Here is a 57,671-nt window from a genome sequence, read left to right on the forward strand (position 1 = left end):
ATCGCCCGGGCCGTGTCGTCCGGCGTCAGCCGCCCCGCGGCCTCGGCCGCGAAGTTCGCGAGCTCTTCAGGCGGCTTGGTCATCGCGGAGTAGTCGAGGTACTCGCACAACAGGTCCTGGAAACGAGGCCCATGGAGCGTGTCCCAATCTGCGCGCTCGGCCCGCACCGGCTGCGACACGATCTCCACCAGGGACGAGGACAGCACGGTGAGAGTCCGGTGAGGCTGGAGCACCTCGAACGCCGTCACGTCACACTCCCAGTAGTCCCGGTACGTGGTCCGCCACGACACGGGCGAGATCTCGACCTTGGAGTCGAGCACGCGCTGGCGCGGCAACCAGGCGGGGGTGAGCCGCGCCTCGTTGTACGAGGACGGCACATCCTTGCCGTACCGGAAGTGGGTCCGGTGCTCGATCTTCAACTGGGTCACAATGCCTCCTGGTTCCAGGCGACCGTCGCGGCCGGCAGGAAGTAGCGATCCCGAATGAGGTCCGATGCGGTCGCACACGCCCGCTGCACCTCGTGCATCTGCGGCACGAGGTCGTCGAGAATGTCGCGCACCGGGCTGTACTCGAGATTGGTGCGTGCCCGGCCGAGCGCGAGCCGCGCTCGTCCCGCCAGCACACGGTTGGACTCCGAACCCTCGATCTCCGTGAGGATCGACTCGGCTCGGTCAAGGTTGTACGCGATGGACCGGGGGAAGAGCCGGTCGATCAGCAGGAACTCCGCCGCCCGCTCCTCGGTGACGAGTGCGCGCACGGTGCGCAGGTACGCCTCGTGGGCGGAGCACGTGCGCAGCAGGGTCGTCCAGTTGGGACCGGTGGTGCCCTCGAGGCTGCGGGTCATCAGCAGCCTCGCGATCATGTCGGCACGTTCGAGCGAACGGCCCAGCTCCATGAAGTGCCAGGCGTCGTCACGCGAGGTGGTGGCGGAGGACAGCCCCCACACGATGGCAGCTCGCTCCCGCACCCACACGAAGTACTCGTGGGGCCGGGAAGCGCGGGTCCAGCGCGGCAGGCCCATGCGGGTGGTGTTGAGCGCCTCCCACACCTCGGTGCTGATCACCTCGCGAGCGCGGCGGGCGTTCTCCCGCGCGGCGGTGAGCGTGCCCGCGATGGACGCGGAACTGCCGACGTCGAAGGCCAGCTTGCGCAGCACATCGTCGCGGCTCACCTGGTCCTCGTGCGCGATGTTCATGACAGACAGCAGCGACGCGTTGGCGCTGGGCTCGTCGACCCAGGGGTCCTCGAGCAGCACATTGAGGTGCACATCGAGGAGCCGGGCGGTGTTGTCCGCGCGCTCGACGTAGCGTCCGATCCAGAACAGCGACTCCGCGATCCGGCTCAGCATGGCTCGCTCCCCTCGGTCCGTAGCTGCTGTTGCTGCTGTTGCTGCTGCGCCTGCTGGCCGGCGACGTTGTCGTCGGGGTGAGCCGCCTGCGGCACCGAGGTCATTCCGCTCAACTCGACGCGTGACTCCGCCGGACCGTGCAGCGAGCCACGGTGGCGCACGCCACCGAGCACCCACGTGTCCTTGGAGCCGCCGCCCTGCGAGGAGTTGACGATGAGCTGTCCGCGCGCGAGCGCGACCCGGGTCAGGCCGCCGGGTAGCACCCACACGTCCTCGCCGTCGTTGATGGCGAACGGCCGCAGGTCGACGTGGCGCGGCTCCAGGCCATCGTCGGTCAGGGTCGGCACCGTCGACAGTTGGACGACGGGCTGCGCGATCCATCCGCGGGGGTCGCGCAGGATCTGCGCACGCACCTGTGCCAGTTCCTCACGAGAGGCCCGGGGGCCGATCGTGACACCCTTCCCGCCTGCGCCGTCCACCGGCTTCACCACGAGCTCGTCGAGCCTGTCGAGGACCTCCTCGCGGGCGTCGGCCTCCTCGAGGCGCCAGGTGTCGACGTTGGGGAGGATCGGCTCCTCGTTCAGGTAGTACCGGATCAGGTCGGGCATATAGGTGTACATCAGCTTGTCGTCCGCCACGCCGTTGCCGATGGCGTTCGCGATGGTGACGTTGCCCAGCCGTGCAGCGGTCACCAGCCCGGGTGCACCGAGCGTGCTGTCGGAGCGGAAGGCGACCGGGTCGAGATAGTCGTCGTCGACCCGCCGATAGATGACGTCCACGCGGCGCCGGCCCGCGGTGGTGCGCATGTACACGCGGCCGTTCGTGGTCTCGAGGTCGCGACCCTCGACCAGCTCGACGCCCATGGTGCGCGCGAGCAGCGAGTGCTCGTAGTACGCAGAGTTGTACACGCCCGGAGTGAGCACCACGATCGTGGGATCGTCGACGCCTTCGGGAGCGGACTTCGCGAGCGACGCCCGCAACCGGCGCGAGTACTCCAGCACCGGCCGGATGCCCATCGCGCCGAACATCTCGGGGAACATCTGAGACATCGCGCGCCGGTTCGACAGCACGTAGCTCACGCCCGACGGCACCCGCACATTGTCCTCGAGCACGCGCCAGATGCCGTGCTGGTCGCGGACCAGGTCGATGCCGGAGACGTGGACCCGCACCCCGTTCGCCGGCTCGACGCCGGCGACCTTGCGGTAGAAGTGCGGTGAGGTCGCGATGAGCCGCCGGGGCACGATGCCGTCGGTGACGCAATGCTGAGAGCCGTACACATCCGAGAGGAAGGCCTCGAGCGCCTTCACGCGCTGCGACACTCCCGGGGAGATGATGTCCCACTCGTCGCCGCCGATCACTCGAGGCACGATGTCGAGGGGGAACGGCCTCTCCTCCCCCGCATGGTCGAACGTCACGCCCTGTGCGAGATAGGTGTTCGCGAGAGCCTCGGCGCGTGACACCAGGTCGTCACCGGACATCCGATCGATCTCGGCATACACGCGCGCGTACGGCTCGCGGATACGGCCGTCGACGTCCATCGCCTCGTCCCAGGCGGCTGAGGGCGTATATCCGGTCCAGGGCGTGTGGGCGATGGCGTCGGTCATGGCCCCACGGTAGCCGCCGCTGGTTGCCGCGGCGTTTCCTGGGGCCTTCATCAGTGTGTCGGCGTCCCGCTGCCGATAGAGTCCGCTCATGGGATACCCCGACCGGCTGCTCGCCCCCGAGGAACGCCTGCTGCTCCACCGGCACCGTCACTGGAAGGCGCTCATCGCCCCCACGCTCTGGGGAGCCGTCCTCACCGGCGGCGCGATCGCGTTGTACCTGTGGATCGACGGGCGAGATCTGGAGGCGACGCTCGCGTTGGCGCTGGACATCGCGCTGCTGGTCGCGTGGGCTGTGCTCGTCGGCTGGCTCACGGTCGCGCCCTTCGTGCGCTGGATCACGACCCACTTCGTCATCACCGATCGCCGGGTGGTGTTCCGCACCGGCGTCTTCACCAGGTCCGGCATCGACATTCCGCTCGCACGCGTGAACACGGTTCAGTTCCGCCACGGACTCATCGACCGGATGTTCCGCACGGGCACGCTGATCATCGAATCGGCGTCCGACGATCCGCTCGAGTTCGACAACATCCCTCAGGTCGAGAGGGTCCACGCGATGCTCTACGACGAGCTTCACGACGAGCTGACCGAGGCCGACAGGACCTGATCACGGCCGGCGGCGTCGCGGCGCGCGCCGCACGCAACGCGCCGGAAACGCTCGCTGCCTACACTGACCTGACGGCTACCCAGAAGGCAGGCAGGACCATGACCGATGCGCGTGCTGCGCGATCCTTGGCCGGTGCATCCGCCGCGGTCGTCACCGTCTCCGATCGCCGCTCAGCGGGCCAGGCCGAGGACACCGCCGGTCCCGCTGTCGCCGACGCACTCCACGCGGCCGGCGCCGCCGTGGAGGCCTGGGTGGTACCGGACGGTCTCGACTCCGTGACCACCGCGATCGAGCAGGCGCTGGCCTCGGGCGCACGCCTGGTGCTCACCGCGGGCGGCACGGGGGTGCATCCGCGAGACGTCACTCCTGAGGCGACCCGGCCGTTCCTCGCCCGTGAACTGCCGGGCATACCCGAGCTCTTGCGAGCCTCCGGGGCGCGCAGCACCGAGATGGCAGCCCTCACCCGCGGCCTCGCCGGAGTGAGCGCGGGTCACGCCCCGGCGGTCATCGTGAATCTCCCGGGGTCAGAGCCCGGCGCGCGGGACGGCATCGAAACGCTGCTGCCCCTGCTCGCTCACCTGCTGTCTCAGATTGACGGAGGCGACCACTGATGGGCGTCACGCTCGCGCGGGTGGGCCCCGCCCCCCTCAGTCTCGACGCTCACGTGGCTGCGGTCACAGGGCCGCAGCACGGCGCGGTCGCGACGTTCCTGGGGCAGGTGCGCGACCACGATCCGAGCGTGGAGGGCGAGGTCACCCACCTCGAGTACTCCGCGCACCCCGACGCAGAGGCGGAGATCGCGCGCATTGCCCGCGAGATCTGCCCCGACGGGGCCGCGCTGGCGGTCACCCACCGCGTAGGTCTGCTCGCGGTCGGGGACGCGGCGATCATCGCCGCCGTCGCCAGCCCGCACCGCGCACAGGCCTTCGAGACGTGCCGCGAGCTCGTCGAACGCGTCAAGGCCGAGCTGCCGGTATGGAAGAGGGAGATCCTCTCCGACGGCTCGCACACCTGGGTGGGGATTCGATGACCGGCGCTCGTGACACGCCGTCCGCACACCCCGGGCTGACCGACCGGTTTGGCCGCGATCACCGTGACCTGCGCATCAGCCTCACCGACCGATGCTCTCTGCGGTGCACCTACTGCATGCCCGCCGAAGGTGTGCCGTGGCTGAAGAGCGACACCATGCTGAGCACCGATGAGCTGGTGCGGGTGGCCCGCGTCGCGGTCGAGATGGGGATCGAGGAGATTCGGCTCACCGGCGGCGAGCCCCTGCTGCGCACGGACGTGGTCGACGTGGTCGACCGGCTGGCGCGTCTGGAGGGCCCGGCAGGCCGGCCGGAACTGTCGCTCACCACCAACGCGCTGCGACTTCCCGCCCTCGCCGCCCCCCTGCGCGATGCCGGGCTCGCACGCGTCAACATCTCGCTCGACACGCTCCGGCGCGACAGGTTCCTGGAGCTCACCCGGCGCGACCGGCTCACCGACACTCTCGCCGGCATCGCCGCTGCCGACGCTGCTGGGCTGTCGCCCATCAAGATCAATGCCGTCGCGATGCGCGGCGTCAATGACGACGAGATCGTGGACCTCACCCGATTCTGCGTCGAGCACGGCTATCAGATGCGGTTCATCGAACAGATGCCGCTCGATGCGGGGCATACGTGGGACCGCCACGAGATGGTCACCGGCGAAGAGATCCTCGCTGCGCTCACGGCGCACTGGGCTCTCACCGAGCGCGGCGGGCGCGGTGCCGCTCCCGCGCAGGTGTGGGACATCGATGGCGGACCCGCCTCGGTGGGCGTGATCGCCTCCGTCACCCGGCCGTTCTGCGGCACGTGCGATCGAGTGCGGCTCACCGCGGACGGTCAGCTCCGCGCGTGCCTGTTCGCGCGCAAGGAGTCAGACCTGCGGATGCTCCTGCGGGACGGCTCGGACGATGCGGCGCTCGCGGAGGCCATCGCCGCGTGCCTCCGGCTCAAGCAGCCGGGGCACGACATCGACGACCCCAGCTTCCTTCAGCCCGACCGGCCGATGAGCGCGATCGGTGGATAGGCCCCGAGCGCCCCGCCGATGCGACACCCCAGCACGCGCGGAAAAGCAGGCGAGGCGCGCATCGGCCGCGGTACTGAGAAGTGTGGCGCTGGGCGCCGTGAGCCTCGCGGCCGTCACAGCGTGCGACGCCCCCGGCGAGGCCCCTGAGACCCTCACGGTGTATGCCGCCGCCTCCCTGACGGACGTTTTTGCGTCCGTCGAGAACGGCTTTGAGGATGAACACCCCAATGTCGAAGTGACCACCGTGTACGGCGGCTCCGCGGATCTCGCGGCCCAGATCGCCGAGGGCGGCCCCGCCGACGTGTTCGCCTCCGCGCACCCCGCCCAGATGGTCGGGCTAGGCACCGCCTCGGTCTTCGCGACCAACACCCTCACGCTCGTGGTGCCGACGGGCAACCCCGCTGCGGTGACGGGCTTCTTTGACCTGGCGCGCGACGACCTCACGAGCGTCATCTGCGCACCTCAAGTGCCGTGCGGTCTCGCGACCGAGCAGCTTGCCGCGGCTCAGGGCGTCGCGCTCTCGCCGTCGTCGCAAGAGAACTCAGTGACGGACGTGCTGGGCAAGGTGGCCTCGGGCCAGGCCGATGCGGGGGTGGTTTACGTCACGGATGTCGCCCGGGCGGATGGTGTCGAGGAGGTGAAGATTCCGGGCGCGACGGAGGTCGCCAACACCTATGCCATCACACCCATCCCCGGTGCGACCCATACCGACCTCGCCACTGCCTACATCGACTTCGTGACGGGACCGGACGGCCGCGCGGTGCTCGCTGACGCGGGGTTCGGTGCGCCATGACGGGCTCCACTCCTCGGTGGCTGCTGCCACTCGCGATCGCCGCCGCCGCCGTGGTGGCCCTCCCGCTGCTGGCCACGACGCTGCGGCTCGACTGGGCGCGCCTGCCCGAACTGCTGACCGCACCTGCGGCCCTCGAGGCCCTGTCGCTGAGCCTCCGGACCGCGGCAATGTCCACGGTCCTGTGCATCATGCTCGGCGTGCCACTCGGCTACGCCCTCGCGACGTGGCGATCGCGCCTGCGCCCCGCAGTCAGGGCGCTGGTCCTGGTGCCGCTGGTGCTCCCGCCGGTTGTCGGCGGCTTGGCCCTGCTGTACGCGTTTGGCCGGCGCGGGCTCGTCGGCGGCCCCCTCGCGGACGCCGGCCTGGACCTCGCGTTCTCCACGGCCGCGGTGGTGCTCGCCCAGACCTTTGTAGCGATGCCCTTCATGGTGCTCACCGTCGAATCCGCCGTCGCGGCGCGCTCGGGTCACCACGAGTCGCTCGCCTCGACTCTCGGCGCGAGCAGGTCCACCACGCTGTGGCGCGTGACCCTGCCGGCGCTCCGGCCCGCACTGATTACTGGCACCGTGCTGACCTTCGCGCGAGCGCTGGGCGAGTTCGGCGCGACCCTCACCTTTGCGGGCAGCCTTCCGGGCGTCACGCGCACGCTGCCGCTGGAGATCTATCTGCGGCGCGAGACCGACGCGGACGCCGCCGTCGCCCTCGCGATGCTGCTTGTCACCGTGGCGATCGTGGTGGTGGCCGTCGCCTATCGGCCCACCTCGCGGAGCGCGCGCTGATGCTCACGGCTCACGTGGTGGTTCCCGCACGAGGCGTCGACGCTGCCATCACGGCGCAGCCCGGCCGCACCCTCGCGCTCTTGGGCCCTAACGGGTCGGGCAAGTCCACGGCGCTCGCCGCGATCGCCGGCACGTTGCGTCCCGAGGGAGGGGCGGTCGAGGTGGACGGGCGCGTGCTGCACGACCTGGATCGCACTCCCCCGCTATGGACACCGCCTCGCGAACGCCGCGTCGCGCTCGTCACGCAGGGCGACGACCTATTCCCCACCATGAGCGTGCTGGACAACGTAGCGTTCGGCCCTCGCTCGCGCGGGGCCAGCCGGGCCGATGCGCGGGCGCAGGCGGTCGGCTGGCTCGAGCGGGTAGGGCTGGGGCCCCTCAGCGACCGCCGCCCCACCGAGCTCTCCGGCGGTCAGCAGCGCCGCGTGGCAATCGCGCGGGCGCTCGCCTCCGGGCCCGACGTGCTGCTGCTCGACGAGCCCTTCGCGGGCATCGACATCGAGGCGGCGTCGGAACTGCGTGCAGTAGTACGGGCAGTGGCCGGCGAGCTCACGGTGGTGATGACGGTGCACGACGCTCTCGACGCCCACCTCCTCGCTCACGACGTCGCCATCATGTCCAGCGGTTCCGTCGCCGAGCAGGGCCGCACGTCCGAAGTGATGACTCGCCCTCGCACGGAGTTCACGGCGAGCCTCGCGGGGCTCGTGCTGCTGCGCGGGGCGGCGGCCGAGGGCGGGCAGCTGGTGACGGCCGACGGGCTCCCATTGCGCGCGACCGCGGTAGGGATGGCCGTGGGCGATACGGCGCTGGCGGCAGTTCGGCCCCGGGAAGTGGACGTGGTCTCCGGTGATCGCGCAAGCAGCGGCACTCTGGTCAAGGATGTGGTGTGCGCGATTGAGCCACGGGGTGACGTAGTGCGAGTCCATGGCACGGCGCTGGTGGCCGACCTGGACCCAGCTCGGGCCGTGGGGCTGTTGCCAGGAGCGGCAATCGTGTTCGACGTGCCGCCGCTCGAGGCCTATCCGGCCTGAAAGGGCGCTAGCCTCCCGCGAAAGGAGGCAGCACATCTACAGTGGTGCCAGGCACGATCACGACCTCGTCGTCCGACCGGGAGCCCTCGACCACGATGGCGCACTGTCGCAGCACCCGGTCGAGTGCGTCCCCGTGCGCCTGCACCAATCGCTCGCGGAGCTCGCCGACGGTCCGCGCGGACACCTCGGTCTGGTCCGCGTCAGCGGCCTCTGCTGCTGCCGCGAAGAGCCTCACCATCACCATCAGCCGGGCATCTCCTCGGTCCACCGCAACGCCAGGGCGGTCGCACGCTCCGACGCGACCTCGGCACTCATGTCGCCAATGCCCGCGGCGTAGCCCACCAGATACGTCGTGACCGGAGCGGCGGGCCGAGTGATCGAATGAGCGGCATCGCGCGCCAGATCGAGCAGGCGCTCGATGTCCACTTCCGCCGATTCGAGCCCCAGCTCGGCGGCCAGCGCGGCGACCCACGCGTCGAGTTGACTGGTGGTCATCGGATCTCCTCTCGCAGTGCCCTCACATCGTCCCAGGTATCGGCGTCTCGTGCGGCGTCACCTACCGGCACCTCGATCATGATCAGGTCCGCTGTGAGCGCCCGCATCGAGGCCCCGTGCGCATCTCCGAGACCCGCGAGCCCACGGACCAGGCTGTCACGACGGTAGACGGCGAGCAGGGGCTGAGTCCTGCCCCCAGCATCGACTGCCCACGCTCCGTCGCCCGCCGCGGTGTCGGCGGCCGTGACCAGCGCGGGCAAAGCCGTGATCGCGCGGGGCATGTCGCACGCCATCACGAGCACGAACGGCGTGTCTGTGTCGAGAGCCTCGAGGCCCGCGGCAATCCCTGCGACGGGTCCGCCGCCCGGCGGGTTCTCGCGCGTGTAGGAGACGCCGGGATGATCCTCGGTAGCGGGGCCCACGACCACCGATGGCGCGTAGGGCGCCGCAGCCGCGAGGGCGTGATCCAGAAGGGACGCGCCACCGACGCGAAGGGACGCCTTGTCCGTGCCGCCAAGACGGCGCGAGGCACCGCCGCTCAGGACGATGGCGGCGCAGGTAGCGGTCACGGGCGCGTCCAGTCGCCGGACTTGCCGCCCTCCTTGGACAGCAGGCGCACGTCACGAATGGACGTGGACTTGTCTAGCCCCTTGACCATGTCGACCACGTTGAGCGCTGCGACGGAGGCGGCGGTGAGCGCCTCCATCTCGACTCCGGTGCGGTCGGCGGTCGAGGCGGTGGCGACGATGCGCACGCCCTCGTCCTCGACGCTCGCCTCGACGGCGACGCCGTGGACACCGATGGCGTGCGCGAGCGGGAGCAGCTCGGGTGTCCGCTTGGCCGCGGCGATGCCGGCGATGCGCGCGACCGCGAGCACGTCCCCCTTGGGCACCGAGCCGTCGCGCAGTGCCGCCACTACCAGCGGCGCGCACTCGACGAAGGCCTCGGCCGTCGCGCGCCTGACGGACGGCTGCTTGTGCGTTACGTCCACCATGCGGGCGTGACCGCTGTCGTTCAGATGCGTGAACTCGGTCATCGGATCCACCTCACGAGGGCCACCGTATCGCCTGCGGACACGCGTTCGGTGTCGGCCGGGATGTCCGCGAGCGCCTGTGCCGCCGCGAGGCTCGCGATCAAGTGCGACCCGGACCCGCCTGCCGTCGCCGGTGCCACGGATCCGGGTGCGGTGAAGCGGACGGGCATGAACTGCCGCCTGCCCGGCGCGGTGGCCCATCCCTGCTCCACCGTCGCGCTCGTCCGCTGCTGCGCCACCGCTGTCTCGGAGCCGTGTAGTCGCGCGATCATGGGCGCCACGATGGCGGCGAAGCTCACGAGCACGCTCACCGGGTTGCCCGGCAAGCACGCGATGGGCATGCCTCTCACCGTCCCGAGGCCCTGCGGCTTGCCTGGCTGCATCGCGACGCTCACGAACTCGACCCCCTCGCTCGACAGCGCCGCCTTCACCACGTCGTAGGCGCCTACGCTGACCCCGCCGGTGGTGATCACCAGATCGGCATCTGCCGCAGCGAGCCGCTGGAGCAGCTGCTCCGGCGAGTCCCTCACGCGTTCCATCACCAAGGGCTCGGCTCCGGCCTCCCTTACCAGCGCGGCGAGCAGCACAGAGTTCGAGTCGTGGATCTCGCCCGGACCCAGCGCGGCGCCCGGCTCAACCAGCTCGTCGCCCGTGGCGATGACGGCAACGCGCGCCGGCCTCACCACATCGACGGCAGATACCCCCACGGCTGCGAGCGCGCCCAGTCGGGTCGCCGTGAGCGTCTGACCCGCGGACACGATGACATCCCCGGGCAGTGCGTCCTCCCCTGCGCGGCGCACGTGACGACCCGGCTCCACGGCCTTCGCCACCGCGACGCGCTCCGTGCCGCCGTCGGTCGACTCGACCGGCACCACCGCATCGGCGCCATCGGGCATGGGAGCGCCGGTCATGATCCGCCATGCCTGACCCGCGCGCACCGCGGCGGGTGGCGCTCCGGCCGCCGTCTCGCCCGCGACCGGCAAGCGCACGGGTGTCTCGGCGCTGGCACCGTGCACATCCGCGGCACGGACGGCGTAGCCGTCCATCGCGGAGTTGTCGAAAGGCGGACTGGCGTCTCGAGCACGGTGATCGCGCGCGGCGGTCAGTCCGAGCGCGAGGGCCAGGGGCCGCTGATGCGGGGCGAGAGGGGCGACGAGAGCGAGCGCCCGTGCCACGTGCGATTCAAGATCCCGCACTCGCGGCCTCTCGGGGCGTCCGGGCGTCGGGGCCGCTGGAGGCCAGTGGGATCTCGCGCCAGCGGCCGGTGCGCGCGTCCACCACTGCGAGGATTCCCGCGAGCGAGGTCCCCGCGCCACTCGCGATCTTCAGCGCCTCGGTCGCCATTGCGGCGCCCACCTGCCCGCACAGCGTTCCGAGCACGGCACCTCCCTCGCACGCCTCAATCGGCTCGGCGGGCTCCTCGGGGAACAGGTCGCGCATCCGCGCGGCACCTGCGAACACGGTCACCTGGCCGTGCCAGCCCTGCACCGCACCCCACGCCACGGGGACGCCCAGCTCCTGCGCCGTATCGGCGACGACGAGGCGGGACGCGAAGGTATCGGTGCTGTCCACGATCACGTCGTGGCCGGCGAGCAGCTCGAGTGCGTTCGAAGCGTCCAGCCTGCGCACCACGGGGTGCAGATCGATCCCCGGTGCGCGCGCACGCAGCGCATGGACGGCGGCGTGAGCCTTGGGGCGCCCGATGTCGTCGGGTCCGAAGAGGATCTGCCGGTGCAGATTGGTGAGCGATACGTGATCGGAGTCGATCAACGTGAGCCGTCCCACGCCTGCGGCGGCGAGATATTGAGCCACCGGACAGCCGAGGCCGCCGACGCCGACGATCGCGACGGACGCGCCACCGAGCGCCCGCTGACCCTGCTCACCGAATCCCGACAGCCCTCGCTGGCGAGCGAAGGGGTCAGGAGCCGAGCGCGCCATGGAACCGGTCCGCGATGATCTCGAGCAGGATGTGATGGGGCGCGAGCGGGTCCGTCACGAAGTCCGCGCCCGCCTCGTGCAGGCGGCGCTGGAAGAGCCCGGGTGCCAGCAGGTAGGAAGCGACGGCCACGTCGCCATCCTCGCCGTTCTCACGCGCGGACGCCACCGCATCGGCGACGGAAGGCTTGGTGCCGGCCGCGTAGCCGATGCGCACGGGCCCGTCCCAGTGCTCGCGCAGCATCTCCGCTGCCTGCTCGGTATCCGCCTGCGAGCGGGGATCGGAAGACCCGGCCGCGGCGAGCACCACCGTCGCGTCGTGCGGCACTCCCTGCTCGTCGAGACGCTCACGCACGATCTCCAGCAGCCGCGGATCGGGCCCGAGGGCACCCGTCGACCGAATGTCGGTGCGACCCTCGACGGCCTCCGCGATGTCGACGTACACGTGATAGCCGCCAGCCAGCAGTATCGGCACGACCACGGCGGACACGCCCTCGCCTTCCTCAACTCCGTCGATGACCGCGTCGATCTTGGGATCCTGGACGTCGACGTACGCACCGCGCACCTCGATCCCCATCGCCTCGCGCACGGCGTCGAGCAACTCCACCACGGTGCGCTGGCCCTCGTCCGCTCGCGTGCCGTGGGCACAGCCAATCAGTATTGCGCTCATGCGGCGCTCACCCCCAGTGCGTAGCCGCGCTTGACGACAGTGCGGACAAGCGCGCGACTTCCCGCGTTCTCACGCAGTCGATTGATCGCGGCCTCGACCGCGTGTGGACCCGTCTGAGCGCCCGGCAGCAGCTCGCCCAACTGCTCGCGCGTGAGCACGCTGCCCCCGGCGCGCGCGAGCGCCTTGAGGATCTCCAGGCCTGTGGGCGTGAGCGGCAGCACGCGGCCGTCCAGCACAGCCGCGGTCGCCCGCATCACGAGCGGCCCGTCCGGGGTGTGGATGGCCTCCGTGGCCTCGCCGTAGTGCTTGACGAGCTCGCGCACGAGCGCTCCCAGCCGCCAGCGATCGGGGTAGCTCGTGGCCAGTCCTGCGCCTTCGAGCGGGGCCGCAGTCACGGGGCCGACGGCTGCGAGTAGAAGCGCGCCGGATACGACGAGCGCGCGGATCGGCTCGAGCAGCCCGGCCCGGCGCACGTCAGTGAGCCACGCGTGCGAGCCCGGCGCGGACGTGAACAGCACAGCATCGGCCTGACCGGCGGCGACCGCGTCGATCCAGCGATGGTGCGCGTCGGGGTCGAGAGGCGGTCCCCATCCGTACACCAGCAAGGACTGAACATCGGCACCCGCCGACTCGAATGCCTCGTCGAGGCCGTCGGAACCGTTGCCGTGATGCTGCACCGCGATGCGCAGGCCGTCGACGCCCTCGGCGAGCAGGTACTCCTGCAGCTCGGCCGCTGTCTCCGACTCCGCGACCCAGTCCGCCTCGAGGCCCGCCGCCTGGATCGCGCCGCGCGCCTTGGGGCCGCGCGCGATCAGTCTCGCCCCGCGCATGCTGTCCAGCAGGTCCTCGGCGAGGCCCGCCGCATCGGCAGCCTCGACCCAGCCGCGGAACCCGATCCCGGTGGTGGCCACCACGATGTCCGGCGGCGCAGAGATCAGCGCACGCGTGTCCGCGATCAGCTGTTCATCGTCCAGGTGCGGGATGGTGCTGAGCGCAGGCGCGTGGTGGACGGTCGCGCCGCGCCGTTCGAGCGCCGATGCGAACTCGCGCTTGCGCCTGTCCGCGGTGATGACCATCGCGCACCCGGCGAGCGGCTCTCCCACGTGGCTCACCTCTCCCCTGCCTGCGGCTCCGGCGTCGCCGCCACCGACCCCGCGAGGAGGCCGGGCTGCGCCACCCTTCCGACGACGATAATGGCTGGAGGTTTCACGTCCGTTTCGTCCGCAAGACGAACGATATCTGCGAGTTCGCCACGCGTGACGCGTTCGTGCACCGTGGTGCCGCGCTCGATGATCGCGACGGGCGTGCTGGGGTCGCAGCCGCCGGCCAGGGCGGCGTCCACGATCTCGGGCAGGGCCGTCACCCCCATGAGGATCACCACGGTCGCGCCCGCGGCCATCGCAGCGATCGAGGCGGGGTCGGCCCCCGCGTGTCCCGTCGTGACGAGCACGGACGTCGACACCCCCCGCTGGGTCACAGGGATGCCCGCGCGGGCGGGCACGGCGAACGCGGAGGTGATGCCGGGGACGACCTCGACGTCCACGCCGGCCTCGAGGCACGCGTGGACCTCCTCGCCACCGCGGCCCAACAGGTACGGATCGCCGCCCTTGAGGCGAACCACGGTCTTGCCTTCGCCGGCGCGCTCCACCAGCAGGCGATTGATCTCATGCTGCGGCACCGGATGGCGGTCGGGTGACTTGCCCACGTTCACCACCTCGACGTCGTACGGGACGGTGACCAACAGCTCGGTGGTGCCCAGCCGGTCAGTCACCACCACGTCCGCCTCGGAGAGCGCCTGTCGGCCGCGCACGGTGATGAGGCCGGGGTCGCCGGGTCCCGAGCCCACGAGGATCACGCGGCCAGCACCCGCACGCCTGCGCCGGAGGTCCACCTCGCCCGCATCCAGGTGCGCCGCGACGGCGTCGCGCACCGCGCGGATCCTCCCGGGGTCAGGGGCACCGAGCGACACGACACCCACGCCGAGGTCGCCGTGCTTGGACATCGCCGCCTGCCGCGCAGTGCCCTTGGCGGCGTCCGAGGCGTCGATGCACCACGTCTGGCGCTCGTGGGCCCATTCGGCCACCGCATCGTTGAGCACCGCGTCGTTCGTCGCGGCGAGCACGAACCAGGCACCGTCGAGGTCGCGGGGCTCGACGCCGCGGCGGACCAGCGCGATGTCCCCGTGCGAGGCGTGCCGCTCGATATCGTCCGTGACCTGCGGCGCCACCACGGTCACGCGGGCGCCCTCGGCGGCGAATCTCCGCACGCGCCGGGACGCGACGGTGCCGCCGCCGACGATCAGGATCGGCTTGTCTCTGAGGTCGAGTCCGAAGAGAGCCGTCACTCGCCACCTGCCAGGTCGATGTACACCTGGCCATTGTCGAGGGTGACGGGGTGCACGACCAAGTCCGGGGCGAGGCCCGGCCGCGGCTGCTTGTCCATCGTGGCGAGGCACGTGCCATCCATCAGGGAGAACACCTGCTTGTAGATCGGCGATGCCACCGTCGGCACGCCCGCGCGGTCGCCGGTGATGCCGCGCGACATTACAGCCGCCCCTGAGAACGGGCACAGGTTCTGGACGGCGTACACGGCACCATCGGCGAGGCGGAAGATCGCGATCTGCTGCCCGCGCACAAGCGCGGCCACGCCGAGTTCGGGCGTGAGCGCGTCGTAATCGCACACGGCCACGCGCGCGGAACCGCGGATTCCGGCCGATGCGGGGGTCGGGTTGGTCACGGAGGCCGCAGTCATGAGCGCACCTCAAGGACCGCGGGGGCGATCAGCACGGCGCCGCCATCGCGCTCGGCCTGCGTGGCGGGACGGCGCTGACCGCGCTCCTCGACGTAGGCCAGCGACGGGTCGGGCTCGTCCGGCGCATTGACGAAGGAACTGAACTGGCGCAGCCGCTCCGGGTCCTTCAGCACGGCAGCCCACTCGTCCTCGTAACTGTCGATGTGGCGCACCATGTGCGCGTCGAGGTCGTCGCAGATTCCCAGCGAATCGTTCACGACCACCTCGCGGATGGCATCGAGGCCGCCCTCGTACTCCTCCTGCCACGGCGCGGTGCGCTGCAGCCTGTCGGCCGTGCGGACGTAGAGCATGAGGTACCGGTCGATGATGCGGAACACCGCATCGTCGTCGACGTCCTCGACGAGCAGCTGCGCATGGCGCGGAGTGAAGCCGCCGTTGCCGCCCACGTAGATGTTCCAGCCGTTGTCGGTCGCGATCACACCCACGTCCTTGCCGCGCGCCTCGGCGCACTCGCGTGCGCATCCCGAGACGCCGAGCTTGATCTTGTGGGGGCTGCGCAGGCCCCGGTAGCGGAGCTCAAGGGCGATCGCGAGCCCCACCGAGTCCTGCACGCCGTAGCGGCACCACGTCGATCCCACGCAGGACTTCACCGTCCGCAGCGACTTGCCGTAGGCATGGCCCGACTCCATCCCCGCCTCCACGAGCCGCGTCCAGATGCTGGGCAGCTGCTCCAGCCTGGCCCCGAACAGGTCGATCCGCTGGCCGCCGGTGATCTTGGTGTAGAGCCCATAGTCCTTGGCGATCTGGCCGATCAGGATCAGGTGCTCGGGCAGAATCTCCCCTCCCGGCACGCGCGGCACCACCGAGTAGGTGCCGTCCTTCTGCATGTTCGCCATCACGCGGTCGTTGGTGTCCTGCAGCGCAGCGCGGTCGGCCGCGAGCACGTGCTCGTTGTAGAGCGTGGCGAGGATGGACCCGATGACCGGCTTGCACAGATCGCAGCCGCGGCCGGTGCCGAACCGCTCGATGATCTCGGAGAAGGTGCGCAGCTCGCTGACCTGGACGGCGCTGAACAGCTGAGCCCGCGACATGTCGATGTGCTCGCACAAGGCGTTCGAGATCTCGATGCCTGACTTCTCCAGCTCGGCACCCACGATTTTCTTGACCAGCGGCAGGCACGAGCCGCACGACGTGCCCGCCTTGGTGCATGCCTTGACCCCGGCCAGGTCGGTGCACCCCTCGTCCGTGACTGCGCACCGGATCGCTCCCGCGGTGACGTTGTTGCACGAGCACACTGACGCCTCGTCCGGCAGCTCCACGTTCGGGCGCTCGACGGAGCCCTCGGGCAGCAGCCACCCGCCCGGATCGCCTCCGAGCTCCGAGCCCACCATGGGGCGCAGCGACGCGTATGCCGACGCGTCGCCCACCAGGATGCCGCCCAGCAGCGTGCGGGCATCGTCGGTCAGGACGAGCTTCTTGTACACGCCCGCAACCGGGTCCGCGTAGACGAGTTCGAGCGCACCAGGGGTCGTCGCGAAGGCGTCTCCGAACGAGGCGACGTCGACGCCGAGCAGCTTGAGCTTGGCCGCTGTGTCGGCGCCCGGGAACGTCGAATCGCCGCCGAGCAGGCGGTCGACCGTGATCTCCGCCATGGCGTTTCCCGGAGCGATGAGGCCGATGCACGCGCCCTGGATGCACGCGACCTCGCCGATCGCGCTGACGTCGGGATCGTCCGTGAGGCAGGTGTCGTCGACGACCACGCCCCCGCGCTCGCCCATCGCGAGGCCGGCGCTGCGCGCCAACTCGTCCCGTGGCCGCACGCCGGTGGCGAAGATGACCACGTCGGCCAACTGCTCGCCGCCGCCCTCGAACAGCAGCCGTCCCGCGCGGCCCGCGCGGTCCGGCTTGATCGCCCGTGTCTTCGTGTCGCACCGGACGGTCACGCCCAGGCTCTCGATGAGGCGCTGCAGGGCGTGGCCACCGCCCTCGTCCACCTGCAGGTTCATCAGCCGATCCCCCGCCTGCACCACGGTGCTGGTGGCCCCAAGCTCCTGCAGTGCTCCCGCGGCCTCGAGGCCCAGCAGCCCGCCGCCGATGACCGCACCGCGCACCGGCCGGCCGAGCTCCGCCGCACGGTGCTCGACGTACGTGCGTAGAGCCGCGACGTCGTCGATCGTGCGGTACACGAACACGCCCGGCAGGTGCGCGCCCTCCGTGGGCGGCGTCCAGGCGTACGATCCGGTCGCCAGCACCAGGTGGTCGTACGGGTACTCGCGGCCGTGACGGTCGGTGACCACCTTGGCGACGCGGTCCACAGTCTCGACCAGGGCATCCCGCTCAAGCCGCACCAGCGGGTCGTCCCACAGCGCCCGGTCGCCCAGCTCGAGATCCTCGGGGTGTCGGCCCGTGAAGTAGGTGGTCAGAGCCACCCTGTCGTACGGGGCGCGCGGTTCTTCGGCGAGCACGGTCACGGAGTACCGGCCCTCGCCGTCGCGGGCGCGCAGCGCCTCCGTGAAGCGGTGTGCCACCATCCCGCCGCCCACGACGACGATTCTCTGGGTGTCGGTCATGATGTCTCCTTGTCAGGCACCCGCGAGTGCGGGCTGGGTCGTTGCTTCGTCATGAGCCCGCGGGCCTTCGCCGCACGCGCCGATCAGTTCGGATACCAATGAGCGGCAGTCGCCGCATCCGGTGCCCGCGCGGGTAGCGCGCGCCACCTCGTCGACGGTCGCGCAGCCGTCGCCGATGGCGGTCGCGATGCGACCCTTCGGCACCGAGTTGCACTGGCACACCGTGTGGTCGTCGTCCATGTCCTGCACCGAGGTCACCGACGGGCGCGCGGCGCCGGCCAGCGGACGGACGATCAGGTGCGCGGGGTCAGCGGGGACCGGCAGCATGCGCGTGTACATCGCGCTGAGGTCAGACGCCGCCTGCGGGTCGCCCACGATGGTCGCCCCGACAAGCAGCCCATGCGAGACCACCACCTCGACGAACCTGCCGATCGCGGGGTCGCTCATGCGCACGGCACGCAACTCGCGCTCGCCGTGCTCGAACTTGCCCGACAACCCCATGGTGACGACGTCGAGCCCCGCAGCCTTGACGCGCACCACGTTCGTGGGGTCGAGCTCGTGGTCTCCGTCGTGATCCGCCGCGTCCGCATCCGCTTCTGGGCCGGCAGTCTCCACGTCCACCCAGGCGTCCACCAGGCGCGTCGCCTGCTCCCAGCCCTGCGCCACCAGCCCCGTGCCGCCCTCGGGCGGCTGGGCGCAGTCGCCGATCGCGAAGACCCGCGCATCGGCCGGCGAGGCGAGGCCGGCCCCCACGTGTATGCCGCGCTCGCACGGCAGGCCGGCTCCGCGCGCGAGCGCGGTGTCCGGAATCGTGCCCGCGCACATCACGAGCATGTCCGTCAGGAGCTCGGTCCCGTCGGTCAGCCGGACGGCGCTGAGGGCGCCGCGCCGCTCGATGGCGTGAGCGACGGAGGTCTCGGTGATGACCGTCACGCCGAGCCTGCGCAGCGACCCCGTGGCGACCTGGGCGGCGGCCTCGCCGAGCTGGCGCTCCATGAGCCGGCCGTGGTGGTGCACAAGGGTCACCGCGAGGCCGCGCGACGCGAGCCCGGTCGCGACCTCGAGGCCGAGCACCCCGGCGCCGAGCACGACCGCGCGGCGCGCCTGAGGGATCGCCGACTCGATGCGGTGAGCATCGTCGAGGTCCTTGAGCACGCTCACGCCGCGCAGCAGGCCCCGGTCGGTGGCGATGCCCTGGATGCCTGGCACGCGGGCCTGCGAGCCGGTCGCGAGCACCAGGCGGTCATAAGAATGGCGCTCGCCGGTCGAGTCCACCACCTCGCAGGCGGAGCGGTCGATGGACACCGCCGCTACGCCGCTGAGCACCCGGACTCGGTCACCCTCGGCGGCCGGAAGGGCGAGGGAGCCCGCGTCCGTGCGCCCGCTCACCACGCTCGACAGCAGCACACGGTTGTAGGGCTCGTGGCTCTCCTTGCCGAGCACCGTGACGTCTGCGGTGGGGTCGCGTCTCACCAGCTCATCGACGAATCGCGAGCCCACCATGCCGTGACCGATCACCACTACCCTCATCGCGCGGCCACCCCCGCCGGGGCCAGCGCGGCAGCGATCGAGACGGCGGTGACCTTGAACTCGGGCATGCCGCTGATGGGATCGGTCGCATCGTTGGTGAGCTTGTTCGCGCTGCCGGCGCCGGCCCAGTGAAAAGGCATGAAGACCGTGTCGGGGCGAATCGACTCGGTGAGGCGCACCTGCGCGGTGGCAGTGCCGCGCGCGGTGGTCAGCACGGCGTCCTCGCCCTCGACCAGGCCGATGCGGTCCGCGAGCAGCGGGTGCACCTCCACGAACGGCCCGGGTTGCGCCGCGGCGAGCTCGGGCACTCGGCGCGTCTGGGCTCCCGACTGGTAGTGCTGCAGCACGCGCCCGGTGACCAGATAGGTCTGGGCACCGGCACGGACATCGTCGTGGGGCGCGTGATGATCCACGGGAACCATGCGCGCCCTGCCGTCCTGCGTGGGAAAGCGGTCAAGGAACACCCGGGGCGTGCCGGGGTGGGTCACGGATGGGCACGGCCAGTACAGCGCCTCTCCGGCATCCAGCCGCTCGTAGTCGATCCCCGCATAGTCGGCCACACCGCCGGCCGATGCGCGGGCCAGCTCCGCGAACACCGCACGAGGATCGTCGGGAAACCCCGTGGGTGCGCCGAGGCGGCGCGCGAGCTCGCCCAGGATCCACAACTCCGACCTCGCCAGCCCTGGAGCCTGGGCGGCCTGACGGCGGCGCAGCACCCGGCCCTCGAGGCTGGTCATGGTGCCGTCCTCCTCGGCCCACTGGGTGACGGGCAGGATCACGTCGGCAAGCATTGCGGTCTCGGACGGCACCATGTCGCACACCACGAGCAGGTCGAGCCGGGACAGCGACGCACGCACCGCATCGGCGTTGGGCGCGGAGACCACCACGTTGCTGCCGTGCACGAGCAAGGCGCGGGGTCCTCCGTCGCGCCCGAGCGACGACAGCAGCTCGACGGCGGGCACGCCCGGGCCCGGCAGCGACTCGGGGTCCACGCCCCACACGCCTGCCACGTGGGCGCGCGCCGCGGGATCGGAGATCGACCGGTAGCCCGGCAGCTGGTCCGACTTCTGGCCGTGCTCGCGTCCGCCCTGGCCGTTGCCCTGGCCGGTGACCGGCCCGAAGCCCGAGCCCTCGCGTCCCACCAGGCCCAGCACCAGGGCCAGGTTGATCGCGGCCGTGACGCACGCGGTGCCCTGCGTCATCTGCTCCACCCCGCGGCCGGTGAGCACGTACGCCCCTCGTCCTCCGCGGGCGGGAGAGGCCGCTGCGAGCAGCCGCGCGGTGCGGCGCAGCTCGGGGGCCGGGACGCCGCAGACTGTCTCCGCCCGTTCGGGCCACCATGCCGCCACCGAGCGACGCACGACGTCGAAGCCGTGCGTCCGGGTCTCCAGGTAGTACAGGTCCGCCAGCCCCTCGGCAAGGATGATGTGGGTGAGCGCGAGCAGCACCACCATGTCGGTGCCGGGCACCGGGGCCAGATGGACCCCCTGCTCGTCACTCGCGAGCCGCGCCGTCACCGTCTCGCGGGGGTCCACCACCACCAGACCGCCGCGCTCGCGAGCGCCCGCGAGGTGCTGGACGAACGGAGGCATCGTGACGCCCATGTTCGATCCCAGGATGAGCACCGCATCGGCCCCTCCGAGGTCCGCAAGGGGGAAGCCCAAGCCCCGATCCATGCCGAAGGCGCGGTTGGACGCCGCCGCGGCGGAGGACATGCAGAACCGGCCGTTGTAGTCGATGTACGGCGTGCGCAGCACGGCCCGCGCGAACTTGCCCAGCGCATAGGCCTTCTCGTTGGTGAGCCCGCCGCCGCCGAACACCGCGACGGTGTCGCGACCGTGCTCCGCCTGCAGCGCCCGCAGCCGATCAGCGACCAGGTCGAGAGCCTCGGGCCAGTCGGCCTCTCGGAACCCGCCATCGGCCGTGCGGATCAGCGGCGTCGTCACCCGATCCGAGGCGCGCAGCACCTCGGCCGAGGTCCACCCCTTCTGGCACAGCCCTCCCCTGTTGGTGGGGAACTCGCGACCGTCGACCTCGACCGGCAGGCGATCGTCGGGGGTGCGGGTGAGGGTCTGCGCACACTGCAGCGCGCAATAGGGGCAGTGGGTGGCGACGCTGTCGCTGGGGGCGTCCACGATCAGACGTTCGCCATCGGCGAGCCCTTGCGCAGGTAGAACACCCAGGTGAGGGCCGCCATGACAAGGAACACGCCCACATAGATCTGCAGTGCGGGCACGATCGATCCGTCGAAGGTCTCGCGCGACCACATGTAGACGAACGGGATCGCGAAGCCGCCGAACGCGCCGATCGAGGAGATGATCCCCACGGCGCCGGCGCTGCGACGCTTGAAGTCGAGCGCCGATTCCTCCGAGCCGTCGCCCTTGGTGTCTCGCAGCCGGTTGAAGATCGACGGGATCATCCGGTACGTCGAGCCGTTGCCGATCCCCGTGAGGGCGAACAGCGCGATGAAGCTCGCGAAGAACAGCCCCAAACTCTCCTGCTGCACGCCGACCACGGCCGCGTATCCGGCCGCGGCCATCGCGACGAAGGCGATGATCGTCACGATGGACCCACCGAACCTGTCCGCCAGCTTGCCCCCGTACGGTCTTGCGAGCGACCCCACCAGGGCACCGAGGAAGCCCCAGGTGAGAGCGATATCCGTGCGCTCGAACACCACGCTGAGCAGCGTCGGGAACGCCGCCGAGTAGCCGATGAACGAGCCGAACGTGCCGATGTACAGGAAGGCCATGAGCCACGTGTGGCCGTGGCGCAGCGACCGCGCGGTGGGCTTGGGGTCGGCCTTCGCCTCGCGCAGGTTGTCCATGAACAGGAACGCGAGCACCGCAGCTGCGATGGCGAGCGGCACGTAGACCAGTCCCGCGGCCGCCAGGCCGATGCCGCCCAGCCCGATCACGAACGGCACCAGCTTCTGCGCGACCGCGACCCCGATGTTGCCGCCCGCCGCGTTCAGGCCCAGCGCCCAGCCCTTCTGCTTGTCCGGGTAGAAGAACGTGATGTTGGCCATCGAGGAGGCGAAGTTTCCGCCTCCGAAGCCTGCGGTCGCGGCGATTGCCACGAGCACGCCGAACGAGGTCTCGGGGCGGCCCACCACCCACGCGAGTCCCAGCGTGGGGATCAGCAGCAGTAGCGCCGAGACCACCGTCCAGTTGCGCCCGCCGAAGATCGGCACCGCGAACGTGTACGGGATGCGCAGGAAGGCACCCACGCCCGAAGCGACCGCCAGCAGGGTCAGCCCTTGACTGCCGGTGAGCGCCCAGCCGTTCGTGCCGGCGGCCACGAGGGCACCGGACTCGTCGAACGTGCCGTACATCTTGACCACGACGATCGACCACAGCAGCCACACCGAGAAGCCGATGTGTTCCGCGACGATCGAGAAGACGAGGTTGCGGAAGGCGATGGGCTTGCCCTTGCCCTCCCAGAACGTCTCGTCCTCGGGCGTCCAGCGCTCGATCCACCGGCCCTTGCCGACCACGCCCGGCTCGACCTCCGCCGTGCCAGTTCTGTCCTGAATGGTCATGAACCCTCCCCAGGGTGCAATGGTGCGATTGACGTCCGCGCCTTCATCGGCGGGGCGCTCACATGGCGCTCCATCGGACACGTCTCACGCTAGGGAGGGGATGTTTCTACGGGCCGCGTCCCATGTGAAAGGGGCGAGAACTCTTGCTCACCTCGCGGCGGGGCTGGCTGTGAGGTGAGGTTCTCGCCGTTCAGGCGCGCTGGAGGGACATGAGTGCAGGATCTAGCCGTTTTCGAGCACTCATGTCCCTCTGGGGCGCAGGGTCAGGCCTGTGGGGGCTCCGTGGCCGCCCACCCGCGCACCGCGTCGAGCACCTGGGCCACCTCGGCCTCGCCGTGCGCGTGGGACACGAACCACGACTCGAAGGCGCTCGGCGGCAGCTGCACGCCCGCGCGGTTCAGCGCATGGAACATCCGCCCGAACGCAGCCGTGTCCTGGGAGGCCGCCTGCTCGAACGTCACGGGCGCCTCCGCGAGCCCGAGGAACACCGAGAACAGCGTGCCGGCGCGGCCCACCGCGTGACGGATGCCAGCCTCGCCCAGGATGTCGCTGACGCCCCCAGCCAGCGCATCGGCCGTGCGAGAGATAGTCGCGTACACGTCGTCGGTCAGCAGGCGCAGCGTGGCGAGCCCCGCGGCGACGGCGACGGGGTTCCCTGACAGGGTTCCTGCCTGGTACACGGGACCGAGAGGGGCAAGCTGCTCCATCAGGTCCGTGCGCCCGCCGAGGGCCGCGACCGGCATGCCGCCACCGATGACCTTCCCGAACGTGACCAGGTCGGGCTGCCAGGGGTCAATGCCGGCGGCGAGGTCCGCGTCGCGCTCGACTCCCCAGTAGCCAGCGGGGCCGGCGCGAAAGCCGGTCAGCACCTCGTCCACGATGAACACCGCGCCCTCGTTGCGACACAGCGTCGCGATCAAGCGGTTGAATCCCAGCGGCGGGGCGACGGTGCCCATGTTCGCCGGGGCGGCCTCGGTGATGACGGCCGCGATGCGCGGGCCGTGCTCCGTGAATGCGGCGGTGAGTGCCTCCTCGTCTCCGTAAGGCACCACGATGGTGTCGGCGGCCGTGCCACGGGTGACGCCCGCGCTGTCCGGCACGCCAGCGGTCGCGAGACCCGAGCCCGAGGCCACCAGCAGCGAGTCCGAGTGCCCGTGATAGAGACCCGCGAACTTGACGATCTTGTCGCGGCCGGTCGCGCCGCGTGCGAGGCGGATCGCGGTCATGGTGGCCTCGGTGCCGGTCGACACCAGGCGCACGCGCTCGGCCGGGGCGTAGCGGGCGCGGATCTCCTCGGCGAGCTCCACCTCGCGCACGGTGGTCGCGCCAAATGACAGTCCTCGTGCCGCAGCCTCCTGGACGGCCTGCACCACGGTCGGGTGGGCGTGACCCAGGATGGCCGGCCCCCAGGAGCCGATGAGGTCCACGTACTCGCGGCCGTCCGCATCCGTCACCCGGGCTCCGTGGGCCGAGGCGATGGGCGCGGGCTCTCCCCCGACGCCGTTCCAGGCGCGCACCGGGGAGTTGACGCCGCCGGGCAGGATTGCGGCGGCTCTGGCACCAAAGTGGGTCACTTCTACCTCCTCAGAGGATGTGTCGGCCGAGGGTTGGTCACTTCTGACGCAGCCACGCCGCCAGCTCCACGGCCGCGTAGGTCAGGATGATGTCGCCGCCGGCGCGAGCGATGGACGTGACCGCCTCGATGTGCGCCGCGCGGCGGTCGATCCAGCCACGCTGTGCCGCCGCCTCGATCTGCGCATACTCGCCTGACACGTGATAGGCGGCGACGGGGACGGCCGATGCGGCAGCCACCTCCGCGAGCACGTCCAGATAGGGCAGGGCGGGCTTGACCATCAGCATGTCCGCGCCCTCCGCCTCGTCGAGAGCCGCCTCAAGCATCCCCTCGCGGCCGTTGGCGGGATCGAGCTGGTATGCCCGCCGGTCGCCCTGGAGATCGCTCTCGACCGCGTCGCGGAAGGGGCCGTAGGCGGCGGACGCATACTTCGCGGCGTACGCGAGAATGCTCGTGGAGGCGTGCCCGGCACCGTCGAGCGCGTGGCGCACCGCTGCGACCTGGCCGTCCATCATGCCGCTGAGACCCAGCACATGGGCTCCTGCGTCCGCCTGTGCGACCGCCATCCGGGCGTAGACCTCGAGCGTCGCATCGTTGTCCACCGAACCGTCATCGGCGAGCACCCCGCAGTGACCGTGGTCCGTGAACTCGTCGAGGCACAGGTCCGCCATCACCACGAGGTCGTCACCGGCGGCCTCGACTGCGGCGCTGATCGCCAGGTTGAGGATGCCGTCGGTCGCGCACGCCTGGGTTCCGGTCGCGTCCCGCGTCTCGGGGATCGCGAACAGCATCACCGCGCCCAGACCGGCATCGGCCGCGCGGCGCACCTCGTCGCCGATGCGGGCGAGGGGGTGCTGCGACACGCCCGGCATCGAGGCAATGGGCCTCGCCTCATCGGTGCCCTCGCGCACGAACAGCGGCAGCACCAGCTGAGCGGGGTCGACTCGCGTCTCGCGCACCAAACGGCGCATGGCGGGCGTGGTGCGCAGGCGGCGCGGCCTGCGGACGGGGCCGGGAACGCTCATCGGTTCTCGTCGTCCTCGGCGGTTACCTCCGCCACATCGGGTGTGGCCTCCACCGGCGCCGCTTCCCCGGCCTCCGTCGTGTCCGCCGAGTCGGGCTCCCCGGGCGCGCTCTCCTCGCCCTCGGCCGCCGTCTCCTGCTCGTCGGCTTCGGCGCGGTCCGCGTCCACGTCCACGTCCTCGTCCTCGTCCTCGTCTGCGGCGTCGTAGACCTCGACCACGTCGGGGTCGAGCGCCTCAAGCAGACCCGCGACCACACCGTCGTAGGACGGCGCGGTCGCCACCGCGCTGACCGTGAGACCCGCGGCGCGCGCGGACGCCGCCGTCATGTCGCCAATCGCCACCACCATCGTGTGCTCTGGGAGAGCGGTCACGCTCGCCGCGAAGCGCTCTGCGACCGAGCCCGACGTCAGCAGCACCGCGTCGAACTCCCCCGCCTCCAGCTCCTCACGCGTCGCACGGCCCACTCCCGAGCCGTCGATGGTGCGGTACGCCTCCACGGCGTGTACCTGCCAGCCCTTGCGCTCCAACCCGCGGGGCAGCACGGGGGCGGCGAGGTTGCCCAGCGGCGCGAGCACTCGACCGGGCCCGTCGGGGAAATCCTCGACGATCCCGCGGGCGTTCTGACGCCCCTCAGGCACCAGCGCGACGTCGAGACCGAGCCTCTCGCACATCGCCCGGGTGGCCTCGCCCACCGTCGCGACCTGCGCATCGGGCAGTGGTGCGGCGAGGGACATCCCGCGCGCGGCGGCGATCCGCTCCATGGCGCCCAGTGCGTTGCGGCTAGTGATCGCGAGCCAGTCGTAGTCACCGGCGCACCACGCCAGCGTGGCTTCCTCGAGCGCGTCTTGATCCTCGGCGGGAGCGATCGCGATGAACTCCGCCTCTTCGACGATGGCGCCGGCGTCGGCAAGCCGTTGCGCCAGGTGTCGCCGCGCAGCGGTGACGGGCACCAGCAGACGGCGCCCCTTAAGTGCGGTCATGTCCATGTCAGTTCCTCCCCATGAGACGGGCGGCCCCGCGCCCAAGGAGCGTCCACCCGACGCTGCGCCCGAGCGCGGCCGCCTCGCTGGCCGGACCTCGCACGGACTCGTTGAGGGCGAGGGTACCCGCACCGTCCACGATCCGGGCCCTGAAGTCCAGCCGCCCGTCCGTGACGGTCGCGTAGGCACCGATGGGCGCCGAGCAGCCGGCGTCCATGACGGCCAGCAGAGCACGCTCCGCCGTGACCGCCGCGCGCGTCGGCCCGTCGTCGAGCGAACGGACGATGTGCGCCCACTCGGGATCGGCCGTTGGCAGCATCTCGATTGCGAGAGCGCCCTGACCAGGCGCGGGCATCATGTCAGCGGGTTCGATGAGCTCGGTGGCCTCGCCGAGCCGCCCGAGCCGCGACAGCCCGGCGGCGGCGAGCACCACTCCGTCCAGGTCGTCGCCGACCCGTCCCAGCCTGGTGTCGACGTTTCCGCGCAGCGGCTGGATGCTCAGGTCCGGCCGCACCGCGAGCAGCTGGGCCTCGCGGCGGGGAGACCCCGTGCCGATCTTCGCGCCTTCGGGTAGTTCGCGCAGCCCCAGACCCGTGGTGCACAGGGCGTCGCGGACATCCTCCCGGACGGGCACTGCGGCGAGCTCCATCTCCGGGTGCTCCTGAGTCGGCATGTCCTTCAAGGAATGCACCGCAAGGTCGCACTCTCCGGACAGCACTCCCTCTCGCAGGGCGGCGACGAACACGCCCACCTCCGACAGCCCCACCAGGGAGCCGCGCGAAGTGTCGCCGTGGGTGGTGATCTCCACGAGCTCGACCTCGAGCTCGACCCCGCGCTCGCGCGCGCTGGCGACGAGCGCATCGGCCACCATGCCCGACTGAGTGCGAGCGAGCAGGGACGCGCGCGTGCCGAGGCGAATCTTCATGAGCCCCACTTTTCCATAGTCACGATTCCTCGCGGTGCGAGGCGGGGCGGCTCCATTGGACGGGACCGCGATAACCGGAGCCGAGCATCACGATCACGAGCGCCGCACCCGCGAGCACGAGGGCCACCCATGCGGGTGCCTGGTAGCCGAATCCCCATGCGATGACGAGCGCACCGAGACCCGTGCCAACGGCCGTGGCTGCGTTCAGGGCCGCGTGGGACAGGGCCGAGCCGAGCGACGGCGAGCCGTGGAGCACATCCATCAGGTGCACCTGTGAGGCCTGCGAGAACACCTGGACCGAGGACCCCAGCAAGAAGAGCAGCACGAGGGTCGCGGCGGGAACGTCGCCGAACAGCCCGAGTCCCAGCAGCGCGAGCGCGACACCGACGAGCCCCAGCCGCGCGGCACCCACATGCGAGCGATCAGTGAGCTGACCACCTACGTATGCCCCGCACGTCATGGCGGCCCCCCACCCGACGAGGATCCACGTCACCTGTCCCGGATCGAAGCCGTTGGTCACCTCGAGCAGCGGCACGATGTACGAGAACACCGCGCCGAGGCCTGCGAAGCCCACGGTGACCGCAACGATCGCGGTCCATAGCGGACGGCCCCGCAGCGCGCGCAGCTCGGAGCGCGGCGACGCGGCCGGGTTGCCCGGCAGGTCCGGCGTGAACAGCCACACGCCCAGCAGCCCGATCGCGGCGATGACCGCCACGACGACGTAGGCCATGCGCCACGATGCGACGTTCGACAGCCACTGCATCGCGGGCACCCCCACGACGAGGGAGGTGGTCAGGCCCAGCATGATGATGGACACGGCCTTGCCGCGCCGCTCTCGGCCCAGAACGCTCATCGCCACGAACGACGCGACGCCCAGCAAGGCGCCATGCGGCACCCCCGAGAAGAACCGCACCACCATCAGCGCCTCGACGGTGGGAGCGATCACTGTGGCCACGGTGGTGAGGAGGAACAGCGCGGCCATGGTGATCAGCAGCGGCCTGCGGCGCACCCGGCCGAGGCCGACCATGATCAGCGGGGCACCGACGACCACGCCGACGGAGTACGCGACCATCGTGAGTCCCAGCACGTCCACGCTCGTGTCGAGGTCGGCGATCTGGTCCTGCACGACGCTGGCGGCGCCATTCTGCGTGATCCCGATCCCGAAGCCGATCACGGCGAACGCCGCGAGCACGTGCCACGGTCGGGGGTCGCGGGCGGTGCGGGGCAGCCGCCACCGCGGCTGGCCTTGGTCGAGGGTGGACGGCAGGTCGGTCATGCTGTCCCAGCTCCGGACCGGTCCGCGCCCGTCATCTCCGCGCCCGTCATCGCTGGCGCGCCCGCGCGGCGAGGATCGCCACGAGCGCTCCGCCAGCCGCGACCAGGGCGATGAGCGGCAGCACCCAGGCGGGCATGTCGCCGGGCTCGGTCTCCGCAGGCGCGGCCGATGCGGTGGGTGCGGGGGTCGACTCCGTCACCTCGGGCGTCGGCTCGGCCGAGGCGGAGGGCTCCGTGGTGGGTCCGGGAGATACCGACTCCTCCTCGACCACGGGTGCGTACGTGAAAGACAGCACACCTTCGAGCGGGTGTCCGTCCTCCGCGACGATGCGCCAGACCAGCTCCGTGTCACCTGCCGGGATAGCCGCGTCGAGGGTCCCTGTGACCGCGTTCGTCGAGGGGAACTGCGGGTCCAGCACGTATTCGACACCTTCTGCATCCACGACGGTCAGCTCGGCGCCGACCTCGAGAACGTCGCCCGTGAATTCGAGCCGCAGCTCAGACAGGCTCTCGACCGCGGAACCCTCCTCCGGGGTGGTCGCGCGCAGTTCGGTGTGCGCGAGGGCCGGGCCGCTCCACGCGACGAGCATCACCGCGAGCGCGGCGAAGATCAGCAGGGGGCGGGACAGTGCACGCGCTTTCATGGACATGACTCCATTCTCCCACTCACGGCCGCAGCGTTCGCCCATGGCCGTCACTCCCCGGCCACCCAAGGTTCACGGGACATTCGAACGCAGGTGTCGCCCCCGGAACGACCAGTCGTCACAATGGTGGCGTGAGAGTCGCCCTGATCGCTGAGTCGTTCCTGCCGCAGGCGAACGGCGTCACGAACTCGCTCCTGCGCGTGATCGAGCACCTCACCGCCCGTGGCGACGAGGCATTGGTCATCGCGCCGGAATCCAAGGGAGACCCCGGTCCCGTGCGGTACGGCATTGCGCGAGTGCGCCGCCTGCCGTCGATGGGCTGGCCCGGCTACGACGACGTGCGGGTCTCGCTGTCCGGCTCCGCACGCATCAGCCGGATGCTCGACGACTTCGAGCCCGACGTGGTGCACCTGGCCTCCCCCTTCATGCTCGGATGGTCCGCGATTCGGGCGGCGAACGAGCTGGACCTGCCCACTGTGGCCATCTATCAGACCGAGGTCCCCAGCTACGCGGAGAGCTACAACGCCGCGTGGGGTGAGTCGATCCTGTGGAACCGGGTGCGCAACATCCACGACCGCGCGGACCTCACTCTCGCCCCCTCCACCTACGCGATGCGCCAGCTCGAGCAGCTCGGGGTCCCGCGGTTGCGGCTATGGCCCCGCGGAGTCGACACGGCACGCTTCAGGCCTGATCGCCAGGACGCGACCTTGCGCAACCGGTGGGCGCCGGGCGGCGAGGTGATCGTGGGCTACGCGGGGCGGCTCGCGGCCGAGAAGCGTGTCGAGGACCTTGCACGGCTGGCGGAGGTCGACGGGATCCGCGTGGTGATCATCGGGGACGGCCCCTCGCGCTCTCGACTCGAGAAGCTGATGCCCGATGCTGTGTTCACGGGCTTCCTCGCCGGCGACGAGCTCGCGCGGGCGCTCGCCAGCCTCGACGTGTTCGTGCACTGCGGCGAGCTCGAGACCTTCTGCCAGACCATCCAGGAGGCTCACGCGTCGGGCGTGCCAGTGATCGCCCCCCGGCGGGGCGGCCCTATTGACCTGGTCGACCCCGACCACACCGGCTACCTGTACCCGCCGGGCAGGCTCGACGCGATGGTCGCGGGGGTGCGAACCCTCGTGCACGAACCCGAGCGCCGCATGCGCTTCGCCGCGAACGCCAGGGTGTCGGTCGAGGACCGCACGTGGCCGCGCGTGTGCGATCGGCTGATCGACTACTACGACGAGGCGATCCGCAACCACCAGGCCGCGCCCTTGCGCCCGTGGGACGTGCTCGAGCACGACGTGGTGGACGACACGGCGGGTGACGACAGCGTGGTCGACGGCACCATGGGCGAAGCTGGCACTGGCGCCAGGGTGGTCGGACAGTGAGGATCGCCCACGTCGCGAACTTCTACGGACCGACCTCGGGAGGGCTCCGCACCGCCATGCACGAGCTCGGGCGCGGCTACCTCGAGCGCGGCCACGAGTACCTAATGGTGGTCCCCGGCCCGCACGACGCGGACGAGGAGACCGAGTTCGGCCGCCGCGTCAGCGTTGCCAGTCCCGTGCTGCCGCTGTCAGGCGGATACCGGGTGATCTCGCGCGTGGCAGAGGTGCGGGACATCCTGACGGGCTTCGCGCCAGACGTGCTCGAGGTATCGGACCGCACCACCCTGCGCGGGCTCGGCACGTGGGCGGCGCGACGCGACGTGCCGAGCGCGTTCTTCGCTCACGAACGCGCTGATGGCGCGCTGGGCTCGCACCTGCCCGCGTGGGCGCGATGGCTACTGCCCCTGCCCCGGATCGCGGACGCTCACAACCGCGGCACCGCGAGGCGCTTCACCACGATCGTGTGCACCACGGCGTATGCGGCCGAGGAGTTCGCGCGCATCGGCCGCGATGTCGCCCACGTGCCACTGGGCGTGGACCTCGTGAGATTCGACCCCGCCCGTCGCGACGAGGCGCTGCGTGCCGAGCTCGCCGAGCCCTCCGAGGCACTGCTGCTGATGGCCTCGAGACTGTCGGCTGAGAAGCGCCCCGATCTCGCCATCGGAGCGGTGCGCATCCTGGTCGAGCGCGGTCGTCGCATCCGCCTGGTGAGCGCCGGCACCGGCGCGCTCGAATCCTCAATTCGCGCCGATGCGGCCGGCCTGCCGGTGGACTTCCTGGGCTTCGTGAAGGGGCGGTCACGATTCGCCCGGCTCTTGGCTACGGCCGATGCAGTGGTGGCGCCAGGTCCGATCGAGACCTTCGGGCTGGCCGCGCTCGAGGCTCTCGCCTCGGGCACGCCGGCAGTGGTGAACGCCGCATCCGCGCTGCCCGAGGTGGTGGGCGAGGCCGGTGAGTCCGCAGACGGCACTCCGGCAGCGTTCGCAGACGCGATCGAGCGGGTGCTGGATCGCGACGAGGCGTCCCGCCGATCCGCCGCGCGCGCCCGGGCGGAGACCATGCCGTGGTCCACCACGGTCGACTCGATGCTCGCGCTCCATGCACGCGCCCTCGCCGCCGCTCCCGGCGCGCACGCGGCCAGTCCACCCCGCCGTAGCCGCGAGAAGACACGTCCCAGGCACTGAGCGAAGGAGCACCCCGTGGCGGCACCGGCAATCGTGGCTCTCGGGGACTCCATCACTCTTGGCGTGGGTGACGGCATCCAAGCGTCTGGCGGCGACGTGGGCTGGGCCGCGCACACCGCCCGGGCACTCGGGGCCACGATGTTCCTTAACCTCGCGGCGAACGGCACACGTGCAGGCCAGCTCGCGCACAGCCAGCTGCCGCTGGCTCTCGCGGCGAGACCGGACGTGGTGCTTGTGACAGCCGGGGGCAACGACGTGCTGCGCGGCGACTTCGACGCGGTGCGGGTCGAGCTGGACCTGCGGGAGACCCTCGAGCAGCTATCCGCACCGGGAAGGGCGGTAGTGACCGTCACCCTCGACCGCATCGGCTTGTTCGACCTGCTGCCGAGGGCGGTCGCCGCGGTCATGGCCCGCCGAGTCGCCGCAGCAAACGGCGCGATACGCGGGGCGGCCGTCGCCACGGGGACCATCGTCGTGGACGGCGCACTAGTGTTCCGTCAGGCCGGAGCAGCCGCGTGGCACATCGACCGCATTCATCCCTCAGCGGCCGGTCATCGTGCGATCGCCGCTGCGGCAGTCGCCCAGCTCTCGTCGCGCTGGTCCCCCTTGGGTCCGATCGAACTGCCGCCCCCTCCCCCACGCACGGTGGACCGGGCCAAGTGGCTGATCCGCAACGGCGCACCGTGGGCGGCGCGGCGCAGCCGCGATCTCATTCCTCAGGTGGCGCAGGCGGTCACCCACGAGATGCTCGAAGACCGCCGGGCTCGGCTGCGCGGCGCTGTACGCGCCTGATGCAGCGGCCCGGCGGCCTCGATGACTGCTGTGCGTGCTAGACGAGCCAGGGGTTCTTCTGCACGATGTCGAGGCGCTTCCACCAGGAGCCAATGCCGATCGCCTGGTACCGCACCTCGAGCAGGACCGCCGCGATGACCGCGATGGACATGATGATGTGGTCGTCGAGGAAGGGGTTCGTGGAGAGCGGGATCTGGGTGGTGTACATCATGACCAGCATGGCCACGGCAGAGACCATGCCGATACGGGTCCCAATGCCAAGCATCAGCGAGACGCCCACGCCAAGCAGGCCGGCCATGAAGAACCAGTCGGTCCAGGCCTGGCCGCCGAGGTTCACGTAGAACTCGTTGAACGGGCTGTTCGGGTTGCCGCCATAGACCAGGTAACCCTCGGTGACGCGCCCACCATTGACCCATGCGGCGTCGCAGAACGCATCGATGGTGTAGCTGGCGTCTTCCGCAACGGTGCGGCACACGGAGAAGCCCAGGCCGAGCAGCTTGTCGAGGAACGCCCACAGGAAGTAGAAGCCAATGGCGATGCGGGTGATGCTGAGGAAAATCCACCCGGCGCGGGACCCGACCGGGCCGACCTTGTGGTCGACTGCCTGCTCGTCGGTGAGCCGTGGTGATGCCATGAGAGTTCTCCTGTGTTTGGGGACTGGTTCGTACAATCCGAAGATATCCACGGGGCGACCCGCTCACCTGGGAACAAAGTCCCGGGCGTAGCATCGGCGCCATGAGCCGAACGCCCTCCTTCGTCACCTTTCCCGCCGCAGACGCCGACTGGTCAGCCTTCGTCACCGACTACGCATCGGAGCGCCTCGAAGGCGCGCGGGCACACCTTGACACCATCGCGGCAGGTCGGTCCGAGGACGTGATGGCGGCGTGGGCGAAGGCGGACATCGCCGTGACGCACGCCCATCAGATGATGGAGAGCCTGTCCGAGGTCCACCCGGACCGCGAGGTTCGTCAGCTCGCCACGGAGCTCCAGCAACGGTCGCAACGGTTTCGCACCGCGCGAGACGGAGACCCAGAACTGTATGCGGCGGTGGCGACCGCGCTGGCGGACGCCCCTCTGGACGGGGACGACGCGCGAGCACGCGATCTGATCCTCGCGGACTTCCGGCTTGCAGGCGCCCATCTAGACGGTGAGTCACGCTCGCGGCTGGCGCAGGTCGACGACGAACTTTCCGCGGCCGCGACCGAGTTCTCGGAGAACATCCGCGAGGACGTGGGCCGCGTGCGCGTGTCCCCCGAGTCGCTCGCCGGGCTTCCCGACGACTACGTCAGCGCGCACCCCGTGGGCGCCGACGGCCTGGTCGAGATCACCACGGACTACCCGGACATGGGCCCGTTCCTCGACATGTCGAGCGACGCTGCGGCGCGGGAGAAGCTGATGCGCGCCGACTACCAGCGCGCCTACCCCGCGAATGACGGGGTGCTGCGGCGATTGCTACAGCTGCGGGACGAGAAGGCGCGGCTGCTCGGCTTCGACGGGTGGCCCGACTATGCGACCGCGCGCATGATGATCGAGGATGGGGCCGCCATCGAGGGCTTCCTCGCAAGCATCGAGGGGGCGGTGCGGGCTGCGGGCGAGGCCGATGCGGCGATGCTGCTCGAGCGCAAGCGCCGCGACGACCCTGCGGCTGAGTCGCTGCTGATCTCGGACTCTCGCTACTACATCGAGACCCTCAAGACCGAGACGTACGGAGTGGATGCTCACGAGGTGCGCCGCTACCTGGACTACTCGCGAGTGCGCGACGGGATCCTGGCGTTGAGCGCCGAGCTGTTCGGCGTCACCTTCAGCCCCGCTCCCGGTGCCGCCGCTTGGCACGCGGACGTGGACGTCTACGACGTGATCGATGGCGGCGACACCATCGGCCGGATCGCGCTCGACATGCACCCCCGCGAGGGCAAGTACGGCCACATGGCGTGCTTCCCGCTGGTCACCGGAATCGGCGGCAGTCATCTTCCCGAGGCGGCGCTGGTGTGCAACTTCCCTCGCGGCCGCATGACTTTCGACGACCTCGAGACCTATCTGCACGAGTTCGGACACCTGCTGCACGTGGTGTTCTCCGGCACCGTGCGCCACCCTCGCCTCGCGGGGCTATCGGAGCAAGGCGAGTGGGACTTCGTGGAGGCTCCCTCGCAGTTGCTCGAGGAGTGGGCATGGACTCACGAGGTCCTGGCACGTTTCGCTGTCGACGACGACGGCGCGCCCATTCCCGCGGAGCTGGTCGAGGCACTGCGCGCGAGCCGCGATCTCGGCGCAGGCCTGATGACCTGCCGTCAGCTCGTGTATGCGCAACTGTCCTACCGGCTCCACCGTGACGTGCCAGAGGACCTGGCGAGCGCATCGGCCGCCATCGAGCGCGAGCTGGACGTCCGTACCCCGCTCGACGGAACGCACCAGTACGCGTCGTTCGGCCACCTCACCACCTATTCGTCCTGCTACTACACGTATCAGTGGAGCCTGTCGATAGCGAAGGACCTGTTCACCGGCTTCGACGCGGGGCACCTGCTCGATCCTGTGCGCGCACAGAACTATCGGCAAGCGGTGCTCGCGCCGGGTGGATCGCGCCCCGCCGCTCAACTCATCGAGGACTTCCTGGGCCGTCCGTTCAGCACGCGCGCCTACGAAGAGTGGCTGGCGAGCCTCGCCACCTCGCGCTGACGGGGCTAGAGCGGCGCGGTCAACTGACCATCGACGTGCGCCTTGACCAAGTCCCCCATGGGCGTGGGCCGCGCGCCCATCAGCCACTGGACCTGGAGGCCGTCCATCAGGGCCACCAGCTGAGCCGCGGCTGCGGCGGGCTCGATGCCGGGACGGAGATCACCGTGCTCTCGCGCCACCTCGAACGCCGATGTCACTCGGGCGAGCAGGGTCGCGTAGCGGCGCGTGAAGTACTCGTGCGCGGGGTGGTCGGCACCCGTGGCCTCGGCGGACAGCACGGCGTAGAGCTCGACGATCCCCCGCTGAGTCTCGTTGTGACGCGCAGCTGCGACCAGGCTGCGCAGCGCGTCAAGCCCAAGCTCGCCGCGTACGGGGCGCTCCTGGGAGTCCACCTGGTCGCGGTACTCGAGCACTGCGGTGAGCAGCGAGGCCTTGGTGGGAAAGTGATAGAGCAGTCCGGGATGAGTCAGACCTGCGCTCGCGGCGATGTCGCGCAGCGAGCTGCCGCGGTAGCCGCTCACGGCGAACTGGCGCATGGCCGCGTCGAGGATATCGGCTCTCGTGTCGCGGCCCTTCTGGTAGCCGTCGCCGTCACGCTCAGAGTTCATGCGCGCAAACTTACCACGCGGTAAGTTTGGTGCTACCGTGAAGATGTTGCACATCGAAAGGTTACGCGTGAACGACACGGCCCCCTATCTCGACCCCCAGCTGCCCACCGCCCAGCGCGTCGCCGACCTCGTGTCGCGCATGACGCTACCGGAGAAGGTGGGTCAGATGATGCAGCTCAACGCCAAGGAAGGCGTCGCTGCCCTGGTGAACGATTTCCACGCCGGGTCCATCCTGCACACCTCCCCTGATCGCGTGCACGAGGCCCGCGCCCTCGTCGAGAGCACCCGTCTGCGCATCCCGCTCCTGGTCGGCGAGGACTGCATCCACGGCCACTCCTTCTGGGAGGGCGCGGAGATCTACCCCACTCAGCTGGGCCTCGCGGCCTCGTGGGACCGGGACCTGCTCGTCCGCGTCGCCCGAGCGACTGCGGTCGAGGTCGCCGCGACGGGCGTCCACTGGACCTTCTCCCCCGTCCTGTGCATCGCCCGCGACCTGCGGTGGGGCCGGGTGTCCGAGACGTTCGGCGAGGACCCGTTCCTGCTGGGCGAGCTCGCATCGGCGATGGTCGCCGGCTACCAGGGCGACGGGCTGGCGGACCCGACCGCCATCCTGGCCACGGCGAAGCACTTCGCCGGATACTCGGAGACCCAGGGCGGGCGGGACGCGTCCGAAGCGGACATCTCACGCCGCAAGTTGCGCTCCTGGTACCTCCCGCCCTTCGAGAGAGTGGCACGCGAGGGCTGCGCGACCTTCATGCTCGGCTACCAGTCCATCGACGGCACCCCGATCACCGTCAACGAGTGGCTCCTGAACGACGTCCTGCGCGGCGAATGGGACTACCGCGGCACGCTCATCACGGACTGGGACAACGTGGGCAACCTCGTGCGCGAGCAGCGCATGTACCCCGACTACGCCGAGGCCTCCGCGGCCGCCGTGAACGCCGGCAACGACATGATCATGACCACGCCGTCGTTCTTCGAGGGTGCTCAGGAGGCCGTCGAGCGCGGCCTCCTCGAGGTGTCGCGCATCGACGAGGCCGTGACCCGGATCCTTACTCTGAAGTTCGACCTGGGGCTGTTCGAGGACCCGCGCCTGCCCGATGCGGAGCGTCAGCAGGCCGTCATCGCGCAGCCCGCGCACCGCGAGCTGGGAATCGAGGCGTCCCGGCGTTCGCTGGTGCTGCTCGAGAACGACGGGCTGCTGCCGCTGGATCCCGTCGGCGGCACTCGGCGCATCGCGGTCGTGGGACCGAACGCGGACGATGCGCAGACGCAGCTCGGCGATTGGGCCGGCAGCTCAGGTCAGGCCGACTGGCTCCCCGACGGCCAGCCGCGCGACATGATCACCACGGTGCTCGACGGCCTGCGCTCCGAGGTCCCGGAGGGCTGGGACGTCACGTACTCGAGGGGTGCCGAGATCATCACCACCGGTACCGACCCCGCCGGCGAGTTCTTCCCCGACGGGCAGCCGCGTCCCGCGATCGCGATGCCGGTCGAGCCCGACGAGGCCCTCATCAACGAGGCTGTCGAGGCCGCTCGCGGCGCCGATGCCGTCGTGGCGGTCCTGGGAGACCGCATCGAGCTCATCGGCGAGGGCAAGTCCACCGCGACGCTCGAGCTGCTGGGCGGCCAGACGGCGCTGCTCGACGCGCTCGTCGAGACCGGCACACCGGTGGTCCTCGTGGTGCTCGCGTCCAAGCCACACGTGCTGCCCGCCTCGGCCGAGCGCGCCTCGGCCATCATCTGGGCCGCGAACCCAGGGATGGCGGGGGGCCGGGCGATCGCAGAGCTGATCTTGGGGCGCATCGAGCCCACCGGACGCCTTCCGATCTCGTGGCCTCGCCACGTCGGCCAGCAGCCCACGTTCTACAACCAGATCGACGCCCAGCACGGCTACCGCTACGCGGACCTCACCCAGGAGCCCCAGTGGGTGTTCGGCGAGGGACGCAGCTACACCTCAGTCGAGTACTCGGACCTGGAGATCCTGCCTCCCCGCGAGGGCGCGGAGGACCAGATCCTGGCACGCGTCAAGGTGACGAACACCGGCACACGGCCCGCGCTCGAGACCGTGCAGGCGTACGTGCGCGACGAGGTCACGAGCGCCACGTGGGCCGACCGGGAGCTGAAGGCCTACCGTCAGGTGTGGGTCGCGCCAGGAGCCTCCGAGCTGGTCGAGGTCGAGATCCCGGTCTCGTCCTGCACCATGGTGGACGCGAACGGAGTGCGACGGGTCGAGCCAGGTGACTTTGCGTTGCTCGTAGGCCCGTCCTCGCGGCTGTCCGATCTCCTCACCGCGCGATTCCGCGTCGGATGACGCCACCCGTGGCGCGAGCCGCCGTCGAACCGGTGCTGAGCCGCGCCCGCATCGGCGTGTCGTTGCTGTTCATGACCAACGGCATCCTGATTGGCAATCTCGCCCCGCGGCTGCCCGACATCCGGGAGAATCTGGACCTGTCGTACGGCGGGCTCGGCATCGCCATGGCGATGTGGCCCATCGGCTCGCTGGGGCTGGGACTTGTCGCCGGCGCCCTGATCCGCCGCTTCCGATCGTCGCGCGTGGGCGTCATCTCCATGATCGCCAGCGCCCTCGCCATGCTCCTGGGGGCCTCGACGTCGAGCGTCGTCGTGTTCGGCGCGGCCCTGTTCGTGGTGGGAGTGACGGACGCCTGGGTGGACGTGGCCCAGAACTCTCACGGTCTGCGGGTCCAGCGGCTCTACCGCCGGTCCATCAACAACGCGTTCCACGCGATGTGGTCGCTGGGCGCGGTGCTGGGCGGGCTGATGGGCGGCGCGGCGGCGGGGCTCGACCTACCAGTCACGTGGCACTTCGTCGGGATGGCGGTTCTCGTCATCGCCATGAACCTTGCCAGTTACAGGCTCCTGCTCAAGGGCCCGGAGCCGCGAGACATCGTCGAGCACGGCGCCGACGAGGCCGGGATGCCGCACGAGGCCCGCCCGCGTCGCATCCCCGGGCGACTGTGGCTGGTGCTGCTGGCGCTCAGCCTCATCGCCATCGGCGGCGGGTGGGCCGAGGACGCGGCGGCGACCTGGTCCGCGAGCTACCTGCGCGACGAGCTGTCCGCGAGCGCCACGATCGCTGCACTCGGGTTCGTGTCGCTCCAAGGCTTCCAGTTCATCGGGCGCATGACGGGCGACCGGATGATCGATCGGTTCGGCCAGCGCGCCGTCGCGCGGTTCGGTGGTGCGTTCGTCGTACTCGGCATGGGGCTCGCGCTGGCCTTCCCGTCCGTGTGGGGCACGATCGCGGGCTTCGGCGCCGCGGGTCTCGGGATCGCGACCATCATCCCGGGCGCCTTCCACGCCGCCGATGAGCTGCCCGGTCTCAAACCCGGCACCGGACTGACCGTGGTGTCGTGGCTGTTGCGGCTGGCGTTCCTGCTGTCCCCTCCCATCGTGGGCTTGATCGCGGACGCGACGAGCCTGCGCGTGGGCCTCGCGATCATGCCCGCTCTTGGCGTGGTGGTGTTCCTCCTCGCCGGGGTGATGGCGCCGCGCAAGCACGCCCCCTCCCCCTCTTCCCCCTCCGCGAACTAGGCAACTCACGCTCACGTTTCGCCTTAAATGGGTTCTCTCGAGGCACGTCACGCCCATTCAGCACCGGTAGGAACACCAGGACTCCTTTTGCGCACCCCGGTGATCCTGTAGGAACCTGGGGACTCATGGATACCTTCGTGAAAGAGCGGGCGGACGCCCCAACTGGGTTCTTCGAGGCGGAGGCCGCGGGCCTGCGATGGCTCGCCGATGCCGGTGGCGCGCGCGTTGCCCAGGTGCTGGCCGCATCGGCCGGACGCATCGAGCTGGAGCGTATCGAGCCGGCCCGCCCTACGGCCGATGCGGCGACGAGTTTTGGTCGCGCGCTCGCTCGCACTCACGCGGCTGGTGCGGTGGGGTTCGGCGCGCCGCCCGACGGATGGGATGGCCCGCTGTACATCGGCCGGCGGGAGATGCCGCGCATCACCGACGAATCGTGGGGCCGCTTCTACGCCCACGGACGGGTGCTGCCATACCTCGAGCCCGCCCTGGACGCTGGGTACCTGCGCGAATCCGAGGCGGACGTGGTGCGCGAGGCATGTGACCTCGTGGCCGACGGGGCTTTCGACGATGACGCCCCTCCGGCGCGTATCCACGGCGACCTGTGGTCGGGCAACCTGCTGTTCTCCACTGACGGCGTGGCGCTGATCGATCCTGCCGCGCACGGCGGCCACGCGGAGACGGATCTGGCGATGCTCGCGCTGTTCGGGGCGCCGTACCTCGACGAGATCCTCGAGGGTTACCAAGAGGTGTCGCCGCTTCGCGCCGGCTGGCGCGAGCGTGTGCCGGTGCATCAGCTGCATCCGCTGGCCGTGCACGCCGCGGGCCACGGCCGCGCGTACGGCGTCGAGCTCGCGGAGGCGGCCCGGGCGGTGATTGGGGCGGCGTGAGGCCGTGATCCTCACGTGCCTCGTGCGACCTCCCGGCGCCCGATTCGTGCGCACGACTTGCCTAGTTCGCGTCGGGAGGCGGGCGAGGCGCAGAACAGGAAGGGCGGCCGATGCGGGGGCGGGCCGGGGAATGAATCGCGCCCGTGTGCGTTATTACATGCAGACGCATATAGTTAACGCAGGCGCGATCCCCACCCCCGCGCAGGCAGCCAGGAGGAGACCATGCAGTTCGGCATCATGTCCGTCTCGGACATCACCCGCGACCCCGTCAGCGGCTACACCCCCTCGGAGGCGGAGCGCATCGACGGCATCACCAAGATCGCCGTCAAAGCAGAAGAGGTCGGCCTCGACGTCTTCGCGATCGGCGAGCACCACAACCCGCCGTTCTTCTCATCCTCGCCCACCACCCTGCTGGCGCATATCGCCGCGCTCACCGAGCGACTGATCGTCACCACCTCCACCACGCTGATCACCACGAACGACCCGGTGCGGATCGCGGAGGAGTACGCGATGCTCCAGCACCTTTCCAAGGGCCGCATGGACCTCATGCTTGGGCGCGGCAATACCGCCCCGGTGTACCCGTGGTTCGGCCAGGACATCCGCCAGGGCCTGCCGCTCGCGCTCGAGAACTACAACCTGCTGCACCGCCTGTGGCGCGAGGACGTCGTGGACTGGGAGGGCAACTTCCGCTCACCGCTCCAGGGCTTCACCTCGACGCCCCGCCCGCTCGACGACGTGCCGCCGTTCGTGTGGCACGGATCGATCCGCACTCCCGAGATCGCCGAGCAGGCGGCTTACTACGGCAACGGCTACTTCGCGAACAACATCTTCTGGCCCAAGGACCACTACAAGAAGCTCATCGACTTCTACCGTCGACGCTTCGAGGCTCATGGTCACGGCAGCCAGGCACAAGCGATCGTGGGGCTCGGCGGCCAGGCCTTCATTGGCAAGAACTCGCAGGATGCTCACGACCAGTTCCGCCCGTACTTCAACGAGGCGCCGGTGTACGGCAACGGCCCGCGCATGGAGGACTTCGAGGAGATGACGCCGCTGAGCGTCGGCTCGCCGCAAGAGGTCATCGACAAGACCCTGACGTTCCGCGACGCCTTCGGCGACTACCAGCGCCAGCTGTTCCTCGTGGACCACGCGGGGCTGCCGCTCGGCATGGTCCTCGACCAGCTGGAACTGCTCGGCGGCGAGGTGGTCCCGGTGCTGCGCAAGGAGCTGGCCGCCAGGCGCGACCCGCAGGCTGCCGAAGCCCCCACGCACGCCAGCCTCGTCAAGGCCAAGTACGGGGACGCCGAACCGCGCCAGCCTCGACCCAACGCGAACCGCGGCGACAACGTCACGGGCGGGTCGCCGTACCAGGACTCCGTCGCCGAGGTGGCGTCGTACCCGACGCTGTGAGGAGCACCCCATGACCGTCAGCGATACTGCCCCTCTCACCCGCTCGCGCACCGTCCTCGCCAACCAGGCGTGGGAAGCGGCACTCACAGCACACGCGGTGCTCATGCGCCGCTTCGCCGCCGAGGACGTCTGGCATGGACTGTCGATGCGCGAGTACGACGTTCTGTACACGCTGTCCAAGTGCGACACACCTCAACGGATCAGCGACCTAGGCCGGCACGTGCTGCTCAGCCAGCCGGCGCTGTCGCGCCTGGTGGAGCGGCTGGTGGAGCGCAACCTGCTCAGCCGATGCGCGGACCCCGGTGATGCGCGGGCAGCCCACATCTCGCTCACGACTGCGGGCCGCGCGCTCCAGCGCGAGATCGGGCTCACGCACGGTGCGGCCGTCGCGCACACCATGACCGCAGCCCTGACGGACGACGAGCTACGGCTCCTCGAGCAACTCTCCACCAAGCTAGCGAAGGAGACATCGTGACCGAAGAGACCTACCGAATCGTGGTCGTGAGCGCCGGCGTCTCCGACCCCTCCTCGACACGGCTGCTCGCCGACCGCGCCGCACAGCGGACCGTCGCCACCCTCGAGGCCCGCGGCCACAACGCAACCATGACGTTCATCGACCTGCGCGAGTTGCTCCCCGAGCTGCCCCAGGCGCTGTCCTCTCAGCTCCTCGGGCCCAAGTTCACGCAGGCTGTCGAGGCACTGGGCGCAGCCGACGGAGTCATCGCGGCCGCGCCGGTGTACAAGGCGGGCGCCTCGGGCCTGTTCACGAGTTTCTTCCAGGTGCTCGACAACGACCTTCTCATCGGAAAGCCGGTCGTCCTCGCGGCGACGGCGGGCACAGCACGCCACGCGCTGGTCGTGGATCAGGAGATGCGCTCGCTGTTCGCGTACTTGCGGGCGCTGCCAGTGCCGACCGGCCTGTTCGCGTCGACCGAGGACTGGACCGACAAGGCGCTCGGGACCCGCATCGACCGCGCGGCGACCGAGCTCGCGATCCTCGTCGAATCCGGCTTCGCGCGGGCCGTTCGCGACGACTCGTGGGGGCGCTACCAGCACAGTTACGGATCCGCAGGTGGCACTGAACTGGGCATCGACCTGAACTCCGACCTGATGCGCCTCGCCACCGGTGGGACGCTCCGCGACGGCGAGGACCCCTTCGACCTGACCAAGGGCTGACGGAAGGCTTCGGATCCGCACCGCGTTGACTTCCCCGACAACCCCGAATGCCAAGGAGAACCATGACCGACACCACCGTCACCCGCAACGAGGACGAGTCCCGCTACGACCTGCACGTCGACGGTGAGCTCGCCGGCTTCGCCGCATATGAGGTCGAGGGAGACCGCGCCACCTTCACCCACACCGAGGTATTCGAGGCCCACCGCGGGGACGGCGTGGCCGGCACGTTGGCAGGCCAAGCGCTTGCCGATACGGCGTCGCGGGGACTCTCCATCGTCCCTGAGTGCCCGTACATGGCCAAGTATCTGGACCGTCACGAGGTCGAGGGCGCGACCGTCGTGCCTGCGCACTAGGCCCGTACCGTGACGCGCACCGACGTCCATGACGACGTCTGCGACGAGCCGGCCACCGCCGAGCCCGGAGTCGGCTTCGAACCCGGCCGGCGCGCCGAGGTGCTGCCCTCCCGCGACGTTCCGCTCGGTGGGCTGCGCGGCATGACCGTGAGCCGGTCGCTGCCCCAGCGGGACGTGCCCACCATCGGCGCGTGGTGCTTTCTCGATCGGTTCGGCCCGCAGCGCACGACCATGCGCGTCGAACCGCACCCGCACATCGGCCTCCAGACGGTCACATGGCCCCTGACGGGCGAGATCCGACACCGCGACTCGATCGGGTCCGATGTGGTGCTGCGCCCGGGCGCTCTCAACCTCATGACGTCCGGTCACGGAATCGCACACTCGGAGTACTCGATCACCGACAAGCCGATAGATCTCGACGCGCTGCAGCTGTGGGTCGCTCTTCCCGAGCGCTCCCGCCATGGCGACCACGCTTTCGAGTCGCACACGAGCCTTCCCGAGGTCGCGCTCGCGGCGCCTGACGGCACCGCATCAAGCCAGGCGGCCGATGCGGTCGCGGTGGTCGTCATGGGCACCTTCGCGGGCACGACGTCCCCAGCGACCACGCACACACCCCTCGTCGGCGCCGAGCTGCGGCTCCCGCCAGGCACGAGCGCCCGGCTGCCTCTTGAGGCAGCCTGGGAGCACGGGCTCGCGCTCATCGACGGCGACATGGCGGTCCGAGACGATGCCGGTGACACGCTTCCCGCCCCCTCCAAGGGCGACATCCTCTACTTGGGCAACCGTCGCTCCGAGGTGACCGTCGAGACGAGCACCGGTGCGCGCATCTTCCTGCTCGGCGGGGAGCCGTTCGGGGAAGACCTGGTGATGTGGTGGAACTTCGTGGGCCGCAGCCACGACGAAGTCGCCGAGGCGCGCCGCGCCTGGGAAGCGCGCGAGGGTCGGTTCGGGCACGTGGCCGGGCACGATGACACCCGTGTGCCAGCTCCGCCTATGCCCGAGGTGCGTCTCACACCACGTCGTCGACGCTCCGCTGCGCGCTGACACCGCGTTGTGCGCGGCCAGGATTCTCCGCGCGTTGCGGGCAGATGCGTGCGCCCAAGGACCGAGCGGACGGATCATCTGACCTGCGTCGCACCCAACGGCGCTCACTGCGACTACATCGGCGGAGTTGGTCCGTCCCGTCGGCGACACCGGACATGGCTGTGGCGCGACACCCGAGGGCGCCGCGCCGCAGCCATCTAGCGGTTGCTAGTTGTCCAGCTGGTCGTAGCGGTAGAGGAATGCGGCCATTGCGTCGCGGGTGGTCTCGTTGAACGGGCGGAACTCGGTGCCCGTCGCGGTCTCCCAACCGTTGGTGATGCCGGTGTCCTCGAGCCAGGTGATCTCGGTGTAGAACTCCGTGTTGGTGGACGTGATGTCCACGAACGGCGAGTTCACCGGATCCACCCACGTCGGCTCATCGGCCAGGCGGTACAGGAACGCCGCCATCGCATCACGCGTGATCGGCTCGAACGGACGGAACTCCTGACCTGCGTTGGTGTCCCAACCCTCGGAGATACCCTCCTGGGCCAGCCACACAATCGCCTCATAGTGCTCCAACGACTCATCCGCATCCACAAACGGAGACTGAGCCGGCAACGTCACCTCAGGCGACCCCGCATAGCGGTACAAGAACGCCGCCATCGCATCACGAGTGATCGAGTTGAACGGACGGAACTGAGTACCGTTCTCGGTCTCCCAACCAGTTGAGATGCCCTGAGCAGCTAGCCACTCAATTGCGGCCGCGTGCTCGTTGCCCTCGATGTCGACGAACTCGACAGGAGCGGGCTCCTCAGCCACCGTCACCGTGAACGACGTCGTGACCGACGCATCCTCCGTCGACGTCACCGACACCATCACCGTGGCAGCCACCGACGAATCAAAGCCCGACACCGTGAACTCGTCGGCAGTGAGCACCTCAGTGGTCGAATCAGTCCACGTTCCCGTGACCTCCAAACCGTCAAGGTCCAGAACGTCACCCACCACGTAGTCCGTAGTCGTCGGCAACTGCGTCACCTCGATGGACTCAAGCACCGGCGGCGGCGGGGTCGTGGAGTCATACGGCAGTCTCAGGAAGGAGATCGAACGGGCGGGAAGCTCGTACCGGAAGTCGTTGGACACTCCCGCGAGCGGGCTCTCAACCGGCACGATTGCGTCCGGATCTGCCTTGGTGTTCGTGGCTCCCTGTGAGGGGCCCACCATCTCCAGCACGGTGGCGCCCTCAGGTGAGATCGTCACGTCCTCGACGACGATGTCGACAGGACTGGCGGCGTCGGAGGCGTTGACCGCCTTGACGATGATCTGTTGGGCCTCGGTGTCACGTGTGACGACCTGATAGACGTCGGACGCGACAGGCTCGTCGTACGAGAACTGAAGTACGTCGTCGAGGTAGAGGTCGACGTGTCGTCCGTCGATCTCGATCCGGATGTCGTACTCCTGACCCGTCACGATCGTGGTGCCAAGTCCCTCAGCGACGGGGCCGCGCGATCCCCCCGTCGCGCGCTCGAGCACGCTGCGGGTGTTGCCCCATCCGCCAAGGTTCCACCAGTAGTAGTCGTCGGAGGATCCTGCGGCGAAACCGACCAGGAAGCCCTCGTTGCCGGCTTGCTTGGTCGCGGTGAGCTCCAGGGTGTAGTTGGACCAATCATTGCCGTAGCTGCCGGAGACGACCGTGCGAGCATCGGTCGCCGTCGTGGACGTCTGTGCGTACCGACCATCAGCGACCGACCACGTGCCAGCAGTGGCCGACCAGTCCGATGCGTCAACGTCGAAGGAGTCCGCGAAGAGCACTCCCTCGTCGGCGCCTGTCACGGTCACGTCGTCATAGGACGCCGCAGTCTCCCAGGTGGACAGCAGCACTCCGCCAGAGAGGTCGGGCGCGCCGGTCGTCGGCTGTGCCAGCGTGCTCGGCACGATCTGATCGCCGCGGTTGTTCGAGAACATGTGCTGCACCCAGTAGTTGACGCTGCCCCAGCTCTCGTCGTTGTCGAACCAGATCGCATCCGGCGACCACTGGACATAGTCCTCATTCGCGTACAGAGGGGCATACGACGCGAGCTCGACAAGGTCCGAGTTGCGTTCGAGCCCAGTCATGTAGGCCGCCTCGGCAAGGGCGTTCCTCATCGCGTTGCCGCGCGAGGCGTACTCGCCCAGAAACACGTGGGGACCCTCGCGGTCATACGAGTCGTAGCGATTCGTGTTGTCGAAGAACCACGCGGGGTCGTTGTAATAGTGCTCGTCGACCATCGCGACGTCCTGCTGACGGTTGTAGTCCCAGAGGGTGTTGAAGCGTCCTCCCTCATCATCGGGGCCGGTGTTGGAGATGATGGTCACCTCGGGGAACTCAGCCTCGATCGCGTCCCGGAAGATCGGGAAATTCGCCTCGAAGACCGTGGTGTTCTCCTCGTTACCCAGGCCGATATACGGCATGTCGAAGGGCTCGGGGTGTCCGAGCTCGGCGCGGACGGCGCCCCACTCGGTCGTCACGTCACCGATGGCGAACTCGACCAGGTCCACAGTGTCATCCACCCAACGCTGGAACAGCGCCGAGTTCTGATCGGTCAGCTGCGGGATGTTGGACCCGCAGCCGTTGGCACCCACCGAGACCACGGGAAGCGCGAAGGCGTCCATGTCCTCGGCGAGGAGGAAGTACTCGTAGTAGCCAAGCCCATAGCTCTGGTTGTAGCCCCAGAAGTTCCAGTTGGTGGGGCGCTCCTCGACGGGGCCGATGGTCTCCTTCCACTGGTAGGTGCGCTGGCGATCCGTGAAGCCGGACTCCTCGTAACTCTCGAAGGTGCCAACGTTCGTCACGCATCCACCCGGGAAGCGCAGGAACGAGGGATCCAGTGCCTCCATGCGCTCGGCGAGGTCCTTGCGCATTCCATAGGTTCCGTTGACCGCTCCGACGTACTGGTCCTGCGGGAAAAGCGACACCATGTCGAGATTGACGGTGCCCGCGGCGGTGGTCTCCACGCGCAGTCGCGCAGCATTGGTCGTGTCGTTCGCCTCGAGAGTGACCTCGTACTGCTTCCACTCATTCGATCCGTCGACGGCCACGGTACCGGTGGCATACGTGGTGTCCGCGCCCGAATTGGTCAGCCGCACCTGCAGATCCTGCGCGGCGGCCGCACGTGCCCAGACGCTGAAGTCGTACAGTGATCCGTCCTCGAGGGCCACACCCTCGTTGTAGCTCGCGTTGACGACGGCGGCGCCGCTGCCGGGCGCCGTCATAGCCAGATAATTGCGGTTCATGTCGTTCAGGCGGCCGTTGTCGTTCACGACCGACAGCGATGCGCCGCCCGCTGCGGACCATCCGGTGAGACCGGTGAATCCGCCGTTGTCGCTCGAGTTGAACTCGAAGGAGCGGTTGCGCACCAGCTCGGCGTACAGACCGCCGTCGGCCGCATAGTTGATGTCCTCGTAGAACACGCCATAGAGATCCTCGCTCATCTCGACGGAAGTCTCGCCACCATCGACCCTGAGCTCGGCGGCATCAGATGCCAGCGGCGAGTCGGTCACGGTGAACAGCGAGGCATTGTCGCGGAGTCCGGAGACGAGATCGCCGCCATCGACGCCGAAGAACCCGTCGTCCCCCGTTGCCGACGCCAGGCGCAATGTCACCTTTCCTCCGCCGGCATCAGTGATGCGCATGGCGGTGGCGGCCTCTCCCGAACCACCAACCGTGATGACTCCGCCCTCGACAACAAACGGATCGCCGTCGGCGGTAGCCAGGGTGACTGCGCCCTCGCCTGCTGCGGTCGGGACGAAGCGCACGAGCGAACTCGGGCGCGTCTCGGACAGCGTCACTGTGCCGTCCACGATCGCGACGTGCCGAGGCGCACGGTCGGCCTCCAGCACGAACGGCGCCTCAGGGACGAGGTCCTCCCCCTCGGCGGCATCGAGAGCAAAGTAGTCGAACGATGCGGTCATCGATGCGCCGGCCTGCGACGCGAGTCCGTAGAGCCCCACCTGAGTGATGGGAAAGGTGATGTCCATCGAGGCGGCCTCGACCCATGCACCGTCGACCCAGTAGGACGTCGTCACAGTGTCGTCCACGCGCTGGATGCGGAGCACCTCACCCGTGCTCCCCTCGCGAGGCGTGAACGGCTCGGCAGAAAAGACCTGATCCGTCTCGACGTCCGTCTCGAGCACGATGTTCGCCTCGGTCGACAGGTCGCCCACATACGTGACTCCGTAGCGCACGTAGTTGTCGATGTCGCTCCAGGCGATGAGTCCGGCGCCCTGGAACTGGGCACTGACCGACAGGTCCACCTGCGTGATGGCGGTGAAGTCGGCGTCGGGGATGTCCACCATGAAGATGTTCTGTGCGGAGTTGGAGTCCTGATAGGTGTCGCCCGTCAGCGTCTCGATGTCGAGCCGCCCCGGAGTGCTCGTGAGAGACCAGTCAGAGGCGGACTCCCCGATGATCGACCATGCGGGATCGAGAGTGGTCGAGTCGAACTCGTCGATCCACGCACCGGCGGGGATGTCGACATCGGCAGTGTCGGCAACGGCTGGGCCGGCAGCCAGGAGGCCGACGGCCAGCAGTGCCACCGCGCCCCCCGTCGTCATGGAGCGCGCCGTGCGCTTAGAGGAAGAGTGGCGGTTCATCAGCATGTCCTCACGTCGTTGTGTGACCGATGTTGTGGCGAAGGGTGGTGCGGCGGCGAAACAAAGCAGAACGATGGGGGCGTGCGCCTGACGCGCAAGCGCACGCCCCCATCGCTATCGAGCTGTGGTACTAGTCCTGCAGGTTGTCGTAGCGGTTGAGGAACGCGGCCATCGCGTCACGAGTGGTCGAACGGAACGGGAGGTACTTCGTTCCCTCGTCCGTCTGCCACCCGGTCGTGATGCCGGTGTCCTCCAACCAGGTGATCTCGGTGTAGAACTCCGTGTTGGTGGACGTGATGTCCACGAACGGAGAGTTCACCGGGTCGACCCAGGTGGGCTCGTCCGCGAGGCGGTACAAGAACGCCGCCATCGCATCACGAGTGATGGGTTCGAACGGACGGAACTCCTGACCTGCGTGGGTATCCCAGCCCTCGGAGATTCCCTCCTGGGCCAGCCACACGATCGCCTCATAGTGCTCCAGCGACTCATCCGCATCCACGAACGGAGACTGAGCCGGCAACGTCACGTCAGGTGACCCCGCGTAGCGGTATAGGAACGCCGCNGAACGGAGACTGAGCCGGCAACGTCACGTCAGGTGACCCCGCGTAGCGGTATAGGAACGCCGCCATCGCATCACGAGTGATGGAGTTGAACGGACGGAACTCCGTACCGTTCTCCGTCTCCCACCCCTGCGTGATGCCACGACCAGCAAGCCACATGATCGAGTCGTAGTGCTCCAGCGACTCGTCCACATCCGTGAACTCGATAGGAACGGTCGTGTCCACCACGTTCACCGTGGCGGTGACGTAGATGGCAGTCGAGCTGTAGAGCTCCTTGCCCGGGGCGTTCCACGCGGTCGAGCCACCATCACCCACCCACTGGTTCAGGTTGCCGGCCAGCGTGTTCTGCAGCGTGCCCGTCACGACGTAGCTGCCGGTGCTGTTGGCATCCACACTCGAGAGGTTCCAATCGACGGGGAACTCCTCGACACCTCGGTCGTAGTGCAGCTCTGCCGCAGCGGTGCTGGGTAGTGCCGACTCGATCGATGCGTTGGAGGAACCGAGCTCCACGTCGACATCTGCCACCGGACCGTCGGCGACGGCCTCGTCAGCATCGGCACCGCGGAGCCTGTCGTACTGCTCCTTGGTGAGACCGATGATGCCACCGTGCTTGGTCGAGTCGGCCATGTAGAAGTCCGGGCTGTCGAGCAACGACCACGGGTCCTCCGCGTCGAGGTCGGTCGAGACCAGTGGCTGGTAGCCGATGGTCGGAATGACGTCCACGTAGAGGAACCAACGGTCCTCGTTGTGAGCCTTGAACATCGCCGGACCTTCGACGCCGCCCGGGTCTCCCCCGGCGTACTCCGCGCCCAACTCGTCCTGGGTTAGGGTCCACTCAGCCGTCGGTAGCCACCACTCGGTGGCGTCGGTGTACTCCATGTACAGGCCGGTGCCGGTCCCGTTGTCCTTGGTCACCCGGTAGGTACGGCCATCCTCCTGGAGGATCGTCGTGTCGATGGTGTTGTGACCCTCGTCGATGAACGTGCCACCGAACTCGTAGGTGTCCTGGGTGAAGTCGGGCGTGGCGCCCCACATCACGTTGTGGACACCGCCGACGTTCGAGGACCAGTACATGACGAACGCGCCGTCGCCCTGACCGTAGTAGTCGGGAACCCAGGTCGCCTCGGGGGCCCACATCATGCCCATGTTCGGGGCGTCGGGGTCGGGGTTGCCTGCGGAGTCGAGCGATACGTCGAACTGACGGTGGTTGCCCCAGTTGACCAGGTCCGAGGACTCCCAGACGTTGACGTTGGTGTAGTGGTTGGAGCTCCAACCACCCCATCCGGCGTCATCGCCGCCGAAGACTCGCAGGTCGGTGGCGATGATGTAGTACGTCTCCGTCTGCGGGTTGTAGGTGATGTATGGGTCGCGCACACCGGTCGTCGTCTCGTTCGATGCGAGGATCGGCTCCCCACCGTTCAGCGGGTCCCACTGCTCCGGGTTGTTGCCGCGCGAGATGTCGAGATAGATCTTCTCGGCATAGCCATCCGGGTCCTCGATGAAGTGGACCATCAGGTAGCCGTAGTCGTCATCCTGAGCAGGCACGGGTTCAATCGTGACCGTGATGTCCTTGGTCGCCGTGGCACCGCGGACTGTCGCACGGGCCGTCAGCGTGCCCGTCGTGGCAGGTTCGCCCACGGCAGGCTGGGTAGCGGTCGCCGTCAACCCGTCGGCGCCGATGACGACGTCGGGGGTCTTGGAGGTGTACGTGACCGTGCCGTCGTAGTCAGGCAGCACCGTGACTCGGTCAGTGAGGGTCTTGTCGCCGACGCCGTCGAGCAGCGCCTGTGCGTAGCCCTCGATCTCCGCCTCGTTGAGAGCTGCATCCTCATCCGCGATGACTGCCACCTCGGAATCGTCGAGCGCGCGGTCATACACGCGGAACGCGGCAACCTCTCCCTGGAACAGCGGGTCGGGCCATGGCGCGTAGCCGATCGCCGAGAACGACTGGTCTTCGATGTCGGAGGGTGTCCACGGCATGGGGCCCGTGTTCGCGAGCATGCCGTTGATGTACACGGATGCGGTGCCGGCTTCGCCATCGATCACGGTCGTCAGGTTGACCCACTCGCCGGCCGAGATGGTCTGGCCGGACTGCACGAGTGTCTCGCTGTCGTCGTTCATGATGCCGACCAGCGGTGTGCGGCTGTTGGACTGGTTCACCGAACCGAAGAAGTAGTCGGTGTTGTCGTTCTGCGCACCGAAGTTCCACAGGAAGTGGAAGCCCCCGAGCGACGTCGCCGAGGCCTTGACCTCGGTCGTAATCGTCGCCGATTCGGCACCGGTGAGCATGTTGTCCGGCAGGCGAACGTAGTCGCCCGTACCGGTCTTCGAGCCGCCACGCATGATCAGCGAGGTGCCCGTCCAGTCGGAGTCGAGGCCGCGTTCGACGGTCGCGTCTCCGAAGGTCGAACCCGGCGCCGTGTTTGGCACGGCCGTTCCGGTGGTCTGGTCGAAGATGTACTCCGCCTGCAGCCCGTCCGTGACGGGCTCGCCGTTCACGTCGACCGTGATGGCGACGTTCCGCAGCGAGGGCATCAGCTCTTCCTCGCGCTCGAGGTTGAGGCGAGGCAGGCCATCCGCGGCCCAGTGCACCCGGTGGATGTACATGTCGCGGCCGGTGCCTCCAGCGTCGGTGCGCGCATGGAACACCCACAGCAGGTTGCCGTCCTCATCTTCCGACCACATACCGTGACCGGGTCCGAGCAACCAGTCGTCCTCGTAGGGCTCAGACTTGTGGAACGGGTAGTTGTACTTGGTCCATACGCTCGGGTCCGTGAGATCCGCCCCGGACGGCGCAGTCGACAGACCGGTGGCGTAGGTGTTGCCCACCAGCGAACCCGAGTAAAGCAGGTACACGGTGCCGTCCTTGATGTAGACGTTCGCGCCCTCGGCGATGGTGTTGTCCCACGAGTACACCGACGGGACGATGCGGCTTGGGGTCGACGTCAGCGTGTAAGGGTCCGCCGGGTCGAACGTGGCGGCGTACACCGAGCCGAGCATCTGCCAGGCGTAGTAGTGCGTTCCCTGGTCCTCCCAGTAGGTCATGTCCAGCGAGATGCCCGACTGCGTGTTGAGGGGGTCACCGTTGGCACGAGTGACGTACGTGGCCTCAGTCCAGTTCTCCGGCACCGTCGGGTCAAGGTGGTTGCCCTCGCCGTCCTGCTCCAGCTGGATGATGCTCGCCCGTCCAGTGAAGATGTCGGAGCTGTAGCACGGCATGAAGTAGATCGACAGCTTGCCGCCGACCATGTGCATCTCAGGGGCCCAGAAGCACCCCCACATCGAGTTGCCGTAGGCGTCGAGCGTTCCCCTCGACAGGATGTCGACCTCCTCGACCTCGCCCGCGTCGAGCGCCTCGTCGGACAGCCCCGCGACCGAGTCGGCCATGCGCAGCGGGAGTCCTGTGGGCTGACCGCCGTTGTTGACGGGGTCGAGGTTGAGGTCCTTGGTGGCGATCATGATGTACTTCGTCTCGCCGTTGTAGTCGAACTTGAAGGCCGTCGGATCGGCGCGCTCGACGGCGAAAGGCGTCGCGTAGTCCGGCTGTCGAACAGTGCCCTCGACCACGTACTGGCCCGGAACCGAGGTGTCCACCGCGGCGATGTCAGCCGCGTCCCAGGTGATACCCAGGTCCGCGGTGGAACCATCGCTGTAGTCGAGGTCGATCATCTCGGGCAGATCCGCCTCGGAGAAGGCGTCGCCCTGCTCAAGGTCGATGTCGTTCAGGTTCGACGCGCCCGTGTTCACGATGGGCTCGAAGCGCACCTCGAGAGCGTCGGCGACGTCGGAGGTCACGGGGATCGCGTTGCCACCCGCGTAGTTGGCGACGCCGGTGTCCGTCACGCCATTGCCGATGATCGGCACAGCGCCGCGCAAGACCGGCCCCTGATCGGTGGCCGGGTCCAGGCTCGCGAAGGTCGTGTACATCGAGGCACCCGCGCCTGACGTCCAACTGATGACATAGCGGTCCGAGGCGCTGTCGTACACCGCCGCCGGGTTATTGACGCCGTTAGTCACGCCGAGGTCGATGAGGCCGACCTCCTCATACGAGAGCAGGTCGTCGGATCGCGCAAACAGCACCGAACTGGCCTGCGTGCCGTCCGAACCACCGGTCCGGTTGACACGCGTCGCGACGATTCCGTAGCTGCCGTCCTCAAGGTAGAAGAGATGAGGGTTGACGAGCGTGCGCAAGATGCCGCTCGTGGTCCCGCCCGATGCGGGGGTCTGGGACGTTTCGGCGAAGAAGATGCCGTAGTTGTCGAACAGCGGCGACCAGCCGGAACCGTCGCTCAACGCGAGGTGCATGCTGCGAGCGATGTCGCCGTTGTTGGCGACGTTGTCACTCGTGGGCGTGCGGTGGTACGCGAGGACGTCGCGCGAGCCGTCGGACGGAAGCACCATCACCGCGAACTCGCGGGTGAGGGTCTCCGACGAGGAGTCGTCCTCGAGGACGGCGGTAACAGTTGCGGCGGTCGGCTCGGTCGCGGTGGAAATGATCGCGCCGTCGACCAGGCTGATGCCTGTGCCCGTGGCCTCCACGCTCGAAGCAGTGACGCCGTCGGGGGCTGCCGGCAACTCAGTGCCGGAGGCGACCACGGAGGGCACGACCCACCTTGTGGCCAGACGCGCGAGGCGCTCCGCGGGGGTTTCGTCCGAGGGCTCGACGGTGACGGTGATGGTCTCGGTGGCCTGTTGGCCACGAACGTTGACCGTGGCGGTCAGCTGAGCAGTGGCGTTCGGCTGTCCCTGCGCGGGCTGCGTCACAGTGCCATCGGCGGTGACGACGGAGGCGTCGCTGGTGGTCCACGTGACCTGTCCGTTGGCCGTGGGCAGGTTGATGTGGTCGGCGGTGGTGATGTCCGCCAGGTTCAGGCCGTCGAGCACACCCTGGGCCTGCGCCGCGAAGGCTGCGGAGTGGATCTCGGCGTCCTCGGCAGAGACTGCGGCGACCTCAGTGGCGTCGAGCACGCGGTCGTAGACGCGGAACGCGGCGATCTCGCCCTGATACAGGGGGTCCGGCCATGCGGGATAGCCGATCGTGGTGAACGACTGATCCTCGATGTCGGACGGGGTGTGTGGCATGGGACCGGTCTGGGCCAGCTCGCCGTTGATGTAGACCGAGGCGGTCCCGGATGCGCCATCGACAACGGTGGTCAGGTTGATCCATTGGTTCGCGGTGAGCGTGCGACCCGACTGCACGAGGGTCTCGCTGTCGTCGTTCATGATGCCCACGAGCGACGTGCGGTTGTTGGACTGATTGGTGGATCCGAAGAAGTAGTCAGTGTTGTCGTCCTGCGCACCGAAGTTCCACAGGAAGTTCCAGGTCGACAGCGCGGTCGAACCAGGCTTGACCTCGATCGAGATCGTTGCGGACTCCGCGGAGGTCAGCATGTCGTCCGGGAGGCGCACGTAGTCACCGGTGCCGGTCTTGGAGCCGCCGCGCAGGCGCAGGGAGGTGCCGAGCCAGTCCTCGTCGGTGCCGCGTTCCACGGTCGCATCGCCGAATGTCGATCCTGCAGCCATGTTGGGCACCGCCGCGCCGGCGGCCTGATCAAAGATGTACTCCGCGATCAGCCCGCTATCGGGCGCGTCGGCTGCGGCTGCGGAGCCGACGGCCGTAACAGCCACCGTTCCCAACACGCTGATGCCGGCAATAGTTGCCACCGTCTTCTTGAAGACGCGACCGTCCATGTTCCACTCCTCTTTGAGTTCCAGCCCAGGGTGATAGTTCTTCGCCGCGATTCCGCTACGGCACCATCGCCCAAATGTTATCGTTAACACACACCGGAGGCTATTCCCCGGATGTGCCGATGTCAAGGCATCAAGCAGGTCGGGCCGGCGTCACTTCTGGTCGCCGCCGCGAGCCCGCGCCACCACTCGTCCGCGCTGCGAATTCCAGAACCGCGCGAGCATCTCGCGCGCCTCCTCAGCCCCCGCATCGGCGCCGAACAACTCGGTGCCAGGCTCAAATCGCACACCTTCGGCGAGCGGCCCCGCAGGCACCGGCTCGAAGCCCAGGGCATCGATCAGGACACCGACGGCCGCTACATCATCGGCGTCGTCCCCCGCGATTGCCATGCCGAGCCGGTCCGGGTCCCCCGCCGGTCGCGCGAGCTCCTCAAGTGCGTACCCGCTCACGTGACCCAACGCCTTCACGACTCGCGAACCCGCAAGGTGAGCCTGCAGGATCTCCGAGGTCGACGTCGTGGGATCGTCGAGATCTGGGCGCGCGCCGTCGAGCTCCCACCAGTAGTTCATGGCGTCGACCACCAGCGCGCCCTGCAACGCATCCACGGGCAGCTGCCGGTAGCGGCCCATCGGGATCGCGAGCACCACGATGTCGGCTCGCGCGGCCTCCTCGACGGACACCGCACGAGCGCCCGGGGCGGCCGCCTCGACTTCGGCACGTATCTGCTCGGGCGGTCGCGAGGCCGCGACGCGCACTTCCAGCCCGGCTGCTCGTCCGAGCACCGCGATCGCGCGGCCGATGCGACCGGCACCGATCACTCCAAGCGTGGTCAGATCTGTGGTCGAGGTCACGTCCGTACCCTAGGCGATCACGCGATGAGCGAAGGGCCGCTCTCGGTAGGCTGGAGAGATGCCCCCTGTCGCTTCGTCCCCCCGCGCCATCTTCCTCGACATCGACGGTACGTACGCCTCTCACGGCGTGGTGCCGCAGGAGCACGTGGACGTGGTGCGGCGCGCCCGGGCGAACGGTCACCGCGTGCTGCTGTGCACCGGTCGTGCCCGCTGTGCGGTCTCTCCGCGCCTGCTTGCGGCTGGCTTCGACGGCGTCGTGGCAGGAGCAGGGGCCTACGCCGAGATCGGGGGCGAGGTGCTGCGCGACGAGGTCTTCCCCGCTGCTCTCGCCCGACGCTCCGTCGACGCCCTCGCACAGTACGGCGCCGTCGCGATGCTCGAGTCCACGCAGGCGCTGTACGCGATGCCCGCCACTCGGGATGCCATGGAGGAGCGCGCCCATAGGCCCGGAACTCCGGGCCCGCAGGCCGCGCTATGGGATGACCTGCGCGACGCCAGGCAGGTGGTCGACACCCTCCATGGTCTCGCCTTCGCAAAGGCCGTCACGCTGTCCGCCAATGCGAACCTCTCCGAGGTCGCCGCGGCCATCGGCCCGGAAGTCGCGGCCATCGAGACCTCGATCCAGGACCTGGGCCGCGGAGCCGGCGAGCTCTACCTGGCCCATGTGACCAAGGCGGTGGGCATCGCGGCGGTCGTCGAGCGTCTGGGGATCACCGCCGCGGATGTGGTCGCGGCGGGGGACGGGCCGAACGACATCGAGATGCTCGAGTACGCGGGCACGGCGGTGGGAATCGCGGGAGGGCACCCCGACGTTCTCTCTCTCGCTGACGTCGTCGCCGAAGGCCCGCAGAGCGCTGGCCTTGCCGCCGCTTTCGCGGACTTGGGCCTCGTCTGACGTCAGCCCACCACGGCCCAGGGCTGCGGTGCCACAATGGGAGCAGTCGGCGCCAACCGCGCCGGCGCCCCACAAAGCAGGAATGGTCCCCGCATGCCTGACACACCTAGCACCCCTGCCGTCACGGGTGCACCGCAGTCGGTCTCGCGCCGCGACGAGATCGTGATGCGCGTGCTGATCGTGTCCGCGTTCACCGTGATTCTGAACGAGACGATCATGGGCGTCGCGATCCCGCACCTGATGAACGACTTGGGCATCACGGCGATCGCCGCACAATGGCTCACCACGGCCTTCCTGCTCACGATGGCCGTCGTCATCCCCATCACCGGCTTCCTACTCCAGCGCTACCCCACGCGGCCGCTGTACATCGGCGCGATGTCGCTGTTCGTGGCGGGCACCACGCTCGCCGCGCTCGCGCCCGGATTCGAGGTGCTGCTGGTCGCGAGGGTCATCCAGGCGGGTGGCACCGCGGTCATGCTGCCGCTGCTGATGACCACGGTGATCAGCCTGGTCCCCGAGCGCGAGCGCGGACGCCGCATGGGCACCATCGGCGTCGTGATCTCCGTGGCCCCGGCCCTCGGCCCCACCATCTCCGGCCTGATCCTGTCCGTGCTGCCCTGGCGGTTCCTGTTCGTCTTTGTGCTGCCCGTCGCACTCACCGTGCTCGTGTTCGGCATCCTGCGCATGCGCAGCACGAATGAGCCCCGCAGGTCGCGGATCGACGTGCTGTCGGTTGCACTCTCCGCAGTCGGCTTCGGCTCCCTCGTGTTCGGCCTCAGCCTCATCGGCGAGTCCGCTGCGGGCGACCTCGGGCCCGCACTACGCGCGATCGCGGTCGGCATTGCGGTGCTCGGCCTGTTC

The 57,671-nt window shown here is 69.3% G+C and carries 50 protein-coding genes (2 of these 50 running past the window's edge); 21 read left to right on the forward strand and 29 right to left on the reverse strand.

Annotated features, from left to right (window positions below):
- The 3 genes in view from ACNI3K_RS12615 to ACNI3K_RS12625 are tightly spaced (each overlapping or abutting the next) and all read right to left on the reverse strand, a layout consistent with a single transcriptional unit that may run on beyond the window.
- On the reverse strand, positions 1–428 hold the 5' portion of the coding sequence (locus tag ACNI3K_RS12615; RefSeq protein ID WP_419392261.1) for a transglutaminase family protein. 409 nt of this gene lie to the left of the window's left edge; 428 of the gene's 837 nt are visible here — the first part of the coding sequence; it begins with the start codon at positions 426–428; its stop codon lies off the left edge, out of view.
- Positions 425–1,348, reverse strand: a complete 924-nt coding sequence (locus ACNI3K_RS12620; protein ID WP_419392262.1) for an alpha-E domain-containing protein — start codon at positions 1,346–1,348, stop codon at positions 425–427. Before ACNI3K_RS12620 ends, ACNI3K_RS12615 begins: the two co-directional genes overlap by 4 nt.
- Entirely contained in the window at positions 1,342–2,952 is a 1,611-nt protein-coding gene (locus ACNI3K_RS12625; RefSeq protein ID WP_419392263.1) for a circularly permuted type 2 ATP-grasp protein, read from the reverse strand. Before ACNI3K_RS12625 ends, ACNI3K_RS12620 begins: the two co-directional genes overlap by 7 nt.
- An 88-nt stretch (positions 2,953–3,040) precedes the next feature.
- Between ACNI3K_RS12625 and ACNI3K_RS12630 the strand changes: the two genes are divergently transcribed.
- The 7 genes from ACNI3K_RS12630 to ACNI3K_RS12660 all read left to right on the forward strand — a co-directional run bounded on the left by ACNI3K_RS12630 (position 3,041) and on the right by ACNI3K_RS12660 (position 8,211).
- Positions 3,041–3,556: a PH domain-containing protein gene (locus tag ACNI3K_RS12630; protein ID WP_419392264.1), complete on the forward strand. Its 516-nt coding sequence runs from the start codon at positions 3,041–3,043 to the stop codon at positions 3,554–3,556.
- A 98-nt stretch (positions 3,557–3,654) separates the two neighbouring features.
- Positions 3,655–4,167: a MogA/MoaB family molybdenum cofactor biosynthesis protein gene (locus ACNI3K_RS12635; protein WP_419392265.1), complete on the forward strand. Its 513-nt coding sequence runs from the start codon at positions 3,655–3,657 to the stop codon at positions 4,165–4,167.
- Positions 4,167–4,586: a molybdenum cofactor biosynthesis protein MoaE gene (locus ACNI3K_RS12640; RefSeq protein ID WP_419392266.1), complete on the forward strand. Its 420-nt coding sequence runs from the start codon at positions 4,167–4,169 to the stop codon at positions 4,584–4,586. The genes ACNI3K_RS12635 and ACNI3K_RS12640 overlap by 1 nt, the downstream gene beginning before the upstream one ends.
- Positions 4,583–5,608: a GTP 3',8-cyclase MoaA gene (moaA, locus tag ACNI3K_RS12645; protein WP_419392267.1), complete on the forward strand. Its 1,026-nt coding sequence runs from the start codon at positions 4,583–4,585 to the stop codon at positions 5,606–5,608. Before ACNI3K_RS12640 ends, moaA begins: the two co-directional genes overlap by 4 nt.
- A 97-nt stretch (positions 5,609–5,705) precedes the next feature.
- Positions 5,706–6,401 carry a molybdate ABC transporter substrate-binding protein gene (gene modA / locus ACNI3K_RS12650; protein ID WP_419392268.1) on the forward strand — a complete coding sequence of 232 codons (696 nt, stop codon included), beginning with the start codon at positions 5,706–5,708 and terminating at the stop codon, positions 6,399–6,401.
- On the forward strand, positions 6,398–7,180 hold the full coding sequence (locus ACNI3K_RS12655) for an ABC transporter permease (RefSeq protein WP_419392269.1): 783 nt from the start codon (positions 6,398–6,400) through the stop codon (positions 7,178–7,180). Before modA ends, ACNI3K_RS12655 begins: the two co-directional genes overlap by 4 nt.
- A complete protein-coding gene (locus ACNI3K_RS12660) occupies positions 7,180–8,211 on the forward strand; it encodes a sulfate/molybdate ABC transporter ATP-binding protein (protein WP_419392270.1) in 1,032 nt (343 codons plus the stop codon). Before ACNI3K_RS12655 ends, ACNI3K_RS12660 begins: the two co-directional genes overlap by 1 nt.
- Positions 8,212–8,218: 7 nt before the next feature.
- On the opposite strand, the gene ACNI3K_RS12665 is transcribed toward ACNI3K_RS12660, so the two are convergent.
- From ACNI3K_RS12665 to ACNI3K_RS12760, 20 genes are all read right to left on the reverse strand, one after another.
- On the reverse strand, positions 8,219–8,455 hold the full coding sequence (locus ACNI3K_RS12665) for a MoaD/ThiS family protein (RefSeq protein WP_419392271.1): 237 nt from the start codon (positions 8,453–8,455) through the stop codon (positions 8,219–8,221).
- Entirely contained in the window at positions 8,455–8,706 is a 252-nt protein-coding gene (locus tag ACNI3K_RS12670; RefSeq protein ID WP_419392272.1) for a DUF6457 domain-containing protein, read from the reverse strand. Before ACNI3K_RS12670 ends, ACNI3K_RS12665 begins: the two co-directional genes overlap by 1 nt.
- On the reverse strand, positions 8,703–9,275 hold the full coding sequence (gene mobA, locus ACNI3K_RS12675; protein ID WP_419392273.1) for a molybdenum cofactor guanylyltransferase: 573 nt from the start codon (positions 9,273–9,275) through the stop codon (positions 8,703–8,705). Before mobA ends, ACNI3K_RS12670 begins: the two co-directional genes overlap by 4 nt.
- Entirely contained in the window at positions 9,272–9,742 is a 471-nt protein-coding gene (gene moaC / locus ACNI3K_RS12680) for a cyclic pyranopterin monophosphate synthase MoaC (RefSeq protein WP_419392274.1), read from the reverse strand. Before moaC ends, mobA begins: the two co-directional genes overlap by 4 nt.
- A complete protein-coding gene (locus ACNI3K_RS12685) occupies positions 9,739–10,935 on the reverse strand; it encodes a molybdopterin molybdotransferase MoeA (protein ID WP_419392275.1) in 1,197 nt (398 codons plus the stop codon). The genes moaC and ACNI3K_RS12685 overlap by 4 nt, the downstream gene beginning before the upstream one ends.
- Positions 10,922–11,677 carry a HesA/MoeB/ThiF family protein gene (locus ACNI3K_RS12690; protein ID WP_419392276.1) on the reverse strand — a complete coding sequence of 252 codons (756 nt, stop codon included), beginning with the start codon at positions 11,675–11,677 and terminating at the stop codon, positions 10,922–10,924. The genes ACNI3K_RS12685 and ACNI3K_RS12690 overlap by 14 nt, the downstream gene beginning before the upstream one ends.
- Positions 11,658–12,344, reverse strand: coding sequence for a sirohydrochlorin chelatase (locus ACNI3K_RS12695; protein ID WP_419392277.1), 687 nt, complete (start codon positions 12,342–12,344; stop codon positions 11,658–11,660). Before ACNI3K_RS12695 ends, ACNI3K_RS12690 begins: the two co-directional genes overlap by 20 nt.
- Positions 12,341–13,447 carry a uroporphyrinogen-III synthase gene (locus ACNI3K_RS12700; RefSeq protein ID WP_419392278.1) on the reverse strand — a complete coding sequence of 369 codons (1,107 nt, stop codon included), beginning with the start codon at positions 13,445–13,447 and terminating at the stop codon, positions 12,341–12,343. The genes ACNI3K_RS12695 and ACNI3K_RS12700 overlap by 4 nt, the downstream gene beginning before the upstream one ends.
- A gap of 5 nt (positions 13,448–13,452) precedes the next feature.
- Positions 13,453–14,688: a uroporphyrinogen-III C-methyltransferase gene (gene cobA, locus ACNI3K_RS12705; protein WP_419392279.1), complete on the reverse strand. Its 1,236-nt coding sequence runs from the start codon at positions 14,686–14,688 to the stop codon at positions 13,453–13,455.
- Entirely contained in the window at positions 14,685–15,095 is a 411-nt protein-coding gene (gene nirD / locus ACNI3K_RS12710) for a nitrite reductase small subunit NirD (protein ID WP_419392280.1), read from the reverse strand. The genes cobA and nirD overlap by 4 nt, the downstream gene beginning before the upstream one ends.
- On the reverse strand, positions 15,092–17,665 hold the full coding sequence (gene nirB / locus ACNI3K_RS12715) for a nitrite reductase large subunit NirB (protein ID WP_419392281.1): 2,574 nt from the start codon (positions 17,663–17,665) through the stop codon (positions 15,092–15,094). Before nirB ends, nirD begins: the two co-directional genes overlap by 4 nt.
- Before the next feature lie 12 nt (positions 17,666–17,677).
- Positions 17,678–19,195 carry an FAD-dependent oxidoreductase gene (locus tag ACNI3K_RS12720; protein WP_419392282.1) on the reverse strand — a complete coding sequence of 506 codons (1,518 nt, stop codon included), beginning with the start codon at positions 19,193–19,195 and terminating at the stop codon, positions 17,678–17,680.
- Positions 19,192–21,330, reverse strand: coding sequence for a molybdopterin oxidoreductase family protein (locus ACNI3K_RS12725; protein WP_419392283.1), 2,139 nt, complete (start codon positions 21,328–21,330; stop codon positions 19,192–19,194). The genes ACNI3K_RS12720 and ACNI3K_RS12725 overlap by 4 nt, the downstream gene beginning before the upstream one ends.
- A 2-nt stretch (positions 21,331–21,332) precedes the next feature.
- Positions 21,333–22,733 (reverse strand): MFS transporter, encoded by a 1,401-nt coding sequence (locus tag ACNI3K_RS12730; RefSeq protein WP_419392284.1) that lies wholly within the window; start codon positions 22,731–22,733, stop codon positions 21,333–21,335.
- A gap of 263 nt (positions 22,734–22,996) precedes the next feature.
- Entirely contained in the window at positions 22,997–24,307 is a 1,311-nt protein-coding gene (gene hemL / locus ACNI3K_RS12735; protein ID WP_419392285.1) for a glutamate-1-semialdehyde 2,1-aminomutase, read from the reverse strand.
- A 37-nt stretch (positions 24,308–24,344) separates the two neighbouring features.
- Positions 24,345–25,331, reverse strand: coding sequence for a porphobilinogen synthase (hemB, locus tag ACNI3K_RS12740; protein WP_419392286.1), 987 nt, complete (start codon positions 25,329–25,331; stop codon positions 24,345–24,347).
- Entirely contained in the window at positions 25,328–26,311 is a 984-nt protein-coding gene (locus ACNI3K_RS12745; protein ID WP_419392287.1) for a uroporphyrinogen-III synthase, read from the reverse strand. The genes hemB and ACNI3K_RS12745 overlap by 4 nt, the downstream gene beginning before the upstream one ends.
- Before the next feature lie 7 nt (positions 26,312–26,318).
- On the reverse strand, positions 26,319–27,236 hold the full coding sequence (gene hemC, locus ACNI3K_RS12750) for a hydroxymethylbilane synthase (RefSeq protein ID WP_419392288.1): 918 nt from the start codon (positions 27,234–27,236) through the stop codon (positions 26,319–26,321).
- A gap of 19 nt (positions 27,237–27,255) precedes the next feature.
- Positions 27,256–28,512, reverse strand: coding sequence for an MFS transporter (locus ACNI3K_RS12755; protein WP_419392289.1), 1,257 nt, complete (start codon positions 28,510–28,512; stop codon positions 27,256–27,258).
- 46 nt (positions 28,513–28,558) lie between these two features.
- Positions 28,559–29,161, reverse strand: a complete 603-nt coding sequence (locus tag ACNI3K_RS12760) for a copper resistance CopC family protein (RefSeq protein WP_419392290.1) — start codon at positions 29,159–29,161, stop codon at positions 28,559–28,561.
- A gap of 125 nt (positions 29,162–29,286) precedes the next feature.
- On the opposite strand from ACNI3K_RS12760, the gene ACNI3K_RS12765 reads away from it, so the two are divergent.
- From ACNI3K_RS12765 to ACNI3K_RS12775, 3 genes are read left to right on the forward strand one after another with little or no spacing between them, the layout of a single operon-like run.
- Complete coding sequence (locus tag ACNI3K_RS12765) at positions 29,287–30,528, forward strand: glycosyltransferase family 4 protein (protein WP_419392291.1); 1,242 nt, start codon at positions 29,287–29,289, stop codon at positions 30,526–30,528.
- On the forward strand, positions 30,525–31,712 hold the full coding sequence (locus tag ACNI3K_RS12770; RefSeq protein ID WP_419392292.1) for a glycosyltransferase: 1,188 nt from the start codon (positions 30,525–30,527) through the stop codon (positions 31,710–31,712). Before ACNI3K_RS12765 ends, ACNI3K_RS12770 begins: the two co-directional genes overlap by 4 nt.
- 15 nt (positions 31,713–31,727) lie before the next feature.
- Positions 31,728–32,504, forward strand: coding sequence for a GDSL-type esterase/lipase family protein (locus ACNI3K_RS12775; protein ID WP_419392293.1), 777 nt, complete (start codon positions 31,728–31,730; stop codon positions 32,502–32,504).
- Between the two features lie 37 nt (positions 32,505–32,541).
- Here the strand turns inward: ACNI3K_RS12775 and ACNI3K_RS12780 are convergent, their stop codons facing one another.
- Positions 32,542–33,138, reverse strand: a complete 597-nt coding sequence (locus tag ACNI3K_RS12780; RefSeq protein ID WP_419392294.1) for a hypothetical protein — start codon at positions 33,136–33,138, stop codon at positions 32,542–32,544.
- Positions 33,139–33,239: 101 nt separating this feature from the next.
- On the opposite strand from ACNI3K_RS12780, the gene ACNI3K_RS12785 reads away from it, so the two are divergent.
- The gene (locus ACNI3K_RS12785) at positions 33,240–35,177 is read left to right on the forward strand and encodes a M3 family metallopeptidase (RefSeq protein WP_419392295.1); all 1,938 of its coding nucleotides are present in this window, start codon (positions 33,240–33,242) and stop codon (positions 35,175–35,177) included.
- A gap of 5 nt (positions 35,178–35,182) precedes the next feature.
- Here the strand turns inward: ACNI3K_RS12785 and ACNI3K_RS12790 are convergent, their stop codons facing one another.
- Complete coding sequence (locus ACNI3K_RS12790) at positions 35,183–35,785, reverse strand: TetR/AcrR family transcriptional regulator (RefSeq protein ID WP_419392296.1); 603 nt, start codon at positions 35,783–35,785, stop codon at positions 35,183–35,185.
- A 67-nt stretch (positions 35,786–35,852) separates the two neighbouring features.
- Here ACNI3K_RS12790 and ACNI3K_RS12795 point away from each other — a divergent pair, with 67 nt between their 5' ends.
- The 8 genes from ACNI3K_RS12795 (at position 35,853) to ACNI3K_RS12830 (ending at position 44,207) form a co-directional block, all read left to right on the forward strand.
- The gene (locus ACNI3K_RS12795) at positions 35,853–38,099 is read left to right on the forward strand and encodes an exo-beta-d-1,3/1,6-glucosidase (RefSeq protein ID WP_419392297.1); all 2,247 of its coding nucleotides are present in this window, start codon (positions 35,853–35,855) and stop codon (positions 38,097–38,099) included.
- A complete protein-coding gene (locus ACNI3K_RS12800) occupies positions 38,096–39,340 on the forward strand; it encodes an MFS transporter (RefSeq protein ID WP_419392298.1) in 1,245 nt (414 codons plus the stop codon). Before ACNI3K_RS12795 ends, ACNI3K_RS12800 begins: the two co-directional genes overlap by 4 nt.
- Positions 39,341–39,465: 125 nt before the next feature.
- On the forward strand, positions 39,466–40,227 hold the full coding sequence (locus ACNI3K_RS12805; RefSeq protein WP_419392299.1) for a fructosamine kinase family protein: 762 nt from the start codon (positions 39,466–39,468) through the stop codon (positions 40,225–40,227).
- A gap of 222 nt (positions 40,228–40,449) precedes the next feature.
- Positions 40,450–41,634, forward strand: coding sequence for an LLM class flavin-dependent oxidoreductase (locus tag ACNI3K_RS12810; RefSeq protein ID WP_419392300.1), 1,185 nt, complete (start codon positions 40,450–40,452; stop codon positions 41,632–41,634).
- Positions 41,635–41,644: 10 nt separating this feature from the next.
- Positions 41,645–42,109, forward strand: a complete 465-nt coding sequence (locus ACNI3K_RS12815) for a MarR family winged helix-turn-helix transcriptional regulator (RefSeq protein ID WP_419392301.1) — start codon at positions 41,645–41,647, stop codon at positions 42,107–42,109.
- Positions 42,106–42,810 (forward strand): CE1759 family FMN reductase, encoded by a 705-nt coding sequence (locus tag ACNI3K_RS12820; protein WP_419392302.1) that lies wholly within the window; start codon positions 42,106–42,108, stop codon positions 42,808–42,810. The genes ACNI3K_RS12815 and ACNI3K_RS12820 overlap by 4 nt, the downstream gene beginning before the upstream one ends.
- Positions 42,811–42,872: 62 nt before the next feature.
- Positions 42,873–43,163: a GNAT family N-acetyltransferase gene (locus tag ACNI3K_RS12825; RefSeq protein WP_419392303.1), complete on the forward strand. Its 291-nt coding sequence runs from the start codon at positions 42,873–42,875 to the stop codon at positions 43,161–43,163.
- A 9-nt stretch (positions 43,164–43,172) separates the two neighbouring features.
- Positions 43,173–44,207 carry a pirin family protein gene (locus tag ACNI3K_RS12830; protein ID WP_419392304.1) on the forward strand — a complete coding sequence of 345 codons (1,035 nt, stop codon included), beginning with the start codon at positions 43,173–43,175 and terminating at the stop codon, positions 44,205–44,207.
- 207 nt (positions 44,208–44,414) lie between these two features.
- Here the strand turns inward: ACNI3K_RS12830 and ACNI3K_RS12835 are convergent, their stop codons facing one another.
- The 4 genes from ACNI3K_RS12835 to ACNI3K_RS12850 all read right to left on the reverse strand — a co-directional run bounded on the left by ACNI3K_RS12835 (position 44,415) and on the right by ACNI3K_RS12850 (position 55,915).
- Positions 44,415–48,815, reverse strand: coding sequence for an alpha-L-arabinofuranosidase family protein (locus ACNI3K_RS12835; RefSeq protein WP_419392305.1), 4,401 nt, complete (start codon positions 48,813–48,815; stop codon positions 44,415–44,417).
- A 130-nt stretch (positions 48,816–48,945) separates the two neighbouring features.
- Positions 48,946–49,314: an S-layer homology domain-containing protein gene (locus tag ACNI3K_RS12840; protein ID WP_419392306.1), complete on the reverse strand. Its 369-nt coding sequence runs from the start codon at positions 49,312–49,314 to the stop codon at positions 48,946–48,948.
- A gap of 28 nt (positions 49,315–49,342) precedes the next feature.
- On the reverse strand, positions 49,343–55,066 hold the full coding sequence (locus ACNI3K_RS12845) for a LamG-like jellyroll fold domain-containing protein (protein ID WP_419392307.1): 5,724 nt from the start codon (positions 55,064–55,066) through the stop codon (positions 49,343–49,345).
- 150 nt (positions 55,067–55,216) lie between these two features.
- Complete coding sequence (locus ACNI3K_RS12850; protein ID WP_419392308.1) at positions 55,217–55,915, reverse strand: NADPH-dependent F420 reductase; 699 nt, start codon at positions 55,913–55,915, stop codon at positions 55,217–55,219.
- A gap of 58 nt (positions 55,916–55,973) precedes the next feature.
- Between ACNI3K_RS12850 and ACNI3K_RS12855 the strand changes: the two genes are divergently transcribed.
- Together ACNI3K_RS12855 and ACNI3K_RS12860 are read left to right on the forward strand one after the other, a co-directional pair.
- Positions 55,974–56,810, forward strand: coding sequence for an HAD hydrolase family protein (locus ACNI3K_RS12855; protein WP_419392309.1), 837 nt, complete (start codon positions 55,974–55,976; stop codon positions 56,808–56,810).
- 93 nt (positions 56,811–56,903) lie between these two features.
- Positions 56,904–57,671, forward strand: partial view of a DHA2 family efflux MFS transporter permease subunit gene (locus ACNI3K_RS12860; RefSeq protein WP_419392310.1) — the 5' portion only. Its footprint extends 753 nt past the window's final position; only the first 768 of its 1,521 coding nucleotides appear in the window; the start codon lies at positions 56,904–56,906; its stop codon lies off the right edge, out of view.

Origin of the sequence: Demequina ureilytica, assembly GCF_048553575.1 — a bacterium.
GTDB lineage: Bacteria > Actinomycetota > Actinomycetes > Actinomycetales > Demequinaceae > Demequina.

What these genes read in the sequence shown, in the direction of transcription:
- ACNI3K_RS12780 (WP_419392294.1), bottom strand. Translation starts at nt 33,138, where the DNA reads ATGGCATCACCACGGCTCACCGACGAGCAGGCAGTCGACCACAAGGTC.
- ACNI3K_RS12790 (WP_419392296.1), bottom strand. Translation starts at nt 35,785, where the DNA reads ATGAACTCTGAGCGTGACGGCGACGGCTACCAGAAGGGCCGCGACACG.
- ACNI3K_RS12660 (WP_419392270.1), top strand. Translation starts at nt 7,180, where the DNA reads ATGCTCACGGCTCACGTGGTGGTTCCCGCACGAGGCGTCGACGCTGCC.
- ACNI3K_RS12665 (WP_419392271.1), bottom strand. Translation starts at nt 8,455, where the DNA reads ATGGTGATGGTGAGGCTCTTCGCGGCAGCAGCAGAGGCCGCTGACGCG.
- ACNI3K_RS12825 (WP_419392303.1), top strand. Translation starts at nt 42,873, where the DNA reads ATGACCGACACCACCGTCACCCGCAACGAGGACGAGTCCCGCTACGAC.
- ACNI3K_RS12805 (WP_419392299.1), top strand. Translation starts at nt 39,466, where the DNA reads ATGGATACCTTCGTGAAAGAGCGGGCGGACGCCCCAACTGGGTTCTTC.
- ACNI3K_RS12855 (WP_419392309.1), top strand. Translation starts at nt 55,974, where the DNA reads ATGCCCCCTGTCGCTTCGTCCCCCCGCGCCATCTTCCTCGACATCGAC.
- ACNI3K_RS12640 (WP_419392266.1), top strand. Translation starts at nt 4,167, where the DNA reads ATGGGCGTCACGCTCGCGCGGGTGGGCCCCGCCCCCCTCAGTCTCGAC.
- ACNI3K_RS12625 (WP_419392263.1), bottom strand. Translation starts at nt 2,952, where the DNA reads ATGACCGACGCCATCGCCCACACGCCCTGGACCGGATATACGCCCTCA.
- ACNI3K_RS12690 (WP_419392276.1), bottom strand. Translation starts at nt 11,677, where the DNA reads ATGGCGCGCTCGGCTCCTGACCCCTTCGCTCGCCAGCGAGGGCTGTCG.
- ACNI3K_RS12785 (WP_419392295.1), top strand. Translation starts at nt 33,240, where the DNA reads ATGAGCCGAACGCCCTCCTTCGTCACCTTTCCCGCCGCAGACGCCGAC.
- nirD (WP_419392280.1), bottom strand. Translation starts at nt 15,095, where the DNA reads ATGACTGCGGCCTCCGTGACCAACCCGACCCCCGCATCGGCCGGAATC.
- ACNI3K_RS12745 (WP_419392287.1), bottom strand. Translation starts at nt 26,311, where the DNA reads ATGACCGCACTTAAGGGGCGCCGTCTGCTGGTGCCCGTCACCGCTGCG.
- ACNI3K_RS12760 (WP_419392290.1), bottom strand. Translation starts at nt 29,161, where the DNA reads ATGTCCATGAAAGCGCGTGCACTGTCCCGCCCCCTGCTGATCTTCGCC.
- nirB (WP_419392281.1), bottom strand. Translation starts at nt 17,665, where the DNA reads ATGACCGACACCCAGAGAATCGTCGTCGTGGGCGGCGGGATGGTGGCA.
- ACNI3K_RS12620 (WP_419392262.1), bottom strand. Translation starts at nt 1,348, where the DNA reads ATGCTGAGCCGGATCGCGGAGTCGCTGTTCTGGATCGGACGCTACGTC.
- ACNI3K_RS12730 (WP_419392284.1), bottom strand. Translation starts at nt 22,733, where the DNA reads ATGACCATTCAGGACAGAACTGGCACGGCGGAGGTCGAGCCGGGCGTG.
- hemB (WP_419392286.1), bottom strand. Translation starts at nt 25,331, where the DNA reads ATGAGCGTTCCCGGCCCCGTCCGCAGGCCGCGCCGCCTGCGCACCACG.
- ACNI3K_RS12800 (WP_419392298.1), top strand. Translation starts at nt 38,096, where the DNA reads ATGACGCCACCCGTGGCGCGAGCCGCCGTCGAACCGGTGCTGAGCCGC.
- moaA (WP_419392267.1), top strand. Translation starts at nt 4,583, where the DNA reads ATGACCGGCGCTCGTGACACGCCGTCCGCACACCCCGGGCTGACCGAC.
- ACNI3K_RS12635 (WP_419392265.1), top strand. Translation starts at nt 3,655, where the DNA reads ATGACCGATGCGCGTGCTGCGCGATCCTTGGCCGGTGCATCCGCCGCG.
- ACNI3K_RS12670 (WP_419392272.1), bottom strand. Translation starts at nt 8,706, where the DNA reads ATGACCACCAGTCAACTCGACGCGTGGGTCGCCGCGCTGGCCGCCGAG.
- hemC (WP_419392288.1), bottom strand. Translation starts at nt 27,236, where the DNA reads ATGAAGATTCGCCTCGGCACGCGCGCGTCCCTGCTCGCTCGCACTCAG.
- ACNI3K_RS12695 (WP_419392277.1), bottom strand. Translation starts at nt 12,344, where the DNA reads ATGAGCGCAATACTGATTGGCTGTGCCCACGGCACGCGAGCGGACGAG.
- ACNI3K_RS12810 (WP_419392300.1), top strand. Translation starts at nt 40,450, where the DNA reads ATGCAGTTCGGCATCATGTCCGTCTCGGACATCACCCGCGACCCCGTC.
- ACNI3K_RS12630 (WP_419392264.1), top strand. Translation starts at nt 3,041, where the DNA reads ATGGGATACCCCGACCGGCTGCTCGCCCCCGAGGAACGCCTGCTGCTC.
- ACNI3K_RS12755 (WP_419392289.1), bottom strand. Translation starts at nt 28,512, where the DNA reads ATGACCGACCTGCCGTCCACCCTCGACCAAGGCCAGCCGCGGTGGCGG.
- ACNI3K_RS12720 (WP_419392282.1), bottom strand. Translation starts at nt 19,195, where the DNA reads ATGAGGGTAGTGGTGATCGGTCACGGCATGGTGGGCTCGCGATTCGTC.
- moaC (WP_419392274.1), bottom strand. Translation starts at nt 9,742, where the DNA reads ATGACCGAGTTCACGCATCTGAACGACAGCGGTCACGCCCGCATGGTG.
- ACNI3K_RS12655 (WP_419392269.1), top strand. Translation starts at nt 6,398, where the DNA reads ATGACGGGCTCCACTCCTCGGTGGCTGCTGCCACTCGCGATCGCCGCC.
- ACNI3K_RS12835 (WP_419392305.1), bottom strand. Translation starts at nt 48,815, where the DNA reads ATGAACCGCCACTCTTCCTCTAAGCGCACGGCGCGCTCCATGACGACG.
- ACNI3K_RS12815 (WP_419392301.1), top strand. Translation starts at nt 41,645, where the DNA reads ATGACCGTCAGCGATACTGCCCCTCTCACCCGCTCGCGCACCGTCCTC.